Genomic DNA, 57,671 nt, shown 5'->3' with positions numbered 1-57,671 from the left:
TAGCAAAATAAAAAGTATTGCAGGTATCCATACTATATTTATCATTAGTGTTTTTGATGTAAAATTCAAAAAATTAACATCTGTAATCCATAAATTAAGTATATGTCCATATACTAGTATAATCCCTGAAACTAGAAGATTTTTTCCAAAAACCTCAATGAAGTAATCAGAAAGCTTCATATTAAGCAAATACTTATAGTATATATTTGTAAGAACAAATGATCCTATAAATACAGTTACTCCTGTAGATATAGCCGCACCCATAGGACCAATGATTTGAACCAAAAAAATTGTGGAAATTACATTTATAACTGCATTTCCAAAATATATAATAGTATTAATTTTATGTTTTTTCATTGCATAAAGTACTTCTATGCCTGTTGATTGAGTAAGAACTGGCCAAAAAGGAATTAAAATTATCACTGTGTATATATATGTCATATGATAACCATCTCCAACCCAAAGTGCTATGAAATCTCTTCCTAATATTAAAAAATTAACCATAGCAAAAGATGTGAGTATCCCTTGATGTCTAGAGCCTCTTGTAAAGAGCTTAACAATCATCTCTTTGGAGTCCTTCTGATTTTCTATGCAATGATACTCCATAAGTTTCGGTAAAAAAAGACCTGAAAATGCAGTTCCATACCTATAAAAATAATTTATAAGCCTTTGACTTAGAGCATATTCAGCTATAGTCTCAGTATCTGTAAAGACTCCAAGGATTATATTGTCAGTATTCCAGTATAGTGTTTGAGCCATTCCTCCGAGAAATACAAAAGAGCTATATTTAAAAAGCTCTGAAAAAAGTTCTTTATCGTATTTAAAAAGTTGTAATTCTATTTTATTTTTGCTAATAGCCCTTAATATATATACGAAATTAGCTCCTTGGAATAAAACTGTATCTATTATAAATACTGAAATTATTCCATAACCAAGATTTAATGATATAGCCACAAGAAAAAGTCTTGCAACAACTTGTATCGTCCCTATATTAAAAACAAATGAATATTTTCCTTTTCCTCTAAGAAACGACTGGAAAACTGAAGCTGGAATATTTAGACCTGCACTGATAGCTGCTATAATAAAACATATTTTTGCAATAGATAGTTCATCACCAGTGAAATTGAATATATTTCCAAACTGAATATAAATAACTCCTGAAGCTATTAAAAATATTAGAGCGGTAGCAATATATATAGAAAGAACCATAGATAACATTAAGCTTTCTTGTGATATCTTTTTTTCAACCGAAAATTTGGCTACATATCTCTCTACTGTTTTTCCAAGTCCCATAGTCATAAGCTCAGAATATGCCGTTAAGGTGAATATAAACTGATATATCCCAAAATAACTCTTTCCTACATTCGACTCTATTATAGGGACTACAATAAACCCTGCTAGTATAGAAACGAATAAATTAGTATATGATGAGAGTGCATCTTTTTTAATGTTGTTACTCATAATCTCACCCACATTCTTCATCTTATGACGAAAATTAATTGCTTATTAATAAATCAAGGCCTTGGGATAGTGATTTAAATAATAGGTTTAAATATCTGTACTTAATGACTTTAATGATTAGGAAAAAAGCTTAAAATTGCTTCTTCATATGGTTTACCCATCACTTCAATGCTGTGATTATCTTTAAAATATTTATTCGCGTTAGCTCCATACAATTTTATATTATTGTCATTTAAATTATTAGTAAAATCAATAAGCTTATTGATATCTCCATCACAACAAATACCTACTTCATTTTTTGAGATAAAAGAATCTGGATTTACATCTAATGATGCTATTGGGGTACTTCCTATACAGGCCTGAATAAATGTATTTGGAAAACCCTCATACTCCGATGTGTTCACAAGTAAGGCTGCCTTATTAAAATACGTTTGAATTTCTTTAAACGGTACATGCTCAATATACTTAAAGTTATTTAATTTTTTCGCATCATAGATACATTTTTGAATTTCTTCTTTAAAACCATCTGGTGTTTCTTGTCCTGCAAATGGCATTATCATTAAAAAATCCTTATCAGGAACAGCTTTAACAAGCTCTATGAAAAGCTTTGGCCTTTTAAGTTCAACTGCTCTTCCCACCCATAATATATACGACTTTTCTTTTGTATTAACTTCTTTAAATGGAAATCCATTTGGAACTACCTCGCTATCAAATCCCATATGTTCTTTTAGAAGTTTTTTTTGTTTTTCGGTTTGGCTAAATATAATATCTGCCTTTTTAAGACCGAAACTATATAGATTATGAGTCAGCCATCTACCTGATACAGCTTTATCGTCGTAAAGAGCATCGTTATCCGATGCCAGTCTATGGATAAACCTCTTTTTTTTAATTGATTTAAAGAAGAGGCCTGCCCATCCTACCATATCATTAGCCATTTCGGTAAGTATTACATCTGCTTCACTTCTTAAAAGGACTTTTATAAGATTACTATAAAAAATTATCTTTTGAAGGATGGTTTTATTAGTCCATCCAAACATTTTTATTTTTTTTAAGTTTACATCTTCTATATATCTAATATTTTCATTTTGTCCAAAATCTCCGACATAAAATGTTACTTCAAACTTAGAGTTTTCAGCAAGATATATCCCCAGATTATAAAGATCTACTTCGGCTCCTCCAAATCCAGCTTTACTATTTGTATCAAAAAGAGGATAACAATTTGCACAAAGAATACCTATCTTTATTTTATCCATAGAGTCACCTCCATTTTAGTTATCTAATTCTTCATGAAATATATTAGATATATTTTTAAGCCAAGTCTCATAGGTAAACCTTTTAATTACTGATTCCCTTGCTCTTTGTCCCATTAAATCTCTTAAAGTATCCTCTCTTAAAAGAAGAGCAAGTCTTTCTGAGAAAAAATTAATGTCATTTTTAGGAACCAAGTATCCATCAATTTTGTCTGATATAATTTCAGCCGGACCCCCTGTACCTAAAAATGCAATAACTGGTACTTTTCTAGCCATAGATTCAATTACCGCATATCCAAAAGGTTCAAATTCTGAGGTCAATATACTAACATCAGCAATATGATAATAATCTTCTATGTTATTTACATGTCCTGTAAATATTATCCTTTCTTTTTCTTGTATTTCTTTTTTTGCTTTAAGATATCCTTCTAGAGTCTCTCCTCCTCCAGTAAAAACAAATGTTACATTTTCTTCTTTTTCAATTATTTTTTTTGCAATTTCAAGTGCTACATCATGTCTTTTTATTGGCCTAAATGCGGCTACCATAAGAACCACTTTCGAATCTTCAGGTACATTTAAAAGTTTTTTCAGTTCTTTTTTATCTCTTTTGTCCTCATCAGGAATTTCTATAGCATTATAAAGTATTTTTGTCTTTGATGGTTTAAAACTCATACCAACAAATCCAGACACTGCTATTACCACATCTGTAAAATTATTTACAAATGAAGTTCTAAGGGTCTTTAGCAAAATAGGTTTATTGGAACCATAATACATATGCTCGTTGAAAAAAACTTTTTTCCTAAACAATTTTCCAAAAAAACAGGCATAATATTTTTCAAAATCAAAGTGAGTGTATACAGCATCTATAGAGTAATTTTTGAATATTTTTTTGAATATTGAAAAATTTTTAAAAAAATTAAATCTAGATATTTCTCTCTCTATTACTTTTATCCCTATATTTTCAAGATTTTCTACGTATCTCGTTTTTAATATCTTACCCCTATTTTCTTCATTTTTATATCTTTCTTTTGAACTAAGTGGATCTCTTACAAGCCAAATGAATCTAAATTCACCTCTAAGATCTTTTGACATTCTTACATATATATCTTCTATATTAGAGTAAGTATCGGCTAAAAACGAGGGGACTATTAGAATATTTTTTTTATCTGACATATTACCAGCTCCTCTTATGAGCGTTTCAGGAAAAAACTCTTGTATATACTGCAATGAAAGTGTTTCATCCAAACAAATATTTTCCCTTTAAGTGTAAGGGGGTACATAAAGTTATATTCTTTTACTATCGTCCCACCAAAACCTTTTTTCCTTCTATCTATATTCTCCATTTCTTTATTATCAGGATTCAGAGTGAGCCCGCAAAGGTCATATGTCTTAAACCCTTTATCTTTAAAATATATCATTGAAAAATACTCAAGCATCTTACTTGCTTTTCCAGATAGTTTTATTGTTTCTGGGCAGTCATTACATGAAAACCTAATGCTTGATTCATACTGTACGCAAACTCTCTCTTTATCCGTTATAAATCCAAACATACAAAGAACTTGCCCATTAAATGAAACTTTTGAAATTTTAAAACTAGATATTTTAATTAGATTTTCTATTAGTGTGTCATCGCAAGGTCGAATTTTTTTCCTATATGCAAAATCATTAAAAAAAGTTCTAAACTCCTCTAACTCTGATTTGTTTGGATTTTCTATCATTTCAAGGACAAGGAAATTCTCTCTAATCATCTTTCTAACTACCTGTTTTGTAGTTCGATCAAACGAGGATAGAATATCTTCTTTTTCCCTTGTAAGATCAATGAACAGAGTATTGAAAATCTGAGATTTTTCCCTATATTCCTTGCAATGAAAATAGTATACAACGTCATAACCAGGATCTTCTTTTTTTATAGACGGAGCAAAATAATTATCTTTAAGCCTTATAAAAAACAATCGTTTTCTCTGATTTATCTCCATCATTCGAACATCTCCCTTATTTTGAGTTCCTCCTTAATTTCTCTGAAAACTTCTTTAGATATATAAAAATTTTTCCTTTTAATGTTAGAGGATACATAAAGTGATATTCTTTTACTAGCTCTCCTCCAAACCCTTTCTTCCTCATATCTATATTAGCTTTTTCTATATCATTTGGATCTAAAGTAACTCCACCTAAATCATATATTTTTAAGCCTTCTTTTTTAAAGTGCAGCATACACATGTATTCGAGAATTCGATTTGCTTTGCTAGCCATTTTCACTTTGTGAGGATTTTCCGGGAAAAAAAATCTTCCACTGCCTTCGTATTGACCGGTAACTCTTTCTTTGTTTTTAATAAATACCATAGATGAAAGAAGATCTCCTTCATGATAGGCTTTTCCAATAGATAGACTTGATATATCGTTTAGTCTATAGAGAAGTTTTTTATCAGCCCTATTAATCCCCTTCTTTTTTGCAAACATATCATAAAATTCTACAAATTCTTCAATTTCAGTTTCTGTAGGACAATCAGTTATGGCTATATTAAAATCGTTGTTTTTAAAAAGTTTTTTTATTAAGCTTCTATTTGTTTTATTAAATTGATTTAAAATTTCTTCTTCAGATTGTTTTAAATCTATAAAAATTGTATTAAATATCGTAGAGTCAGGTCCTTGTTCGTTACAATGAAAATAATACACAACATCATACCCAGGGTCCTCTTTTATTATAGAGTGAGCAAAATAAATATCTTTTAAATTTATTGCCATTAATTTCTTTCTATGATTTAGCTCTATCATAGGTTTCCTCCTGAGTTTTTAAAAATTAATTCTTAAAATCTATCTATTTAGCCTTATCTGTTTTATTGTTATTATATTTCTTTTTCCTATACTTCTTTATATTCCTGTAACGCCTAATCACATGATAATATAAAATGCGCTTTAATCTATAAATTATATTGAACAATTTATGATGAAGTCTTTTTTTAATCTTCGTAGCTTGAGAAAAAGAAATAATTTGGTCTTCTGATTGAAGATGCTCTCTTATATCTTCAATCAGCTCTTCAGTAAGGTCATCTAGGTGTAGACATATAGTAAAGACTCCTGATACAAATTCTTTTTTTGGTTCCCATATCTGTTGAGGAATAAAGGTTAAGCCATGTTTTTTAAAAGGGTAAGCTGCAACTCCATCTGTAATATATTTAAATCCAAGGCTTTTTAAAGCCTTAAATGTATTTTTATCATTAGTATGGGATGGCGCCATCCAAATATCCGTATATAACCCATGAGAATTAAGTATTTCCATACCTCTTTTTATCTTATCTCTTTGGACTTCATATGGTAGATTTGCAAATTCAGATGGTGAAACTCTTCCATATAAGTTTTGATTAATCGATCTTTGAACAGTTGAGTATATATGCTGGTATCCATGCTGACATATTTCTATTTCCCCTTTTTCAATCATATCTTTTATTATATCCCAGTATAGTGGTTTTTCTGTTTCATATTTAAGAGAAGAATCTTTATTATCTGGTATAATTCCCAAAAGTGGGACTACGTTATATTCTTTGAAAAGCTCAATTAGATTCTCTAATCTCTCCCATAGAATACATGGATGTATATCATCCACTCTATAGAGATATGTCCGTCCTCTTTTATTAATGTGGTTTTTCAAATATTTTTTCATAGTCTGACACCATCTTTCCTCTTTGAAAATACTTTAGAGCATGGAGATATCCTTTCTCTCCCATTTCTTTGTATTTCCCCTCTTTAATCATAGTCTCCAGTTTAGTTGCTAGTTCATAGTAATCTTTAGGCTGATATCTATAACCATTCATCCCATCTACTACAATCTCTGATGCTCCTCCTATATCAGAAAGTACAGTCGCCTTTTTCATTGCCAGGCTTTCTATTGCAGCTATAGAAAGAGTTTCTACTGAATCCGATGACAGTACGAAGATATCCATAAGAGCCACATAGGGTCTTACATCTTCAATATATCCAGTAATGATTACATCCTTTTCTAATTCGTATTTTTTTATCTGTTCTTCTAATGATTCTCTCATTTCTCCATCTCCAACCATAAGAAGTTTTATTTTATATCCTTTTTCTTTTAGAATTTTAACAGCTTCAATAATATCCTTCTGTCTTTTTTCAACCCTAAACCTCGAGCAGTTGCCTATTATTATATGGCTGTTTTCAATACCTAGTTCTTCCTTTGTTATTAAAATCTTTTCTTCATCTGATAAATAAATAGAAAATTTTTCTATATCTACGCCATTATGAATAAAAAGAGATTTTTTTTCATCAAGTTTGTAGTTTTTAATCCAGTAATCCATCTGATTAGAACTTACAAATACAATATTTCCTATTCTCTTTAAAAACGGTAGTTGTATTTTTCTTTGAAGTTTTTCTTTATTATCCCTAGGAAGAGTGGAATGAATTACGGTAACTGTATTTTTCTTAGGCTTTTTAGGAAAAATTGCTAGATTAAAATACATTGTTGGATAAAGATCCACTAAAAATATAGAATTAGGGTTTATGTCATATAAAAGTGTTCTTATTTTTTTAATTGCTTTAAAGTCAATAAAACTTTGCTTGTTCATAAAATGAAAATTTATTCTTTTGTCAGCACGGCTTACAGAATAGTTCATACTATCAAGTACTATAATATCTATATCAAAACCTCTATCCACTAGTCCGTTAGCAACTTCAAGTGTCTGTATTTCAGCTCCTCCGAAAGACATACTGCTAATTATTATAATAAGTCTCTTCAAGACGTTCGATGCTCCTTTCGTGAGTATAATCTTTTCTTAGTACCACAAAAGAAATTGCTACAAAAATATACGCATATGAGTTTGTAAGCTGAGGAAGTAGAAAACTATCCGTAAGTCCTCTAAATAAAAATGATAGTATCCCCACAAACAGTCCCACTATGAGATGGCTACCCCAGACATCATTTGCTTTTTTAAATTTTATAAACTTTCTTATCAGTCCGCTTAATAAATATAGATATATAAGAATATAAAATCCAAGACCTAAGACGCCAGTATCTACAAGGGTATCAATATACATATTGTGAGCATGAGTTACTCTAAGCATTTTCTGATTTCTGAATGTGGCAAGGGAAAGTACTCCATACCTTCCGTGTCCCACTGCAATTCTCCATGGATCATAACTTTTTTTTGCATAAAGTTCTGAAAGTATTTCTCCCCAAATGAGCTCTGTTCTTCCTGCAGTAATAGCATTTGCTTCTCCTGTGTCTAGGTCTGACAATGCCCTATTTACTACGCTAGGCATAAGCATTACAATTATTAAAACACTCGCTACTGCCGGTAAAAGAATCTTGTATTTTTTCGTAAGGAATGCTATTGCTACTACGGAGAAACCTATCATGGCATAAGCAGTCCTTGAATATATAATTAAAACTGCCATAAGAGAAAATGCTGTCCCCATTAAAAACCATTTCCTCTTTGGATTATCACCTGCAAGAGCCATTGATAATAAAAGAGGAAATCCAACTATAAAAAAGTCTGCAATATTATTTCCGTGCATACCTAAGTGGTCTATTCCAATAATCTCTCTTACAGTTGAAAAATCAGATCCAAATGGCACTCTAAAAACAAATACGAGTAGTATTACTATTGCAAATATTCCCATAGACATGGCAAGGTAATAAACTATTTTTTCTATATCTTTTTTCGTCCTTACAGTCCCTATTATAATCAAGTATGGTAGAGTTGTTAGGATGGGTATAAGACCATGGGAGAGAAAAAACTTCACTGGATTATATCCTTCCTTCCAAAATTCGACTGAATATGGTGCTACATGATTGGTTCTAATAACAGCTGATGTTATAAGAATGATACTTATAAAATAAAAAAACGTCCCTAATTTGATATCCGAAAATTTAAGTTTATTATTTAAGAGAAATCCAATCAAAAGAAGCATCATAAGAATATTGTTTAGTTTGCCTCCAGGCACAGGAAGAATTTCCATACTAAAAATTGTTGATGTAAGAAGAGGAAGAACTATTATGCTGGTTGCTATAGTTAATTCTTTTTGATGTAGATAAATAACCCCTATAAAAGTTGCTGCTGGAAAGATAGCTATCATATATGGGTCTATCATCGAAAGCACGATTGTTCCTAAAATCACTCCTATCACCAAAGCTGTTATCCATATATAATCTTTATTCAAATTAGTCCCCTCTTTTCAGACCTTCTCATCTACTGCCTATTATTTTCAACTACTGTTATTAAAAAAACTGCAAGCAGTCCTATCAAAAGTCCTCCTATTCCAGTAATCACCCAGAGCTGAGTCTTGGAAATTCCTGAAGACCTTAAAGGTAGCTCTGCTTCTTTAATTACATGGATATAGTTTTGTTTCATTAAATCAGATATTACTTCCTGTGTTGTGCTCGCAATTGTTGCTGCTATTAATTGAGCTGCTCTTGGATCATTATGCTTTACCGATACGTTTACTACCCTTGTATTTCTAGATACTTCCGTTTCAACGTTTTTTTCAAAATCTGCTCTTGTATATCTTTGTCCTACTCCCTCAAGAGCGCTTAAATTCTCATTTATGGACCTAAGAACTACAGATCCTCCTATGACTTCAGGTACATCAAAAACCAGTTTTTCACTTATTTGAACTGTTTGTAGTACTTCATATGCTTCTATTTCTTCATTATTTTCAGGACTTTTACCAACAAGAAGGGCTGTATTTGATTCATATGATGGTCTATACTCTCTTATTATGAAAAAATATCCTGCTGCGAGTATAATAATCATAATTAAAAATATAAGCCATATATAGTGGATGCAATTTCTAAAAAAACTAACCATTTATTTTTCTCCCTTCTTAATGTTTTCCTAAGACTTTTCTATATGATTGCTCTGTTTTGTTTGTCACTTCATCCCAATTGTAATGGAATCTGACTTTTTCAGAAAGCTTATATGAATTGAAATTTTCAGTATATTTAAAGTCTTTTATTATCACATCTTCAAGTACTTCCCTCAAAGAATTTATGTCTCCCTTTTTAAAGCAGAGCCCATCATTTTCAAGCACTGCCAAGTTTTCGTCTATATCACTTACTATACAAAGGCATCCAAAGCTCATTGCCTCAAGAAGACTAATAGGCAGCCCTTCTATATCCGAAGGAAGGACGTATGCATAAGTATTGCTATAAAGACTGCTCAAAGAATCCATATCTTGAAATCCTATCATTTTTATCCTCTCATCACTAGAAGACGCTTCTTTTAGAGAATTTACGTAGTCAAGATTGTAAGGATTGTCTCCTGCAATTACTAAGTTCATATCTGTATTTATATTTTTAAAAGCTTCTATAAGATAGTGGCATCCTTTTTCAGGTACAAGCCTTGCAACAAAAAGAATATACTTATCTTTATTTATTCCATAAAGCTTCTCTAAACCATTAAGAGGAATATTTTCATTAAGTGAAATTCCATTAGGTATATACTCAATTTCCTTTTTGTATTTTCCTTTATAATAAGGAACTAGTGTTTTTGATACGCTAATTGTGTGATTTGCAAATCTTGCTGAAGCATATTCTCCAAGCTTTAGATAAGCTGTTGCAAGTCCCTTCCATTTAGATCTTTGCCAATCTAATCCATGGACCGTAATAATTACTTTTTTACCTGTAAGCCTTGGAAGAAATGACATTACGCTAGGTCCAAGGGCATGATAGTGAACTATATCATAGTTTTTGAACATAACCCTTATACTTGCCAAAAATGAATATATAAGTGCTTCCAGTGAATTTTTATTTACAGTAAATACAGAATAAAGATTTATTCCTTTATATTTTTTCAGTCCCTTGTCATATACTTTTCTATTATAAACATCCACTTCATGGCCTTTTTGTGAAAGTCTTGTTGAAATCTCTTCTACATGTATTTCAACTCCTCCTAATCTGCTTGGAACAGCTTTGTGCCCTATGAAAGCTATTCTCATTTTTTTCCACCCTTTCTAAAGTAGAGGCTTTACAATATCCATTAATTTATCGTGGTATGATTCAATGGAAAAGTCTTCAAGCCTCTCTTTTGCTGATTTAGACATTGATTTTAATAAATCATCATCCCTTAGTGCTTTTAATATAGCTTCTTTAAGTCCATTTTTATCTTTTGGCTCAAATAAAAATCCATCTATTTCATTTCTTATGAGTTCAGGTACTCCCCCTATCTCAGATCCTATAACTGGTGTTCCTAGCATAAAAGATTCAAGTATAGACATTGGACAGTTTTCGTACCATTGTGTTGGAAGAACAGAAAGTTTTGCTTTTCCTATTAGGTTAATTAGATTTTCTCCTGTCTGAAATCCTACAAATTTAATGTTTGAAGCTTCCTGACTTGCTTTAACCACTTCTTCTTCAAGCTCTCCGCCTCCAGCTATAACAAATTGTACATCCTTGAGCTCTTTTGCTACCTCAAGAAGTGTCCTAATTCCCTTTTGAACTGAAAGCCTTCCAAAATAGAGTATATAGTCCTTTTTTTCAAAATATGCGTATTCATAATCCCTTTTTATAAAATTATGAATCACATGAATATTTTTTTCATCTTCTCCAAATTCCACCATTTTATTTTTGAGGAACCTGCTTGGAGATATAAAAGAATCTATTTTTTCATATGTCTTAAGGTTGTAATAAAGCCTACCTTCTATAGCTCCTAAAAGACTTTTTACCCTTGAACCATGTATACATTTGTTTTTAAAACACATTTTGTAATTTCTACCCTTACAATCTTCACATATTACATCATCATGCTCTCTATACATCATGTGATTTGGACATACTAGCTGAAAATCATGCAAAGTCTGTATAATAGGAATTCCAAATGACTTTATTTCATAAATTATAGATGGGGTAAGCTGAAAATTAATGTTGTTTAGATGAACATAATCTGGCTTGAAATTATTTAATATTTTTCTGATTTTTTTTCTTGCTTCATTTGAATAAATTATCCTAAAAGGATAGGTTATTTGTGAAACCGAAAAGCCCTTAAACTCCAAGTTTTTTGTATATAATCCAACCTCATTGAAATGGATATTCTGAGGGTCTTCCATTCCGAAAAACTGTACTTCATAACCTAAACTTTGTTGGTACTGAGCTAGCTCAAATGCATATGTCTCTGCACCTCCACGGTTATAAAGAAACTTATTTACCATTAGGATTTTCATATCTATCTACCGCCTATCCTTTAAAGATGCATGCTTTAGCTAGAGCCTTTTCTCTTTAAGACAACATATACTGTTTTAATCAATATTTCTACGTCTAGCCATATAGTCCAGTTTTCTATATATTCATTATCTAGTCTAGTTACTTCTTCAAAATCTGTAATTTGAGATCTGCCGCTAATCTGCCACATACCTGTTATTCCAGGTATTATAGAAATCCTCTTATAATGTGAGATGTTGTAGTCTTTGACTTCTTGAACAGTAGGTGGCCGTGTCCCTACAAGGCTCATATCTCCTACAAGAACATTGTAAAACTGAGGAAGTTCGTCTATGCTCGTCTTTCTCATAAAATTACCAATTTTTGTAACTCTTGGATCATTTTTCAACTTGAACATATTGCCTTTCATTTCATTTTGACTCTGCAACTCTTCTTTTTTCTCTTCTGCATCGTTACACATAGATCTAAATTTCCATATTTTAAATATTCTCCCGTTTTTACCTACTCTTTCTTGTTTAAATATTACAGGACCTTTACTCTCTAATTTAATAAGAGGTGCAAAAATAAGATAAGCAACACCAAAAATCATCATTCCAACAGAAGCTCCTAAAATATCTAGTAATCTCTTAGCAAAAAGCTGATCTTCATTTAAGCTTACAGTATGAAATTTAAGAGCTGGAATATCACCTATCATACTTACCTGAGCTTTCGCACTTTCATAATTTTGTCTTTCAAGAAGCATAGTAATAGTAATTCCTCTCTCTTGGCATATATCAAGGATATCCCTTAATCTTTTATCATAAGAAAGAGGTTTTGCAACCACTATTTCATCTATTATGTTTTCTGAAACTACTTTTTCCCAATCATCAATACTTCCCAAATGCTTTAAGGTATTGTATATTGAGGATTCCGTAGTATCTTCTAAATAAACTTCTCTTTCCAGAATCATCTCGTCTGCAGTTATATTGTTACTCATTTCATTAAAATCAACATCCCCTTTTATATCTTTTCTATCTCCGCTTTTTTTATAATTACTTTTAAGAATTTCCTCTATGTTTTCTTTTATATGAAGGTAGCCAACTATATTAAGTCCTAGATAGCTATGGCTTCTAATTGTCTTTATATATTTAGCTCCACTTTCAGAAAATCCAAAAATTATAATATTTTTAACTTTTTCAGAGTTTTCATCTTTATAAAACCACATTAGTTTAAATATAGTCCTGAATATTGTTGAGATTAAAAAGAAAACTAGAATAAATACATTCATAAAAAGCTGGGAAACATCAATATTTGAAAAGAAAAATATACTCCTGACTATTCCATATCCTAGCATTAAAGCTATCATAGTCCTAAGGAGTATTCTCATGTTTAAAAGTTTTTTTGATATAATCAGAAATTTGTATGTTTCAGTTATTAAAAACACCAATATAAATGTTCCTGCAACAAGGGTTATAAAACCATAAACTTCAAGAGTTGAATTAAATTCCAGTACATTTCCTACTATATTTAATTTTATAAGTTTGGCTATATATGAACTAATAATAATGGCTATTATATCTACTACAACATAGCTTATAATCAACAATTTAAGGCGCCATCTAAGCATATCATTCACCTCCAAAGAAGTATTTTTCTAATCCTCATTTGATTTTATTTAATTATTAATCACTTTTTCTATATTTCTAAAGGGAATATAGCCATTTTTTATATATATTGGAATTCCCAAGATTCTTATTAAACATATGATTTTCTTTGGTCTAAATCCTGATTTTGTAAAGGTATTAATAGATGGATAATTCCACTTTTCAATATGAGCTATCACTTTTTTATATCCTTTACTTTTGAGATATCTAAATATGTCTTTTAAGGCATATTTAGCTAGCCCTTTTCCTTTTTGATTTGGATCTATGAATATATCATAAATCATGGCCGTGTTTTTATTTAGATGAATGTTTCTATTAAAATCGTGAACATACGTATTTCTTACTCCCACTTTGCTATACCCAATTATTTGATTTTTATATTTTAAAATATAAAATATATGGCTATTTTTATTTGCACACTCTATTTCTTTTGGAAAATATATCCATGGAAATTTTTCTTTATTCATTTCAAGCCAATTTATTAACTCACTTTTATCATCCATTAAAAACTCTCTTTGTATATCAATATCTATCGTAGGTTCAAAGTTTTCCAAATCTCCTTCAATACTTCTCTCATACCACGTAGAGCATGTAGATTTATAAATTATATTTATTATTTTTAAAGAAACTTTTTTTATAAAGTTATTTTCATTTTTCAGTTTCTTTTCTTTAGACAAGGAATGGATAGAATTCATTTTTTAACCACTTCTCTCTGTAAATTGAAATTTTGGAATATTTTCAATACTCAAATATTCCTTTTTCATATCTACCCATAGACAAAATAATTCAATCAATAGCGATATATAAAAAAACGACTATAGATTTTACTCTAAAGTCGTTTTTTAAAATTTGAAATTAAACTGTTTATTTTACAAACTCAATACCTTTATTTATTGCTTCCACATTTGAAGCAAGGGTTTGAGGTCTTTTACTTGTAAGCTTTTCCATAGCTTTTTCTATCTTTGGAAAATCTACAAGGTTAAGACTTGGAAGAAGTGCTCCAAGACATACCATATTTGCTATACTAGAATTTCCAAGTTCATTTGCAATCTCAGTTGCTGGAATCTCAACTATATTAATATCCGTTCTAGGGTTTTCTATTTTTGCAAGGGAAGAGTTTACTATAAGCACTCCTCCTGGCTTTATTCTTGGGGCAAATTTTTCGTAAGCAGGCTTGTTTAGAACTATTGCTCCATCTGCTTTGTCTATAACCGGTGAATGGATTTCCTCATCAGAAAGTATTACCGAGCAGTTTGCAGTTCCACCTCTCATCTCAGGTCCATATGAAGGTATCCAGCAAAGCTCAAGGTCAGATCCCATTCCAGCGTAAGCAAGGACCTTCCCTAAAAACATAACTCCTTGTCCTCCAAATCCAGCAAGTATTACTTTATCCATCATAAGCTTTTTACCTCCTCTGTAACCTTAAGCTCTCCAAGCTCATAGATAGGCATCATGTTGTCTCTTAACCACTTCATGCTTTCAGCTGGAGATAGTCCCCAGTTTGTAGGACAGGTAGAAAGAACGCTTACAAAAGCAAATCCGAGCCCCGCCTTTTGCACCATAAATGCCTTTTTTATAGCCTTTTTTGCCTCGTTTATATTTTTAGGAGAATCAACGGAAACAGATGCAACGTAAACTGCCCCTTCAAGATTCGCAATTAGCTTAGGAAGGTCCACAGGAGCTCCTGTAAGAGCCTTGTCTCTTCCATATGGACTAGTTGATGTCTTCATTCCTTCAAGTGTGGTAGGAGCCATCTGTCCACCGGTCATACCATATATAGCATTATTTACCATTATAGACGTTATCTTTTCCCCTCTAGCTGCTGTATGAATTGCATGCTGAGTTCCTATTGATGCTATATCTCCGTCACCCTGATATGTAAAGACCATCTTGTCAGGAAGAGATCTTTTGATTCCTGTTCCAACAGCTTGAGCTCTTCCGTGAGCAGCTCCTACAAAATCACATGTAAAGAAGTTTTGGCAAAACCCTGCACATCCAACTGGAGAAACTCCTATAGTGTCCTCTATAATATCAAGTTCTTCTAAAGACTCTGCCACAAGTCTCATTATTATTCCATGGGTACAGCCAGGACAAAATGAAAATGGAACGTCTGACAATCCTTTAGATCTTTTGAATATCTGCTTTTCCATGAACTATACCTCCTTATTTTCATTTAGATTGAATTTTGTCTCAACAAACTCTAGGATTTCAAACTCAGTTGGAAGCATTCCACCTTGTCTTCTGTAAAGATGAGTCTGTGGTTTACATCTAACTGCAAGCTCTACGTCTTCAATCATCTGTCCTGTGTTAAGCTCTACTGTAACTATCCCTTTTACCTTATCGGCATAGGGCACAAAGGCTTTTTTAGGGAATGGCCATAGAGTTATTGGTCTTATAAGTCCTAGCTTGATTCCTTTTTTTCTAGCTTCAAGTACTGTACTCTTGCATATTCTTCCAGTAGTTCCATAGCTTACAAGAAGATACTCTGCATCTTCTGTTTGGAATTCTTCCCATTTTTGTTCTTGCTCTTCTATATTCTTATATTTTGCTTCCCATCTCTTGTTGTTTTCTTCTCCAATTTCATTTGTAAGAGAGTAGCTAGCTATAATTCTTTTTTCTCTTCCCTTCGCTCCATTTACAATCCAGCTTTTGTCTACTTCTTCAGACTCTGGCTTCTCCTTAAGTAGCACTGGCTCCATAGTCTGACCAAGGAAACCATCTGTCAGAACCATTACTGGGTTTCTGTATTTATCAGCAAGGTCAAATGCCATCATAGTATAGTCATAAAGCTCTTGAGCCTTTGAAGGAGCAAGAACTATAAGTCTATAATCTCCGTGACCTCCACCTTTTGTAGATTGGAAATAATCTGACTGAGCCGGCCCAAGACCTCCAAGTCCTGGTCCACATCTATTTACATTTACTACTACCATTGGAAGCTCAGCAGCTGCACTATAAGAAAGACCTTCTTGTTTTAAGCTCACACCTGGGCTTGATGAAGCTGTCATCACCCTGTTTCCTGTACAGGCAGCTCCGTAACACATGTTTATTGCTCCTATTTCATCCTCTGCCTGAACTACAGTTCCTCCAACTTCAGGAAACTTTGCTGAAAGATATTCTATTACTTCTGTAGATGGTGTGATTGGGTATCCAAAAAACAGCCTACATCCCGATCTTATGGCAGCTTCACCGATGATTTCATTCCCTTTCATCAATACTCTTTCCATATGTAATCTCTCCTTTTAGCTCTATTTGTAAACTTCTATAGCTACATCAGGGCAAATAGTTGCACAAAGCTTGCATCCTATACATTCATCCTGATTTATGCACACTGCTGTAAAATAACCTTTCTCATTTGCGGTATCTCCTATAGCGATTATCTTCTTAGGACAGACATCGATACATAATCCGCAGCTCTTGCAAAATTTTTCAATCACATTGATTCTTGGCAAGTTAATCTCTCCTTCTTTTTACTTAAAATACAGAGTAAACGTTTTCAAATGATATCTTACCTTATAGAATACAGAATATTATACCTTTTGTGAAATATTATAATCATATATCATTAATAAGTAAAACTTATTAATATTGATTATTAGTCCTAAAAATGTTATTATTTCATATAAATGAGATAAAACAAATTTTCTTGTATTCAATATTAGAATTAAAATTTTTTCTATTAAAATGTTTTTCTATTTGTAATAAAGGAGGCTTTTGTATGGATATGAGACAGCTTAGATATTTTATTTCTGTAGCAGAGCATCTTAGCTTTACAGAAGCATCAAAGCATCTGTTTGTGGCTCAGTCCGCTGTGAGTCAGCAAATAGCAGAGCTTGAAAAGAAAATTGGAGTCCGTCTCTTTGAAAGAAATAAAAGGTCCGTAAAACTTACAAATGCAGGAAGTGTCCTTCTTGAAGAGGCCATACTTCTCATAAAAAAATCTGATGAAACTGTAAATAAAGTAAGGCAAGCAGAGCTTGGAATCATAGGAAATCTTCAAATTGGATTCTTGGGATATACTGAAAGAAGCTTTCTTCCAGATATGGTTAGGGAGTTTAGGGCGGATTATCCAAGTGTCCAGCTTGGACTTGATCAATATAATCACGGTGCATTAATAGACAAGCTAAGCACAGGTGATCTCGACATCATATTTACCCTTTCCTTTGGACTTGAAAATCTTGTGGGCTTTGAGAGCATGGGAATTTTAGATGAAAATATTTCTGTTGTAATGCATCAGGATCATCCTTATGCAAATGCTTATGATTTTGAGCTTTCAGACCTTTCTCAGGAGGATTTTATTGTCCTTAGCAGAGAAGAGTCTCCCCAAGGTTTTAATCAGACTCTTATGATATGCGGAAAAAATGGCTTTTCTCCTCACATTGTAAGCCAGCCCAAACTTATTAGCACAGTCCTTTTACTTGTAGACTCTGGCATGGGAATAGCAATACTACCAAGTAGCCTCAAATACTCATCAAGCTCAAGTCTAAGATTCAAGGAAATTAAAGGAGAAACAAACAAGCTTGTGGCAGCTTGGAAAAAATCCAACGAAAATCCATCCATAGCTTTATTTCTTGAAAAGCTGGGTAAGCTTGAATAATATGAATACTGTAATCAAAATTTGCTAAATTCTTTATATCCTTGTTATATCCACAATAAAAAAGCCAAAAATCAAATTCTATAATCTGATTTTTGGCTTTAAATTTTAGACTACTTTAGAGCCCCATCTACAACTTCTCTTAAATCCTCAAGGACCTTTAAGTTGATTTCTAAACTAATTCCATCAACTGTGCAATCAGGCTCTTTGCTGCATCCATCTACAGCTCCCTCATCGACTATGCTCTCAAGCATCTCTAGCTCTATTTCTTTTGTGTGAAGTAGATTTTGACCTTTAAGCAAAGATAATCCTGCCACAATTCCGTGACCTCCCCAGTTGGAAACCCCAGCTACAATAAGATAATCACATGTAGATACTGAGCATATTTTTTCTCCATGCTTTACATACCTCTTTACATCTTCTCTTATATTTCCCATTCCCATTTCATTTCCGCCATCACCTATTGCTATGGTTTTTATTTTATTTTGTTTTGCGATTTCAAAAAAATCCTCAGCCTTTGGAATTACATCACTTAAATCTTCTTCTCTCATGGAATATAAGTTTCCGTCTACCGATACTCCTGGTCTTTCAATAGCTACAACTGCATCAGGATTAAATTTCTTAAAGGATCTTTCTATATATTCCTTTGAATCCTCAAGTGGAATTATTAGTATGTCCATATCTATATCCATCACAGCACATGCCCTTGCAACTAAACTACTAGAATATATGTCTGTTGCAATCAACGTTTTTTTACCTAGCTTTTTCAGTCCACTGCATAATGACACAGCTCCAATTGGTCCGTCAGTTTCTCCAATCATCGCTTCTTTGATGCAAAATCCTGTAAGTACAATTACCCTTTCAGATGTGTAAAGTGTATTTATAGCTTCATTGATGTCCCCTGTTTTTATATGCTCACTCAAACCTCTACATCCCGAATCTTTAGATATTATGTTATCTATTTTTTCTACATACCCCTTGATCATAGATTAATCAACTCCTCATCCTTTATATCCATAATAAACATATGTCCAGGGCTATGAGTAATTGCAATTTCAGGCTTTACTCTCATAAGAGCCGCCTGAGGAGTAACTCCACACGCCCAAAATACAGGAACTTCATCTTCATTTATCGTAAGCCTCTCTCCAAAATCAGGACAGTCAATATCATTTATACCTATTTCAGATGGATTTCCTATATGAACAGGTCTGCCATGAACCTTTGGATATCTTCCTGTGATTTCTGCAGCTTTTTCTACAAGCTCTTTTTTAATTGGTCTCATACTTACTACCATAGGCCCATTAAAAACACCTGCTGGTATACACTCTATATTTGTGATGTACATAGGTACATTTTTATTTTCAGTTATATGTCTTATCTCTATTCCTTCTTTTATAAGAGCATTTTCAAAGGTAAAGCTACAGCCAATAAGAAAAGTTACCATATCGTCATTCCATATATTTGTGATGTCTGATACCTCTTCTTTAAGGATTCCATGTTCATATATTCTGTATTTTGGGAGATCCTTTCTAATATCAGCATCCTTTGTAGTTAAAACAGGGCTGTATTCTCCCGCTTCACATACATCAAGTATCGGACAAGGCTTAGGATTTCTATGACAAAAGAGAAAAAAATCAAAAGCATATTTTTGAGGCAGTATTACCATATTTGCCTGAGTATAACCAAGAGCTATTCCTGAGGTTGGATAGCTCCACTTACCTTTTCTTATTTGTAGCCTTGCCTCTTTCCCCGTTTTCATCAAATCTCCCCTCTCAATAGTTAAAGAAATTTTCCCATATTACTGCACATTATAGCAGAGAACTTCATTATTTTCTCGTTATTATAAGTTTCTTATATAATAATAATTTTATATGTCACTGGATAATTATTTGTAATTTTCTATTTTTTTAGAATAGTCAAATAATAATGTTTATAGTATAATACTTATAAATGTCACCTGGAATACCTGAAATTCCTAGTACATTTAATAAAATAGTATGAATTTCATATTATATGAGGGGGAGAAATAATAATGAAAAAATTCAAATCAATTTTTGCTTTAGCTTGTTCGGCACTACTTATTTCGGTAGCGGTTGTTGGATGTGGGGGCAATACTCCGGCAACAGATAATGGAGATGACTCAGGCTCAAGTGCAGATTGGCCTTCAAGACTTGCAGTTGCAACCGGAGGAACCACTGGGGTTTATTTCCCGCTTGGTGGAGCATTTGCAAACATAATATCAGAAAATATAGAGGGAGTTTCAGCAAATGCTGAATCTACTGGAGCCTCTGTTGAAAACGTAAACCTTTTAAATAACGGAGATGTTGATTTTGCAATGGTACAAAATGATATTTCTTACTACGGCTTTAATGGTGTAGAGATGTTTGATGATCAGGCGGCAATGACTAACTTAAGGGGTCTTGCGAGTCTTTATCCAGAGACAATCCAAATAGTTGCAAAGTCTGACTCTGGAATAATGTCTGTTCAAGATCTTGTAGGAAAGCGTGTAGCAGTTGGTGCTCCTGGTAGTGGTACTGAAGCAAACGCTCGTCAAATACTTGAAGCACATGGTATTTCCTATGATGATATCACACCAGATTATCTTTCATTTGGAGAGGCAGCAGACGGTCTTAAAGATGGAAACGTACAGGCAGCATTCGTAACTGCTGGTACTCCTACAGCTGCAATTACTGACCTTGCAACAACACATGGTGTTACTATAGTTCCTATACTTCCAGATGTGGCTTCTGCTTTAATAGAGGATTATCCTTACTATGCAAACGTAGTAATCCCTGCTGGAACATATAAGGATCAAGCTGAAGATATCCCATCTGTAGCTGTTATGGCTATGCTTGCAGTAAATGCAGACCTTGATGAAGACCTTGTATATGAAATTACAAAAGCACTTTTTGAAAACCTTGATTCATTAGCTTCAGCTCATGCACGTGGCGCAGACGTTACTTTAGAAGGTGCTCTTGAAGGTATGTCTCTTGAAATTCATCCAGGAGCTCAGCGTTATTACGATGAGGTTAACTAATAATAAATTTAAAAAAGGGTATCGATTTTATCGATACCCTAAACCTTTTTTAATTTTATTGACTTTGATTTTTTTTGGAATAATCTATTTTTTAATGCCAGTTCAGGCTGTAGAGATATCCTCAGAAAATAAGACTATAAAAATATTTGAAGTAGAAAAAAAATCAGAAATTTATATAGATTACGTTCACTCTGTAGCAAAAACTCCTATACGGGATGTTATGGAAATAAACGAAAATCATTTATTTTTACTTACAAGAACAGAATATAGTTCATTTGGAGCTGGACTGCCAACAGAGAGTGCAGGAAATTTTGAGCTTAAAAATGGAATATATATAAACAGTGGACTAGATAAAGAGCTTGAGCTAATATCTTTGAGGGTTGGAAGATTTGCAGATCATACCCTTATGTTTGAAGATGGGAGAAATTTTATCTTTAGAGACTTTTTAGAAGGTGGCGATTTGGTGATAATAAAGCCAGTTCAAGTTTCTAAAATTTTAGCTCTTATATATTAATTTTATAAAACAATCTTTCTAAAATTAAGTACTATTTAAATATGCTAAACAAAGTAATCCAAGTTGTCAGGAAAACCTTTTATCAGGAGGATGATATCATTGAAAAAGAAAAATATCCAAGACACAGTTGAAGAAAAAATAGATATTGATGAGAAGCTCGCCGAGTTTGATACCTCATCAAATGTACGTAAAATGGCAGGAATATTTGGCACTATAATAACTATAGTAGCTATTGCAATGTCAGGATTTCACCTTTGGACTGCTTCATTTGGAATACTGCTTGCCATGAAGCAAAGAGCAACCCACCTATTCTTTGTATTTTTATTAGGATTCTTACTTTATCCAGCAACTAAAAAGTCCAGTAGAACCAAAATACCTTTTTATGACTTGATTTTCACAGGTGCTGGAATGGCAGTAACGGGTTACATTTTATTTTTCTATGAAGAGCTAGTAAGGCGTGGCGGAAGACCAACAAGTCTTGATATATTTATGGGAATACTTGCCATAGTCCTAGTTCTTGAAATCACAAGAAGAAGTATAGGACCTGAGCTTCCAATCATAGCTCTTGTATTTATAGGTTATGTATTTGCAGGTCCTTATCTTCCAGGAGCTTTAGGTCATAGAGGATATAGCCTTGCAAGAATAGTAAATCAGCTCTATATGACTACAGAGGGTATATTTGGAACTCCTCTTGGGGTTTCGGCCACCTTTGTATTTATGTTTATACTCTTTGGCTCCTTCCTTGAAGTCACAGGAGTTGGACAGTTTTTTATAGACGTGGCATTTGCCGCTGCTGGACATAGAAAAGGTGGTCCTGCAAAGGCCGCTGTACTTGCCAGCGGATTTATGGGCTCGATTTCTGGTAGCTCTATAGCAAATACAGTTACAACTGGTGCATTTACGATTCCTCTTATGAAAAAGGTTGGTTACAACAAAAACTTTGCAGGTGCAGTTGAGGCCGCTGCTTCAACTGGAGGGCAAATCCTTCCTCCAATAATGGGAGCCGCTGCATTTATAATGTCAGAGTTTACAAGCATTCCATATATAAGAATAGTTGCAAGTGCTTTTGTACCTGCACTTCTTTATTATCTTGGAGTTATAATAATGGTTCACCTTGAAGCCTCAAAACAAAACCTTGAAGGTATCCCAAAGGAAGAGCTTCCTGAATTTAAAGGAACATTTAAAATGGGCTTTCATCTCCTTCTTCCTCTAATAGGGGTTGTGGTTTTTCTAATAAGATTCTCTCCACTTAGAGCAGCGCTTCTTAGTATACTGCTTGCAATAGGGGTAAGTCTTGTAAGAAAGCATACAAGAATCAAACCTATGGCTATACTTAACGCCATGGAAGACGGAGCCAAAAAAGCAGTTGGGGTTGCCGCTGCCTGTGCCTGTGCAGGTATCATAGTTGGTATTGTAACTCTAACTGGACTAGGACTTACTTTTGCTAACCTTATAATCAGTCTTGCTGGAGGAATGCTTCTTCCTACCTTATTCCTTACTATGATTGCATCAATAATTCTAGGTATGGGACTTCCTACAACAGCAAAATATATAGTACTTGCAACTATGGCTGCTCCAGCACTTGTAGAACTTGGAGTACCTCTAATTGCAGCCCATCTATTTATCCTTTATTTTGGTGTAATAGCTGACGTTACTCCACCTGTTGCTCTAGCCGCTTATGCAGGAGCAGGAATAGCTGGTGGGGACTCATTTAAGACTGGTATTCAGGCTCTTAAGCTTGGCTCTGCTGGTTTTATAATACCTTTTATATTTGCTACAAGCCCAGGTCTTTTACTGATTGATGTTACAGTATTTAAAGCAGTAATCTCAATCCTTACAGCTTGCGTAGGAGTATTAGCCTTTGCAAGTGCAGTACAAGGATATTTTATTACCCACACTAAGATATACGAAAGGATTTTCTTCCTTGCAGCAGCTTTGTCTCTTATCAATCCAAATATACTGATTGATATTATAGGATTTGTTCTTCTTGCACTTGCTGTATTTTCTCAAATTTCAAGAAACAAAAAACTTAAAGCAGCTCCACTTGGCTAGTGTGAATTTCTTATAAAAGTCTTCTAAATTTGTATAACTACCAACAAAATTTGTTAAGCTCAAGCCCTCATAAAAAAGGGCTTGAGCTTATATTTTTGTCTCTTTTTTGTGATATAATTTCTATGCAATACATTGCTAAGTATATTAGAAGATAATTTATAATTTGCCCTAGGATAAACGAAATATTTCCAGTAGCAGGAGGAAAAAAATGTCTACAAATCTTGGTGAAGATAAAATTTCAGGACTTTTATTAAGACTCAGCATACCTGCGATACTTGGAATGCTAAGCTCCGCAATATACAACATAGTGGATAGGATTTTTGTTGGAAGGATAGACCCTCTAGCCCTCACAGGAGTAGGAATTACTATGCCTCTTCAAATACTTCAGATGGCTTTTGTACTTCTAATCGGTATAGGCTCATCTACCCTTATATCCATAAAACTCGGCGAAGGAAAGCTCGATGATGCCGAAGGAATACTCCTTGCCGCCCTTAAATATATATTTATATCTCTAACCCTATTTACAATACCCGTAGTCATATTTATAGAGGAGATTTTGATACTACTATCTGTATCCCCTGATGTAATGGATTTTGCAAAGGATTATATAGTGATTTTGATGCTTGGAGGAATCTTAGGTCTTCCAGGTTTTTGCCTAAACAACTCACTAAGATCCATAGGATTTGCAAAGACCTCCATGAAAATAATAGTTTTTAGCTCTATTTTAAATATAGTCCTTGACCCAATTTTTATATTCACACTAGGTCTTGGAATCAAAGGAGCTGCTATTGCTACAGCCATTTCTCAAATTTATGTAACAATTGCTGTCCTTTACTTTTTTATAAAAAGGGAGGATTCCCCTATTAGACTAAGGCTTACAAAAACAAAGCCTAGTATAGGACATCTTAAAGAAATCATATCAAATGGCTCACCAACATTTTATATGCAAATACTAGGTACAGCAGTATCTGTAATGATTAATACATCAATCCTCAGACACGGAAGTGATATGCACCTTGCTGGCTTTACAATAATAGGCTCTATCTACAGTTTTTATCATATGGTAATTATAGGACTAGTCCAGGGAAATCAGCCAATCTGCGGATATAATTTCGGTGCAAAAAAATTCCACAGAGTGAAGGAATCCCTTTACCTTACCTTAAAGGTCACCCTTTTACTTTCAGTAATCATGATATTATGGATAATGCTACTTCCTTATAGCCTAGTCAGAATGTTTACAGATGATATGGCTTTAATAAATATAACCTCAAGGTCTATGAGAATTTATCTTTTAGCCCTTCCTGCAGCTGGCCTTCACACTGTTATAGCTCAATACTTCCAAGCTGTAAGTAAACCTAATCTCTCTACAGTCCTTCTTATTTTAAGATACGGTGGAATATTAATTCCAAGTCTTATGGTTGTTCCACTATTTTGGGGCATAGATGGAGTTTTTTTCAGTAATGTGGTATCTGACTCTATATCCTTTTTAGTTGCATGGTTTTTAGTGGCTAAAGAATTAAAATCCATATGATTAATACAAATCCTATCAGCTTCGGCTTGTAGTTTAGCATTTAACTGAATTAAAATCCATATGATTAATACAAATCCTTATTGTCTTTGAGAAAGGCGGTAGCTATGATAAAGGTAAGAGAACTGTCAAAGGAATATAAAATTGTCCAAAGAGATCCTGGGCTAAAAGGGGCATTAAAATCCCTATTTAAAAGAAAATATATAACAAAAGAAGCTGTAAAAGGAATATCCTTTGATATCTCAAAGGGTGAAATGGTAGGATATATAGGAGCAAACGGTGCTGGAAAATCTACAACTATAAAAATGCTCTGCGGAATCCTCACTCCAACAAATGGAACTGTACTTGTAAACGACATCGTCCCTTATGAAGACCGCATGAATAATGCCCTTCAAATAGGTGCTGTATTTGGCCAAAGAACTCAGCTCTTTTGGGATATTCCAGTTAGAGAGTCATACGACCTTCTTAGGCATATCTACAACATTCCAAAGGAACAGTATGAAGAAACTCTGGAAATGTTTACTGAAGTCCTCAATCTCAGTCCCCTTCTTAGCATTCCAGTAAGACAGCTATCCCTTGGACAAAAGATGAGGTGCGAACTCGCTGCTGCTTTTCTTCATCGCCCAGATGTAGTTTATCTAGATGAGCCTACAATTGGACTTGATATCGCTGTAAAGGTAAGGATTCGAGAATTTATAAAGGAAATGAACAGAAAATGGGGAACTACAGTAATCTTGACTACCCACGATATGCAGGACATAGAAGAGATATGCAGTAGAGTAATCATAATAAATGAAGGGGTCATACTTTATGATGGAGACCTTCAATCCATAAAATCAAAATTTGGCCATAAAAGAATGATTCACTTTGATCTTGAGTATGATATAGAGCCTTCACTTCCAAAAGAGCTAGATGGCATAGCTCAAATTACAAGCTATGATAATGAGACAAGAAAGCTCACCCTTTCTGTTGAGAGTAAGGATACTCCAGTGGCTTCCATAATATCTATAATGATGAATAACTATAAAGTGAGTGACCTTACAATATCTGATCCTAAAATAGAAACAATTGTTGAGGAAATTTTTAATAGGGGGCTGTAGTTATGAGAAAATATATAGAGATAGCTAAATCTGCCATGAAAATTCATACAGCATATGCCGCATGGTATTGGGCGGGAACCTTTGCTTCAGTAGTACAGCTCCTTGTTCTTTATTATTTTTGGCATGCAGTATATGCAAATAGAGCCTCAATAGCAGATATGCCCCTTGAAATGATGCTTACCTATATGGTCATTGCAATGCTTATGGCAGAGTATGTATCGGGAGCAGGAAATGAACTCGCTGAGCAGATAAGAGAAGGCAATATAGCAATAGAGCTTTTAAGGCCTTATACCATACTATATAAGCTAGTAGCTATAGATTTGGGTGTAAAAGCAACCTCTGCCCTAAGAAGCACAATTCCCATGTTTTTAGTAGCTGTTATTTTTGTAGGAGTCCAGTTTCCTGCCTCAGCTGAGAGCCTCTTTCTCTTTTTAGTAAGTGCAGTCCTAGGAATACTCCTAGGGACTCAAATAGACCTAATGGTTGGAGTATTAGCTTTTTGGACAGTAAATATCTGGGGGCTAAGCGTATTTAAAGAATCGGTAATAAGATTTTTTTCAGGAGCGCTGATTCCTATCTCACTATTTCCACTATGGTTTAGGACTTTTAGTCAGTATATGCCATTTCAGTCCATGATTTACGTTCCTGTGTCAATCTATACTGGTTCAATCTCTGGTATAGCAGCATATACAGCTATAGCAGTTCAATTTCTATGGCTATTAATTACTTTTTTTGCTATCAAACTTAGCTGGCATTATGCCGTAAAAAAGGTAACTATATTTGGAGGCTAGCACTTATTTGAAAAGGAGGAGTCCTCTTGCTAAAAAGGTATATTCGTCTATATTTAGTTTATTTTAAAAATCATCTTAAAGTCATGATGGAGTATCGGGGAGATTTTTTAATTGGAATGAGCTCAGTTCTGATTCAGCAATTTACTTCTGTATTTTTTGTGGGAGTTGTTTTTCAGCATATTGAAGAGATTAATGGTTGGAGTTTTTATGAAATTCTCTTTATATATGCAATTGCAATGCTTGGTCGCTCTATCCATCATATCTTTTTCGACAACCTTTGGACTCTTGGATGGCAGTATGTAAAAAATGGAAATTTCGATAGGATACTAATCAGACCACTAAACCCTCTTTTTCAGGTATGTGCAGAAAGACTCCAGCAAGATGGAATAGGTCAGCTTCTAATCGGACTAATAGTCCTCTTTACCGCTACCTCAAATCTCGATATAATCTGGAGCCTTTCAAATATTGTCATGCTTTTAGTTTTAATTATTTCAAGCGGATTTATATTCGTATCTGTAAATCTATTTTTTATAACTCTTTCCTTTTGGATGGTTGACAGTCTTCCCATAGTTTGGGCTATATTCAACCTAAGCGAATTCACCAGATACCCACTGACCATTTACAATAAAGGTATCGCATTTATTCTTACTTGGCTGATTCCATATGGCTTCACAGCCTTTTATCCCGCTTCTTATTTTATTGAACACTCAGGATATAGAGTATTTGCCCTATGGACTCCAGTTGTCGCAATTGTAAGCTGCATGATATCATACAAATTCTGGACTCTGGGAGTAAAAGCCTTTACAAGTACTGGGAGCTAATACTTAGCTCCTCTTTTATTTTGCTTAAATTATCTCTCATAAAATTAATTAGGGAGCCTCCCTGCATCATATTCTCCATATTATTTGGTCTTTCAATCTCTCTATTTTGAGTATTTGGTCTTTCAATTTCTCTGTTTTCAGTATCTGGTCTTCTCAATTCATCTTTTGGAAATTCACCTATAGCTGGTGGCTCCAGAGCATTCATATTTTCAGGCATTTTGTTCATTTGAGGCCTTTGTGAAAAATCAGGAGCATTTGCCATTTGGTCCAATGAAGATTTTTCATTTTCTTGATATATATAGCTTGATTCAAATTGTTCAAGTGTATAAAATTTCGTTGGGTCATTTTCTACAAATGTTCTTATCATATCTGCAATCAGATTGAACTCTTCTTCAAAATTTTCAAGACCATCTACTAGCTCTTTAACATAGTCTTCATAAATCACCCTATATTCATCTACTGCTAGTAAGTTTTTTATAAGAGGATATTCATCTAAAGTACCTTGGCCTATTGGCTCATATAAGGAAGCACTTCCTCTATTTCCCCCAAAGCCTCCAAATGACATATTATAATCCCATGGTATTAAAGTAAATTTGCCATCTATGGAATACAGATAATAATTGTGAGACCTGTTCCCATGATAGCTATCATAGTTTCCAAGAACATAATTTACAGCAAAATACCTCAATGCACTATTTACATCAAGCACTTCTTCGATATCTCCCTTTTCTCCCTCTGGCATATCATTTAACACCTTTATAAGTCTTGTAAGATCATCTTTACTTTTATCTTTGCCTGATTTTTGCTCAAGAGTATCATATGTGCTAGACTCTTCAAATTTCAAGCTACTTCCTTGATCCGCTTTATACAAGTTTCCTGTAGAGTTTTGAAATTCTCTTTCCAAAAAACTGTCTTCAACAGATTCCACCATAGTATATAATCCATAAAGCTCACCATTGATATATAGGTTGGCAAATGTTACAAGAGGAACTTTTTCTCCTAAGTCTCTTAAAATTTCATAGCTCAAATACTCTCTTATATATGACGGGTCTGAATAATTGTTATTAAGTACAAACTCGTCAAGTCCCATCATAAGCTGATTTTTATTGTATTTGTTGAGGTTTATCTTAAAGCTATACCTATCAGAATCTTCATCCCTAGCTACCGATTTTAGGGTGGAATTTCCTTTTGTTCTAAATCCCACATCCTCATAAATCTCATCTGCAACCTTAAGAATTACTTTTTCGTATGATTCTGCAAGGGGATCCTCTAGTATGTTCTCCCAGCTTTCTTCCTCTATTTCTATATAAATATCTGTCACCGTACCTTTTTCAAAAAAACTTTCATATCCTACATAATCTTCTTGGTCTTCTATCATCTCTATGATAGTGCCTGTGAAACTCTCTCCATAAATTTTGAACGTCCCTATAGATAAAATTAATATAGTTAATATCATTAATAAAAATGTAGTCTGCTTTTTCATTTTTTCCTCCTTCATATACTAAATTATCCATAAGTTTTTAATTTCATTATTTAACCTTATGCTACCTGTTCCTGAGAAAATATAGCTATAGTAAGGTTCCCATTTCTAGCTCTTAGTTCATCCATTAGTTCCTTTATTTTCCCTTCATCCTTTAGATTAACCTTGTACTCCAGCTGATAGAGACTTCCAAGCTCCGAGGTCTTTATCTTAGATAGGCTATAGTTATTTGAGTATATATCTAAAATTTCGTTAAAAACCCCTTCAAAGCTTAGGTTTTCTGGTACTGTAATTTTCAATATCTTTTCAGAAGAAGTACTTTCTCCAAAGTCTATCTTGTGAAGTATAAACATTAAAAGGCAAAGAACAACCGAAAAAATAGCTCCATACACATAAAATCCAACTCCTGTTGCAAGCCCAGCTGCCATTGCAAAGAGTACGTATGTGATATCCTTTGGGTCCCCAGGAGCACTTCTGAATCTTATTATTGAAAATGCTCCAGCCAAGCTAAATGCTCTTGCCACATTATTTCCTATTAAAAATATTATCATCCCAATCACCATAGGAACCATTATAAGTGTGACAGCCAATGAGGAAGAATACCCTCCTTTATTGGAGGTTTTCTGATAGGTCATACTTATAAGTCCACCTAAGATAAATGAGATTACTATATTTCCTAAAATATCATATGCTGAAGCTCCAGCACTTACACTTTGTATAGCTAATATTTCATCCAACACTTTTATACATCTCCTTTTTGTTGTTTAAAATATACTGAGTATATTCTTTTCCATATTTTGAAAAACTGGATTTTTTTATATCTTCTTTTGCTAGTAGCTTTGTAAGCCACAGAGGAATACTTTCATTACATTTGATTTCCATAATCCATAAAGACTTGTCTAGTATAAGCTCTCCATAGTCCCCTTTTTCAAGCTCCAAATCCTGTCGCCTTGCCCTTATATTTTTGTCAAATGTTATTCTTAGGTCATCTGAATCTTTTCCAAAAAAAGCTTTTCTATCATAAGCAATATATGCTTTAGGAAAAAACTCTTTTAATGAAAGCATATAATCAAGCTCTTTGAAAACCTGAGCAGTCATAAAATCTAAATCATCAGGCTTTAGCCTATTATTCAAATAATTTTTTGCATCTTTTAGTCTAAGGTTTACTCTTCTCTTGTTGACAAGGCTTTTGTATTTTTTCTTAATTTCTAAAAATACTATATCCTCCATAGATGGGACTCCATATCCCCTTAATCTGATTTTTTCTTTGTATATTGGCTTTGATAAAGAGTGTCTTATTAATTCATCTTCTTTAGTGTCAAAATATAAATTTGTTATAGTATAAAACCTATTCCCCTTGCTATAGGGGTCGGATTTTACATACTCCCTGATTCCCTCTTCAATTTTCAGCTGCTCACTTGATGTGATGATATATTTTATCTCATTTCTGCTAAACACTGACTTAGACATAAAGCCTCTCCTTTCTCTTTTAATATCATTAAGCTATTAGATGCACTATCATTAAATTAATTGTAATCCCTAAACCTTAAATAAACCTTAAAGCATGAGAAAGCTTAATTAAGGTTTATTTAAGGTTCATATGATATAATAATTTTCAATAAATACAGTCATTAGATAAATCCTAAAAGGCCTTTTATACTCTACTTCATGTAAGTAAAATAAAAATATAGGAATTAAAATTATTCATGAATCAAGAAAGGATATTTATGAGAGTATTAATAATAGAAGATGAGGTACATCTTGCTGAAGCACTTTCCCAAATATTAAAGAAACAGAACTATACTTCAGATATGATTTTTGATGGAGAAATGGGCCTTGACCATGCCCTTACTGGAATTTATGATGTGATATTGCTTGATATCATGATTCCAAAATTGGATGGTATCTCTGTGCTCAAAAAGCTCCGAAAAGAAAATATAACCACCCCTGTAATTATGCTTACAGCAAAGGGGGATATAAAGGATAGGATTACAGGGCTTGATAGCGGTGCTGATGATTATCTTCCAAAACCATTTTCCACAGAGGAATTAATGGCAAGGATAAGAGCAGTATCAAGACGTAAAGGTGAGATACCTAAAGATAATCTAATAAGATTTGAGGATTTGAGCCTTGATCCCTCTACGTTGAAGCTTGCATCAAATTCAAATGAAATAAAGCTCACCCTCAAAGAAAGTGAGCTTATGGAGCTTCTTATTTTAAGACACAAACTCATATCCTCCAAAGAGCTAATCATTGAAAAACTTTGGGGATTTGACTCAGATGTAGAGCATAATCACGTGGAGGTATATATATCATTTTTAAGAAAGAAGCTTTTGTTTTTAAAGTCAAATGTATCTATAGAAACAATAAGAGGAGCTGGATATATACTGGAGGTGAAAAGATAGATGTTTAATAAGCTTAGAAATCATTTCCTTTTCCTAAATTTAGTACTTATATCCGTGGTCATGATTTCTTCATTTTCTATCATATATATTATTACCTATAAAAACGTCCAGCGTGATATTGATATGGATATAAAGAGGATTTCAGACTTTAATCGCAGCCTTGATAGGCCTGTTCCTTCTGAAAGAGAACCTTCAGCTCCTAGAGACACCTTAAGAGTCCCTCCCGAACCATCTCTTTCATTTTCTCTGATTTTAAGTACCTCCTACAGTATCGTAGAGACCTCATCTTTTTTTCCCCTCGAAGACTATTTTTATGAGGAGGCATCTAAGCGTGCACTTGAGCAGGAAAAAAATAAAGGAAGGATAAAGCTTGAAGATAAATACTGGACATATCTTATAAAGCCTCATTTTGAAGAGGGTTTTAGAATTGTATTTTTAGATATTACAACCCAAGTGATTTTTCTTAGAAATCTTGTCTATACATTTTTAGCTGTTTCAATAGCAACTCTCTTTATAATATTTCTTATAAGCAGATTTTTTGCAAACAAAGCTATAGAGCCTATCAAAGAAGCATTTGAAAAACAGCGTCAATTTCTTGCAGATGCTTCTCATGAACTCAAGACTCCCCTTACAGTTATGAGCGCAAATCTAGATGTTTTATCACAAGAAATGGATTTGCAAGAGTCTAAGTGGATTAGATATATAAAAGATGAGATAGCTAGAATGGCTGGTCTTGTAAATGACTTGCTTTATTTGGCTCAAATGGATTATGAGGAAGATAAGGTTGAGTTTTCCATATTTGACTTTAGCGAGCTTGCTGAATCTACTGCTTTGTCAATGGAAGGAATAGTTTATGAAAAAAACATGTATATAAATTACTCTATAAAAGAATCTGCATTTATCTTAGGAAATAATGATAAACTAAAACAGGTCATAATTATACTTTTAGAAAATGCCATCAAATATTCTTTTTCACAGACTACAATTGAGCTATCTCTTGAAAAAACAAATTCTAGTGCAATCCTTACTGTATCAAATTTTGGTGATGGAATATCAAGTGAAGATATTCCCAAGATATTTGATAGATTTTATAAGGCTGATTTTTCCAGAGAAAGAAAAGGCACTGGCTATGGATTAGGACTTTCCATAGCACAGGCAATAGTGAAGATGCATAATGGAAAAATATCTGTATATAGCGTTCCTTCTGAAAAAACTACCTTCAAAGTTGAGCTTCCCCTTGCAAAGAAATCATAGAAAAATAATCTTTCCTTCATTATCTTGAAGCTCTAGACTTACAATTCTTCTAAAGTCTAGGCTTCTTTTTTCATCTTTAGATTCCCCTCTAATCTTTGTAAGGGCTTTTCCTTCCTCAATAAACTTCTTTACATCATCATCTTTTATATTTTCATATACTCTTTTCAAAATGATAACTCCAGAAACTATATAAAAGACCTTAATTCCTTTTTCTATCTTTTCTCCAAATACTGTAGGCTTATCTAGGTATTTATAGCCCGCTTTTAAATTATTATAATAAAGGTAAGAGATGCCATTTATGATATCTCTATATGCCTTTGCAGTCTCAAACCTACTTAAGGTGCTTGCATCCATCATCTTCTCTTTGGTTTTTTCTATAAACTCCGTATTACCCTTTTCAGAGCTTAGAATCTCTATAAGAGATAATTTGTTTTCCTTAAAATCCTGCTCCTTCATCTTTTGGGGGAATATACTAAAATCAAAATCAAAATCCTCTCCTACTCTTTTGATAGGATATATATTTTCCATTTGCTTTAGTATATGATATATCATCCCTTTTCCTCTATAGGGACCATAGCTGTTTGAGTCTGTCCTTATGAAGGATATTAAAAGTGGTTTTTTGCGAATATCATGTCCTATATCTATATAAAAATAATTTTGATGATTTTTAAACTGAACATTATATATAGGCTTTAGCTTTTTGATTAGAGCACATTCAAGTAGCTGAGCCTCTAGATGAGTATCTGTGACTATAAAGCTAATATCCTTTAGATTATGAACCATTCTTACTATCTTATCGGGCTTTTCTCCCTTAGAAAAATATGTCCTAACTCTTGATTTTAGGTTCTTGCTTTTTCCAATATATAAAGTTCCTCCATGCCTATCCTTCATCATATAGACCCCAGGAGAATTTGGTATTTTTTTTAATTTTTCTTTTATAAAATCCTTTTCTTCATACTTTAGCATTTCTATATCTTGCTTTGAACTAGTCAATTTCCATCCCCATCCAAATAGCATCATAAAACTTGCCATTCACATAAAATTCTCTAGTGATTAGCCCTTCTTCTTTAAACCCTAGCTTTTTGTATATATGTATTGCTCCTTCGTTGTCACTCCTTACTCTTAGATTTATTTTTCTAAAGATATCTGAATCTCTGGACCAGTCTATAATTACCTTAACTATAGCAGTACCAATACCTGCTCCCCAGTAGTCTTTTAGTATGCTTAACCCAAACTCTCCAGTGTGCCTTATTCTAGGTCTTGGTCCGCCTGTGATTCCAGCATTTCCTATTATTTCTCCATTTCTTTCTGCAACTATAAATAATGCATTATCCTGGGCGGATATATTCTTTATAAATTCCTCTTCTCCTTTTACATCTCTTCCAAATTCACCTGCACCAAAGGTTAAAAAATCTGATTCTCCCCCTGCTTTATTTATATAATCAAGCAGGTTCTTCGCATCTCTTACTTCAGCCCTTCTAATCCTAACTATACTCCCATCATCTAAAATAATTTCCTTTAAAAAATGTAGTCTTTCTTGGGATTTATCACCTTTCATACTATTTTCTCCCTCCTATAACAAACTTAGTCTTTTCATATATTATAAATCTTTTTCTAAATTAAAAAGAGTCTTTTTCGCTTCGTCTGAAAGTCTTTCGAGCATTGTTTTTCTATTTTTCATCCCTTCGTCTTTTCTTGATTGTTTTTTCCTATCCTTTTCTATATCAACCCATGAGATTTTTTTGTTCCTATAGTAAATATCCATATCCACCCATCTTTGTCCATCATCGCTATATTCAAGTCCCATCACTATTTTTTTGAGTACATGGGGAGGATAGGCACTAATAAGCCTTACCTGATATGCCGCAACTGAAAAAAGCATAAGTGCATGATCTCTGGTCCAGTTTTCTTCAATTACCATTCCAATATCAAGCTGAGCTAGTACAAAATTAAGCCTTCTATAATGCTCATTATATTTTCCCTTTGAATCATATATATTGATTCTGTATTCAAGCCAAGTTCTATCTTTCATACTCCTTGTAATAAAAAGTAGCCCTTCTTTACTTAATCTTTTATAAACTTGTGAGGAAGGGGATGGAATTAAAATAGGGGGCTTAATCATATCTTTGTTCTTTACAGAATATGAAAGAGGCTTTCTTGTAAGGAATAATATGGTGTCCTCTTTTCTTCCTTCGTTTATTGCCTCTTCAAGGGACCTCTCTCTTCCATGAAATGCCTTTATTAGTTCATCCTTTACAGCCTTCTCTTCACCGGCTATCCTCATAAGCATGCAGGTAGGACCTATTAACACTTTGTCTATAAGATGAGAGATGTTGAGGTTTATGATATTTGCAAGGCAGTTAGATACTGGATTTTTAACAAGAAGCATGACTTTGGCATCTCCAAGCTTGATTTTTCCTTCCTTTGGCTCAACAATCAGGATTAGAGTATTGTCTTCAACAGATTCATCCATAGCCTTATAAAAATTCATCTCTTTCCCATTCATATGCTGGATATAAAAATCTTTTATTTCATTAACATATTTGCTCTCAAGGCCAATTATTCTAAGTCCTCTTCTAAGAAATAGCATGCTTAACCCCCTTTGAAACAAATTTTATTATAATGCTTTATGATTATCCCATATAGTCTTCAATTAATAGAGCTCTAAGAGGTGCTGCTTCTACTCCTTTAATCTTTAGAGGAGCTCCTATAAAAAGATATTCCCCTTCTTTTACATCTCTAAGGCTAAGTCCCTCTACAATAACAATATCTTTTTCTAGGATAGTATTATGAGTAGCATGGTCCTTTTGGCTTCGCTCTATTCCAAGAGCATCTATACCTACACCTTTTATATTTTTATCTGCAAGGTACTTAGCTCCTGATTTTTCAAGATATATAAATTCAAAATCAAAATCATCTGCAAAGGAGTTCTTTGTTTTCAAGATTATAAAATCTCCCTCTTCTATCTTTTTTGACTCCAGCTCTTTTTGTGTAATCATGGAGTCCACATCTGTAAAATCAAAGACTTTGCACTTTGTAACCACTTTGTATAGGTCAAGATAATCTAGAGTTTTCCCTCCTCCTATCATATGAAGGGGCATGTCAAGATGAGTCCCTGTATGCATATCCATCTCTATCTTGGATTCATAACCATTACTTGTTTCAAAGTCTCTCTTTACTTCAATTTTCGGTTTTTTTTCCTCTAGGTTGTTGTATACAGGCATATTTTCATGTATTTCCATAGATATATCATATATTTTCATTTTTTACTCCTTCCACCATCTTCTATTATCCCTCTCCAAAAGTTTTTTTGCTCCCTCAGGACCGTTGCTTCCTTGTTCATACTCTTCAATTATATTTTTATCTCTCGTGCAGCAGCTTATTAGCTCATCTATAAATTTCCATGCATACTCTACCTCATCCCATCTTGTAAATCTTGTATGATCTCCCTTGATAGCATCAAGAAGAAGCTTCTCATATGCCTGAGGTGAGTTGTAACCGAGCATACAGCTTTGGCAAAAATCCATAGATACAGAGGTGATTTCCTCTTCTGTTGCAGGCTTCTTTGCATTTAAAGTAAGGGAGATTCCTTCTTCTGGTTGTATCTTTATAAAAAGTATATTTGGAGTCACCTCAGGATACAAAAGGTTAGACTCTTTATCTTTGTTTGCTTTGAACTCAATTATAATCCCTGCAAATTTTTCCTTTAATCTCTTTCCAGTCATTAAATAAAATGGTACGCCCCTCCATTTTTCATGCTTTAGAAAAATTTTAAGGGCTACGAAGGTCTCTGTGTTAGAATCTTCATTTACCTTGTCTTCGTTTTTATATCCCCTATACTGCCCCAGCACAATATGTTTTTTCAAATCCTCTTTATCTAGTACTGATATTGATTTTATAACCTTTACCTTTTCTTTTCTAATAGACTCTGGATTTGTATCATAAGGCTTTTCCATGGTAACAAGGGCAAGTAGCTGAAGAAGATGATTTTGAACCATATCCCTTATAGCTCCTGATGAATCATAGTATTCTCCCCTGCTTCCCACCCCTTCTTCCTCAGATACTATGAGCTGGACATTGTCTATATGCTCAGCGCTCCAAAGAGGCTCAAATATTGCATTTGCAAATCTGATTACCATCATATTTTGAATCATTTCTTTTCCCAAATAGTGATCTATTCTAAAGGTATTTTCTTCTTTGAAGATTTCTGAAAGCTCCTTATTTAGCTCCTGTGCTGTTTTCAAATCCTTTCCAAAGGGCTTTTCTATTATTACTCTTTTCCATCCAGTTTCCTGATTTATCATATTTTCTTGTTTTAAATTGTTTGCAATTACAGAAAAATACTCAGGAGAAACTGCAAAATAATAAAGCCTATTTCCCTTTGTATCAAATTTCCCCTCTAGCTCAGAAATATATTTTTCCAAGGATTTATAATCTTCACCTTTATTGAATTCAAGGGAGTAATAAAATATCTTCTCTTCAAAACTTTCCCAATCTTTGCTTTTAATATTACTATTTAAAGAATTTTCAATGCCTTCTTTAATCATGTTTTTATAATCATCTTTAGATATTTCTTTTCTTCCAATTGATAAAATCGCAAAGTTTTCAGATGTTTTTTCACCTTTGAATATATTATAAAGAGCAGCTGAAAGCTTCTTTTTTGCTAGATCTCCCGTTCCTCCAAATATGATTAGTAATGCAGGTTGATTTTTAGACTTCAAACTGTCCACCTCCAGAAGATTATTTCTTTACCACGTAATGTCCTCCGAATTGATTTCTAAGACCTGCCACTACCTTGGCAGAAAATGTATCTTCTTGATGAGACCTATATCTTGCATAAAGTGAATCTGTAATGACTGTAGCTGGCACTCCAAGTCTTATAGCCTCTTCAACCGTCCAAAGTCCCTCTCCAGATGACCCTACAACACCTCTTATCCTTTCAAGATGTGAATCCTCTGAAAAAGCTTTTTGCGTAAGCTCCATAAGCCATCCTCTAATTACAGAGCCATTGCTCCAGACCTTGGCTAGCTGTTCATAGTTATAATCATAGGGACTCTCTTTAAGGATTTCAAAACCTTCACCTATTGCCTGCATCATCCCATACTCTATACCATTGTGAATCATCTTTGCATAATGTCCAGAGCCAGATGCCCCAAAGTATCCATAGCCGTTTTCTATACATATATCCTTTAGTACAGGCTCTATGAATCTTACTGGTTCTTCATCTCCTCCAACCATCATACATGCTCCATTTCTTGCCCCTTCAAGTCCTCCGCTCGTACCTACGTCAACAAAATTAATTCCTAATTCTTTTAATGAATTATATCTTCTCACCGTATCTTTATAGTTTGAGTTTCCCCCATCTATTATTATGTCATCTGCTCTAAGGTAGCCTTTTATCTCTTCTATTACAACATCTACTATCTTGCCCGCAGGAACCATGAGCCATATTACTTTCCTCGTTTCAAACTGATTGAGCATCTCCTCAAGATTTGAAGTTGCCCATACTCCCATCTCTTTCACATAATCTACAGGTTCTATAGAGCGGTTAAAGCCGTATACCTTGTGCCCTTTTTCATGGGCGTTAAGAGCCAGATTATGACCCATTTTTCCAAGACCAATAATACCAAGTTCCATTTAAAAACCTCCTTATTCAAAAGCTTATAACCTTAATCCATGCTGATCTATCTTTCTAAATCTATTTGTACCAAGTGGATAAGGGAGGGTATAGCATTCTCCAGTTTTTAAATTTATGATGTTTATCCCCTCTATTCCGTTTAAATACATGGATTTACCTTCAATATGACTGGGAACCTTTAAATTGTGTCCATATAATATATAATCAGCTTCCTTCATGTCCTCTTTCACATAATGGGATATATAAAATTTTTTGCCATGTATTTTTATACTCCCCTTTGATATATTTCCTTTTCTCTTTATCTCCTCTACAATCTCTTCTTTATCGTGATTCCCCATCACATACAAAATATCTCCCTTTAGTGACTTCTCAAGCTTTGGAATTAACTTCCAAAGAGCAGCACTATATTGGGGGATTTTTTCAGGGTCAGCTTCTATTTTAAGGTCATCTGCAAGATCTCCTGTATGAATCACCCAGTTTGGCCTAAGCTTTCTTATAAGCCTTAATATATAGCCGTAGGATTCCTGAGGAGTGTCACTGATGTGAATGAGAATAGGCCCTGACATTCTTTTCAGATTCTGAGGTATATAAGGTATGTTTAGCAAAAAACACATCCATTTTTTTATTTTTTCATAGCTGCTCAATAATTCTCCCCCCTTTTGCAAGCATATGAGATTTAGATGTCAAAAAACATTTCATAGTAGCGATCTATCTTGAGCTCTATATCTTTTATGCTCATGTTTCTCGCTTCCCTAATCGTTTCTTTTTCCTCAATATATAATAAAAGTGCTGGCATAGTAAAAACGCTATATTTTGATGCAATAGCTACATGCTTTTCAACATCTATATAATAAGCCTTTATGTTGGGATATTTTTTCAAAATATCCTCTACCTTTGGTCTTGTAGATAGACAAACTCCGCAGGATTCACCTCCAAAATATAGAAGGACCATAGGATTTTCTTTTACTGCCAGTTGCACATCTTCAATAGAATCGATATTAATCAAACTTCATTCCCCCTTGCATAATTATTATTTAATTTTACCCAAATCCCTATATCGTGACTCATATGTTTCAATAAATTGAAAATCAAAGATTTGCACTAGACTTTGAATATATAGTAGAATTGAATAAACTGAAAACTTGAAAATTTACCTAGGAGGGATTTTTTTGAAACCAAGACCATACTTGCAAATACCCGGACCTACTAACATACCTGAAACTGTCCTAAGTGAGCTGTCAAAACCCCCTATTAACCATAGAGGAAAAGAGTTCGAAGATATTGTCGAAAAATGTCTCAATGATCTTAAAGAAGTATTTAAAACTAGAAATGATGTACTTTTATTTCCAAGCTCTGGAAGCGGAGTGTTAGAATCTGCAGTGGTTAATCTTTTTAGTCCTGATGATAAGGTAATTACTAGCTGTATTGGAGTATTTAGTGAGCGTATGAATACGATATGTGAAAAGTTCGGACTAAAGACAATCAAAATAAAGAAGGTTTGGGGAGAAGCTATCACCCCTGATGATATAGAAAAGATTCTTTTAGAAGATGTTGATAAAGAAATAAAAGGAGTCTTCATTCCCCACAATGAGACTACAACTGGAGTGACATGTGATATAGATGGTATATCCAAGGTGATAAAAAAACTCTTTCATCCTGCCCTTTTAATAGTGGATGCAATCAGTTCACTTGGATGCCTCCCACTTGAAACTGATATGTGGGATATTGACGTAGTAATCAGTGCATCTCAAAAGGGATTGATGCTCCCCCCTGGACTTGGCGTAGTATCATTAAATGACAAAGCTTGGGCTATGTATGAAATCTCCACCCTTTCAAAATGGTACTGGGACTATAAGATGGTAAAAGAAAAATTACTATCCTTTCAGATGCCTTATACTCCTCCTACAAATCTACTTTTTGGATTAAAGGAATCTTTGTCTCTTCTTCTTGAAGAGGAACTAGAAAACGTCTGGAATAGACATAGACTTATGGCTTCTTCAGTAAGAGCCGCAATAAAGGCCTTGGGACTTGAGCTTCTTGCAAATGAAGATATTTCATCTGATACAGTAACGGCTGTACTCCTTCCAGAGTCTATTTCATACTCTAGACTCTCCTCTGTTCTAAAGGAGCAGTACAATATTACTATCGGGGGAGGCCTCTCAAATCTTCAAGGAAAAATATTTAGAATTGGACATATGGGTTCTATCCATCATCTTGATATATGCGCTATTATCTCTGGTCTTGAAATGGCTCTTTATGAACTAGGGCATGAGTTCGAGCTTGGAGCAGGGGTAAGAGAAGTTCAAAAAACATTTTTAAAAATATATTAAAAAAGCTGAGGAGATGATTTGTCATTTCCTCAGCTTTAATCTATTCTTCATCAAAATCCAGTTGCCACTCTACGCCAAACTTATCTGTTACAGCCCCGTAGCACTTGCTCCAAAAGGTTTTTCCAAGCTCCATTCCTACAGTACCGCCTTCTTTCAGTCTATCAAATATATGCCTTATTTCCTCTTCGTCATTTGAAATAAATGTAAGACTTACATTATTTCCCTTGAGAAAAGGCATGTCAGGAGGCACATCCGAAAACATCACAGAGCTTCCATTAATAATTAATGTCGTGTGTAGTACAAGCTTTTTTATATCATCAGTGATAGGGAAGTTAGGGTCCTCAGGCATGTCTTCATAGTACATTATTTCCGGCTGCTCAGTCTTAAATACATCCACATAAAATCGAACTGCATCAAGACAATCCCCGTCAAAATTAATATAAGGCTGAATCGGCATTTACTTCACTCCCTTAGGTATATTCTATTCGTTTTTACAATACCCTAAAGTTTTTATGTTATTCAAATTAGATTATAAAGAAATTACCATGTAGCTATTTGAGGTAATATAAGAATTTTAATGCTGTATCATATACCGCTGATTATTTTCCTCATTTTGAATTTCATAGTGAATATACTTGATTTGTATAGTTGTATATGAAATGATTTGAGTTACTTGATATATTTTTTTGCTTTTATACTAATAGTCAAAGGAAGTTTCCCTTCAAGAGATTTTAGGTAAGCTAAACCATTTTCATCGATTTCTAATCCGCCCATCCCAGGTGAACATCTGTCATATTCTTTCATATAGGTTACAAATAAATTTGATTTTATAAGAGAACTAATAATAGCATCTAGTTGATGTCCCCAAAAATAATTTTTTGATTCGTGGGGATTGGAAGCATACCCTCCTATATACTCATCTTCATCTGGAGTATTCTTAAAATAAGGATATTTTGGAGATAGTTCTCCATTAAGGATTAAATTTTCATCAAAAATTAGATACCAGGGGTGAGAGTCATGTAAATAAAAATATCCATCTTCCTTTAAAAAATGACTTACCACTTCTGCCCACTTTTCAAGATCAGGAATCCATCCAAGTACACCATCAGTGGTTAATACAATATCATATGTTTCACTGTGAGTTTCAATTAGTTTAAGAACATCTTCGCATATAAAGTCAATATCTTCGATTTCAAACTCATGGGCAAGTTTTTTAGCATAGTAAATATTTTCTTGTGAAAAATCTACACCAGTTACAATTGCTCCTTTTCTTGCTAAAAGTATAGAGTCCGCCCCTGTATTGCACTGAAGATGAAGAATTTTTTTGCCTTTTATGTCTCCCAACTCTTGCTCTACTATTGGATTTAGTTTGAAATCATCATTAGAGAGGTTTATTTTGAAATGCTCATAATGCTCCTTTGATAATTTTGACCAAGCATTCCTATTAGCATCAATTTTTAAATCAAAGTCCATATCTTTTTTATCCACAAATACCACTCCCATCCTTAGATTTGTATTTCATCTTTCAATTTCCTATAAAATTCTTGATTTAATTTAGGCTTGTTTTTAGTTTTTGAGGATAACAAAATTGATTCTTTTGGACAATGGTGGATGCACCTGTAACAAAATTCACAGTCGTATTTTATATGTAAAGGAAAACCTCCATCATCTGCCCAACAGTTTCTTATGCAATTGGCTGAACATATTCCACATTTTATGCAAGTAGTTTTTTCTATTTTAAAACTTCTTTTATATTTTTTCCCTAAAAATTTATTTGGATAATTTAAAATCGAATATATCTTGAACCTTGGAATATTCACTTTAATTTTTCTCTTTTTTAAAAGCTTTTTTATGTTAAAAATATCTTCCTCTAACCTTGATTTAATATTTTTTTCATATCTGAACATAAAAGAAAATGAAGGGAGAAGTAATGCACCATCAGTGGCTGGTGCTCTATATATAGAACTTTCATTTATGATTAAATTCTTTTTGATGGCCTCTTTAATAAATATTCTCATAGTATTAGCTGAGTAAAGACCAAATGTGGTAAATGCAAATCCTCTAATTTCATTTTCAAACTTTGGCATATTATTTATAAATTCTGTCATCGATAAAGAAGGTTCGCAGTGATATGTTGGAAATCCTAGAATAAGAAAATCATACTTTAACATTTTTTTATAATCATATTCTAAGCTTATTGGTTCAATATCAGTTTGATAATACTTCCCTAGCTTTTCCAAATATATCTCAGCCAAAGTCTTAGTACTACCTGCCCCGGAGTGATATAAAATAAGTATTTTTTTAGACATATAATTTTGTTTCTCCTTTTAAAATTCACCATTGCAATTCCTTGATTTTCAATATATTTGCCAGCACTTTTGGGGTTACGAGGGCTGTGACATCAGAAGTAATTTAGGAAAATTTCTTCCCTAGTAAAGTTCAAATGTTGACCAATCATTTTCTCTTGCCCACTTCAGCCTATCTTCTATAGTATTGTAATGTAACTCCAATTTGTGCCCATCTGGGTCAAGAAAATAAAATGAGTCTCCTTCTGATGAATTTTCCTTGAAAGATTTTACCCCTGCACTTTCAAGTTTATCTTTCATTTTTTGAAAATCTGTAGATAAGACATTGAAAGAAATATGACTATAATCTGATTTTTTATCTAAAATCACTGCACTCTCAACATTAAGGGCGACCCACTGGTTCCCTGCTAACAAATATGCTCCTTTATCCCATTCCCCAACCAATCTAAGACCTAATATATTCACATAAAATTCGACTGATTTTTCTAAATTTGATACAGCAAATGTAATATGGTTAATTCCGTTAATCATCATTCATCCCCCTATGTTTGAATATCTTTAGTACCCAAGGAAGTATATATCTATTGGTGATTAATTCTTCCTATTATACTACTATATATGGCTATTAATCGTTTTTTTATACGATGTAGATTTTTCAAAGTTACTTTACTTCTTTATAGACTCTTTTTTAGCACTATTGCATCTAATAATTTATCTGACCACTGCAACTGAACTTTTTCTATTTCTTTAAATCCTCTATTCTTCCAAAATTTCAGAACTGATCCATCATAACTATTCACAACATCAATTCTTATACTTTTTAAATTTGCATTTCTCAAGTAATTCTCTAGTCCTTCATTTCTTCCTGTTCTTTCTTTAACCACTCTATACTTATTTCGCTTCTATCCATATGAGATAAAAGAAAATCCTGATTTGAATTATATACATCTAATACTCCATTGATGTCTTCTTCTAACATTTCACCGATCACAAATTTTTTTGTTTTCAAAATCACTCTCTTATCTCCTCTCATAAATTATTCTTTTCATTTAACGTAAATCAATCATTTATCTTTTAATTATAGTCTATTTATTTGAACCCACATGTCCTTTATTTTTTAAAATCTAGACTATTATCATATGGAATCATTTTCTTAATCGATCAAATTCCAAATTCCTTCTTACTATGAAATAGAATTATTCCAATCTCTACAGGTACCAAGATGATTAATCCAGCTAACCCTGATAAAACTGTACTTGGAAACTCTATTCTAAGAATTGGACTGGCGAGAAAAGCATAAGCAACTTCTACAAGTAGTCCTGGTAAGAGAAATAGAGCTGTTAGCCTCATTGGGGTTTTTATTTCTCCATTTATCACACTTTCTTCTCTTTAATATTTACCTTACTCATCTTGTAATCCCTTTCCTTTTTCCCTATTCTCTAATCTAATGTCCTCTAACACTTTAAGGTTTAGCGACGTCGGATATAATGTATAAATCTATAGGATATACTCTAATTGATAGTCATTTGGGTCACTTTCATACAGCTTTTTATTTACTTCTACTGCCTCTTTACAACCAATTGCAAAATAAAAAGCAATTGTTTCTTCAGCCGACCCAGCACAAATATATAACTTATCTGCATTCCACTTTCTAGCTACGTCTGCAGAAACCTCGAATAATTTTCCACCTATTCCTTTACCTCTATACTCCAATGTAATAAATAATTGGTCCAATAAAACGTGATTATACGCCTCACCAAAAAATTCGCAGTTTACAGTTGCAAAGCCTACTAACTTACTATTACTATCAAAAGCGCCTATAGCGCTCCCCCCACTTATAATAGTATCTTTCAGATTATTATAATGCTGTTCGTACCCATTTGGCCAATCAGGGTCTTGGTAATTAATTTCAACCAACTTCCGCTCCCCATCTATCCCTCTCCATGCTCTGCGAATATATTGAGATGGGTTCATTTCCTTTATACGCACACACTCTTCTACTATTAATTTTCTATATGTTATATTTTCCATATAGTTCTTCCCTCCATATGCTTTTAATCTAAATTATTACAGTAATATTCTATAATTACTGCATATGATTGGTATTACAGAATATATAAATTTGGGGAATCATCATTCTTTTGACTTCATCATCAAACATTCCGTTATACCTTGTCTGTATAAGTTAGGTATATCACCAATTACTGAATATCCTAGATCTTCGTACAATCTTTTTGCATCCGGATTAAAATCGGATACTATTAAAAATAGTTTTGAATATTTTTTATAATAAACATCCTCAATAAATTTTAAGAGCATTTTTCCTATTCCTTGTCCACGATTTTCACTTTTCACAGCAATAATATGTATATAAGGAAGCGCATGGAAAATTCCATTTAATATAACCCATACAAATCCCATACAGTTGTTATTATTGTCTATGGCGACATATATATCATTTTCCTTAAATCCTTCTTCTAATGCTTTTCTAGCTTTTCCCTTTTCTGAAAAATACCTTTTCCCCAGTTCTGAATTTACTAATGCATCCTCGCAATCATCTATATAATTTATACTTCCCTTTATAACTTTTATTTCCATATAAAATATTCCCCTAATCTTAAGTTTACTTCGCAATAATATACTATTGTGAATTTGATTTAAATTTCTTAATTTTTTACTGATATTCTGAAAACTTGGGTTTCTTGCCCTTTTTCATCATGTGTTTTATATACATACTCCCAGCCTAATCTTTTATAATATTCAGAAGTGTGTTCGGTTCTTAAATATAGCGTTTTAAATCCTAATCCTTTTACAACTTCCCGAACTCTATTGATTAGCTGTTCTGCTATTCCTTGACTTCTATAGTTTGGACTTACATATAATGAGGCTAACCAAGGTGTTAATTCATCTTGAGTTTTTAAATCATTTTCAAAAATAGAAATTGTTCCCACACACTCATTATCTATAACTGCAATAAGTGTTATTGGAAAAGATGTTAGACTGGTATTCTTAAAATACTTAGTAATCAGTTCTAACTTTTTTAAATTCTTTTCTGATTTTGCAACAAACTCATTATAAATCCAATTTGCCACTGTTTCTAGATATTCGGGATGGTTACATAAATAATCTATAGTCATTCTTTGAGGAGTCCTTGATGCTTTAATTCCTCCTAAGATATTATTAAAATCGTCTTTAATACTTAAATCAATTGCCATATTAATTAACCCCTTTGTTAATTTATTTAATGTAATTATGCCTATTTTCATTGGAATAATTTCTTTATCTTTTACATGTTCTTCAATGGCTTTAATAAATTCATCTTCTATTTTATTAAATGTTGGAAAAACAATTGGCAATGCATTGTTAGGCGAATGTTACTTTCCACTTTTTTGAAATTACCTAAAAAATCATTCCTACTAATACAAACATAACATTCATTAAGAAGTGCATTATTATGACAGGAAGTAATCCTTCTGATTTTATAGTAACTCCACCCATTAACATACCAGCTATCGAAAAAAGTACACACATATACAAAGAAAACCCTAAAGATAAGTGATAAAAACCAAATCCTACACTTGTAATTACTAGTCCAATTTTTTCGCCATATTCATCTACAAATCTACTAAGTATATATCCCCTCCACATCAGTTCCTCTAGAATAGAATTGATTAGCGAAAATATTACTGCATATGCAAATAAAGTCCAAAATCCTTGATGTGTAAAGTCAATGAAAAATGAAAAAGACAAAACAATAATACCTGAAAAAATAATAAGAAATCTCCAGATAGGGTCTCTAAACAAACCCACCCAAATAAATGGAAATTGAACATCCCTAGTAAATGAACCAACCTTAATATAGCTGATTTTAGGTCTCCTAAATATTTCTAGTACCAACAAAGGAATTATAAACCCTAGCAAACTAAATCTTGATATTATGACTTTCCACTCTACAGCCTCTGGAATTGCTATTAATATAGGACGTAGATACTCTGAACACAAATGCCCAGTTATATAAATAGCACAAATAATATATATCTCTTTAATTTTTAATGATTTCATTAAAATAACAACTACAGCGATTAACCCTAATAAAAGAAGCCCTTGATAACTAGATAAAACTTGAATTAATATTACAGAAATTATAAAAACAATTATTGCAATTTGTTTATCAAAGTTTTTTATAATTTGTTCCATAAAATTCACCATCTATTCTGCTTTGTTAGAATTTCACCAAGCGTCTTATTTCCAATACCCTGTTAGTTTTAGAGGCTAATAGGGTAGGTGTTTGCGAACATTGTTTAAAATGACTTTTCCCTTCACATTGTTAACAATGCGACAAAAATATGGAAAATTCCCCAAAAGCGGAAAGCCCCCGAAAACCATGTTCGGTTCTCAGGAGCATGGACAAAAGTGGTCTGTGGATTTACATCACATTAGACTTTATATTTTTCATCAATGAAACTACGCAGCCTATAGAAATAAGCATTGTGGCTGGCATTATTATGATTGCTGGAATTATGCTTACTCCTGCCATTCCCATAGCTATAAGCTTAGCTGTAAGGGCTGCCATCAGTATAGAAAGAAATATAAGATATGATGGTGCAAAAATATATCCAAGTGGATTTCTTTTTATTAACAATATTCCTGTGATTATGGAAAATGGAAGCATAAGTGCAAGATCTAGACCTTGGACTACAAGTGTCGTGGAATGACCTATATCTACTGGATATATACTTCCATCAAGTAGTGGTGTTATCACCATCGTCAGCCATAAGATACCCACATTGATTCCGTTTATCACTAAAAATATTCCAGGTACCTTGACTTTAGTGTTTTCACTAAACTTTTCTTTTATGCTATCTTTATCAAAGCTTCCTAGCATAAGTACAAAGCTAAAGAAAGAAAATCCTAAAAGAGCTACATATATTAAAAATAATTCATTGTACATAGCCATCATAAGATAAAACAAGTATGTAAGAAGAAAAAATCCTAAAGTTCCTGTAAGTATAAAACTCCCTTTTAAAGAATCCTTCCTATATCCTCTAAGCCCTAAAATAAGCAAGGGAATACCAATAAATAGGGTTACGTAATCATGGGCTATACCTTGAATCGCAATATCAGACTTCATATGTCTGTAAAGCCCTCTACCATAGATTTCTATTATGTCTCCTCTTATAGTTTCATAGCTGTATGGACCGCTTCCCTGTGATGATAATATACCTGTAATAGCGGCTATAAAGGACAATGCTATTATCCCTAGTGTAAGTAATGTCACAGTATTTTTTTTATTCATAAATAATCTTTTCCTTTCAAATAAGCAGTTTTAAAATTTTCCTATTCTTTACTTTAGTAACAAATTTTTCATTGTCTCACAGTGAAAGTCTATTATCATTTCTTTTCTCTCTTGGCTTAAATTTTTCTCAAGTATAAGTCTTGATACTAGACCATTTGTGTATACCCATATAAGTTGTGATGTGATAGCTGCATCTGCATTTTTAAATCTTCCATTTTCGATTCCTACATTAATGAGATTCAAAAGATTTGGTATTACATTATCTTCTGATAACATTCCAAACTTATCCCTGAGCTCTTCAATATCATTCATAAATACTGCCCTATAGTGCTCAGGTGTTTCAAGGGTTAGATTTATAAATATCTTCAGTATTTCCCCAAGGGTCTTCTCAGGGCTTTCCATATCTAATGGAACTTTCCCCATCTGCTCTGATATCCTATTTACGTTTTCTCCATAAATCATGGAAATGATTTCTGCTTTATTATCAAAGTAGTAGTATAAAGAGCCTGGAGAGTATCCTGCCGCCTTTGCTATCTTTCTGATTGAAAGATTTTCGTAGCCTTCCCTTAGGAGTATTTCCGTAGCTATATCAAATATTAAACTCTTAAACTCCTCTTTTTCTATATCTTTTCTTTGTTTTATTTTCATAAATATTTAATCTCCTATTTTCTAAAATTCGTCGCCATTAACTTTGTTTTTATTTTTGAACACCGTTTAATTAAATAATATCATTACTTTTTCATATAATCAAGTTTTTTATAATTAATCCTTTGTTGCAAAATACTGTATTAAATTCTAAAATAGACATATTATTTATATACTGGATTTTATAACCTTATGTTGATAAATTTAAAAACAGATTGGAAGTGTGTGAAGTGAGACTGCACAGACTCTTAGGAATTTTGTTGCTCCTTGATTCTCGTGGCACAATGACAGCTAAAAATCTAGCCTCAATTTTAGAAACCTCTGAAAGAACAATATATAGAGATATAGATATTCTCTGTGAGTCGGGAGTTCCTATCTATGCACATTCCGGCCCCAAGGGTGGCTACTCGGTAATGAATGATTTTAAGATTAATTTTAATGTTTTAGAATTTAAGGATGCTTTTCATCTACTACTATCTGGAATGGGTATATATCCAGATAAAAATTCGGAAATGTCACAGCACCTTAAAAATGCTTTAATCAAACTAGAAAACAGTGTATCAGAAGAGCACCAGGCAGAAATAATAAAAGCAAAGGAGAAATTTTTTGTAGATTCTCAGCCTTGGTGGGGAGAAGGGGAAGATTATAGTAATTTAGATATAATAAAAAATGCAATACTTAACCTAAACAAAATAAAGATTTATTATAAAAAATTTAATAATGAAACGTCCGAGAGAGTTTTAAGACCTTATGGAGCTGTCGTAAAGGATTCTAAGTGGTATCTGATTGGGCTTTGTGAAATGAAAAATGAGATTAGGGTGTTTATGTTCAAAAGAATACTAAAAGTAGATGTAATGGATGAAAAATTTACTATGCCCACTGATTTTAGTTTAGAAAATTTCTGGGAGGATTCAAAAAAGCACTTTAAAAAAACTGCTACTGGGGCTTCAAAACCTCCTACATATTTAGTCAGGCTAAAATCCCCTGAGCCATTGCCAGAAACACTGAGAGGTTTTGATGAGGTTTTTAAAGAAAAAATAAATAAAGCCACAATATACTGCATTGATATGATAAGCTTTCAAACCGCTATTAGTATACTGTTCCCTCTTAGCGATTCTATAGAGGTTTTAGAGCCAGACTATCTTAGAGAGTATATAAAGAAAAAAGCAGAAAAAATCATAAATTTATATTTAAATTCATAATAGCTGACACACTATTGTCAGTAATGAATTGATATACTCTTTATAACCATTAATTAATAGGAGGGTAAAGATATGAACGGATTAGCTGTAGATGTAAAGGGATTTAAGGCGGTAGGAATGACATATTTTGGAGACAACAATAATGGAGAGATTCCAGATTTGTGGAAAGCTTTCAATTCTCAATTTAATAATGTAAAAGACAAAAGTATTCCTATGCTTTTTTATGGAATCTGCGATTCTGATATGGATGAAGAAAACAGATTCAACTACTGTGCTTGCGTCAAAGTTGATAGCTATACTGATGTCCCTGAAAACATGGTTACTAAAAATGTTCCAGATGGAAAATACCTTGTTTATACCTATTCTGGCGAAATAAAAGATCTTGGTATCTTCTATGATAAAATATTCATGGAGCTTATGCCAAAAAGTGGATATTCCATTGATGAAAGACCGCAGCTTGAACTTTATGATGAACGTTTTATGAAAACTGGGGAATTTGATATATATATTCCAGTAAAGTAATGTAGCAAAGTACTAAATTTTAATCTTTTTTATATTTCAGGTTATATTCCATAAAAAATACTCTCCTTTTATGTAGACTCTAATTAGAGAATACTACTTTTAGGAGAGTATTTGAATTTAAAGATTATTATTCAGCCATTTCAAGAGCTATCTTCATCATATTAGTAAATGCATTTTGTCTTTCTTCAGATGTAGTCGCTTCATGAGTTGCTAGGTTGTCTGATACTGTAAGCAGGCAAGCTGCATTTTTCCCAAGAACCTTTGCATTATGAAATAGTGCAAAAGCTTCCATCTCTACAGCTACGCATCCATGCTTTTCATAGATTTCTTTGTACTCATCAAAGTTTTCTCTATAGAATACATCCGATGAATGAATTCTCTCTACATGCATAGGAATTCCAAGTTCTTCTGCATATTTTGCAAGTTTTTCATTTAATTCCTTAGTTCCTTCTATAACGTCTTTAGTATATCCGCCTTGTACCTTTGCAAAGCTTGACTCACTCCAAACGTCTTTAGCAAGTATTACATCATAAAGATTTACATCTTTAGTATATCCTCCGCAAGACCCTATTCTAATTATGTTCTCAACTTCATAAAACTTGTAAAGTTCATAAGAATAGATTCCTATACTAGGCATTCCCATTCCACTTGCCATTACAGATATTTTTCTGCCCTTGTAAGTCCCAGTATATCCAAGTACATTTCTTACTCCATTAAACTGAACTACATCTTCTAAAAATGTATCTGCTATAAACTTAGCTCTAAGTGGGTCTCCTGGCATTAGTACAGTTTTTGCTATTTCCTCTTTGCTCTTTGCTTCGATATGAGGCGTTGGTATCATTTTTAATTCCTCCTTTAAGATTTTTTTACACATAAAAGATTATACCCAAAATATTTATTTAATATAATTTTCATTGTGCTCATATAAATTACCCTTGAGGGTGTAAATAGAATTTTAGCTCTATTTTTAATTTTTTTCAAGGTTTACATTACTTATTTCATAATTAAAATAAATTTAACCTAGTTTGTCCCCATTTTTGACCTTTTTATCAGGTTTTATAAGTACCACTCCCTGCTCTGAATATGTACCAAGGACAAGTACTTCTGATATGAAGTTTCCTATTTGTCTTGGAGGAAAATTGACAACACCTAAAACTTGCATACCAGCAAGTTCTTTAGCTTCATAACACTCAGTTATTTGAGCGCTTGATTTTTTTATTCCTATTTCATCACCAAAATCTACCCATAGCTTGTATGCAGGCTTTCTAGCTCCTTCAAATGCCTCTGCTTTTATTATTTCTCCAACTCTTATATCTATCTTTAAAAAATCATCAAATGTAGCCATCCATATTCCTCCTTAAAAAATTATCTAGATTTCCCAGTTCATCAAATATTCTACTTTTCTAGTATTTTCATCTATTTTTTCTTCTTGGATTACAAAGCTTTCTCTAAGATAAAATTTTACTGCTCTTTCATTATCTTTATAGACTTTTAATGCTAAGTTATTGTATCGTCCTTTTATATATTCAAGTAATGCCTTTCCGATTCCCTTAGATTGTTTGTTATTGTCCACAAAAATACCAGCTATATAATCATCAGTCATACCTGCAAATCCGCTTATCTTTTCATTTTCTTCATATACAAATATCGTAGCATTAGGCATCATAGACTTGACTAGCTCATAGTTTTCCTTCCAGTAGCTTTCATCTATAAAATCATGAGCCTTAGTATTAGACTCAAGCCAAATCTTCATAATATCTGATAAGTCATCTATTTCAAATTCTCTAATCATATTAACCTCCGTAAACTCTATAATTGTACAACACTTCTATTGAGGAAATTTATTTAAGATAAAAGTTCCATAAAATACTATGCTCTAAATATATCGACAAGCATATCAATTAATTTTTTCGCCTGACTCCCATCACTATCATATAAAGGAAAAAATTCGGTAATCTCTATTCCTACTATTCTAGGATCAGCTAGAATTTCTCTGAGAAGCTTTTTTGCTTCTAAAATAGTCATTCCTGTTTCGCTTGGAGAATAAACTGCATGCAATTCTTCCTTAGAAATCACATCTAAATCCAAATGAACTAATATTTTTCTATTTTCAGGAATTTCTTTAAGAGCTTTTTGTATAATTTGACTTAATCCTTTTTCTCTAAGCTCAGATAAACTATATTTTTTTACATCTTTATCTATTTCAGATTCGTGCTGATAACCTATAATAGATATATTGTCTCCACTAAATCCCTTCAAGCTATTAAAAAAATTATTTTCTTCTAATAGAAACCATAACCCCATCCCAGCTGCACCTAAGCAACGATCTGCAGAAGCCTTGTAAGAGTCAATATGTGCATCAATTGCGATTAAATGAATGTCCTCTGAGTATCTTCTATAGAGGCTATGCATAGTCCCTGTAACAATACTACAATCTCCTCCCAATATTAATAGTAACTCCTCATCATTAAACCAGTCTTTAGATTGACTATATATTTCTTCCCATACCACACGCGGACTAGGCCAATTTCTAATTGGAGGTATATTATGTCTTGGTATATAACTAGGAATGTTAATGTCTCCAAAATCCAATACGTTTAATCCATGCTTTTCTAATTCTTCAATTAAGCCTGCCTCTCTAAGAGTTTTAGGGGTCATTTCAGTTCCAGTATATAATCCTCCAGAGTTCATGGGTATTCCAGCTAATTTCATACTCTTCATTCTACATTACCGCCCCTTTAGATTTTTAAATATAATATTCTCATTTTTAGTTGCTTGTTGTTATTTTATATTGCTTTATCTGTAAATAATCTTATACCTTTAAAAACTAAAATTGGTGAACTTTAGATTACAAATTCACCAATTTTGGAAAAATGCTAATCAGCATCTATCTGTAAATTATATTCATCCATAAACAAATACCTAGGATTTGTCATATTTATTTTTATCTGCCCTATATCTTGTTTTTCCAAGAAATAATTAATAGCACTTAACCTTCCCTGTTCATCATATTCCTCAAACCATCCTTCTGATCTATTTCTAGTCAGCTTCACTCCCACCATTTCCATATTATCCTTTTGGTTTTTATAACTCAGATTCACTTTAATATATCTATCTTGTGTATCATCGTATTTAACATGTTCTACACTTTCTATTATTACAGTACCATCCTCAAAATTCACTTCTTGATTAAGCTCTACTACCCCTCCTTGCCTTGGAATAGGAAGTTTAAGACTTTTTTCTTCACTAGATTCTACAAGGACATAAGGAATATGAAAGATAAAATCTGCTTCTTCATTTTCTATATCAAAGAAGAAAGAAGGTCTAAAACCACTCCCAAAACTTGAAGGAAGAGTATAAGCTCTTTCTTTGTTTTCTTCTTTTAATACAATCTTCTTCCCAAAATACTCTAAATGAAACTCAGACTCAAAGCTTATAAGTCTATATTTGGAGTAATTGAGAGGATATATAGTTACGGCTAGGTTATTATTTTCTAAACTGCTTGTAGCAGTAAGACTTATATTGTTTTTAATATCATTTGATCCAATTTCATCTAAACTTGAATACTGCTCTATATCCACAAGCTCAAATTGGGCACTTATATCATATTCTTCATATATAAGCTTGTATACTCTTTCTGTCCCAATATTACTCTCATCAAGATTAAATGTCATTATATGAAAGTCTTTAATCCCATCTCCAGCTCTACTTGCACCATCAACTTCATATCTTTGACCATCAACTTCAAGATATGCCTTTATTTTTTCTAATTGTCCTCCATTTTTGAGTTTTTCAAATTCCTTTTCCTTTTCTATTAAAACCTCATCCTCTGTAATATTTTTTCTTTCAAGGCTAAAGCCTATAGTAATGCTGTCTTTTTTTCCTGCAGCGCTCAATATATCCAGTAAAGCAGTATTATTTTCACTGCTATTTACATCTTTTAGTCTATAAAGTACTTCTTGATTCTCAACTTCAACAAGTCCCACACCTGGAATAATCTGAAGTATCCTATTAAAAGCTTCCACTAAAATATTATTTGGAGTAACTAAGAGTGCTAGAATAAGTATTGCCGCTATTGATATATATTTTTTAAACCCATATTTTTTAGAAGCAATTTCTTTAGTTATTGAGGTATTGTCTTTAGTTATTGAAGAGATTTGTGAATCTAATTCCATCTTCACTTCTACTCTTTTTTTGATATCCTCTACTAAATCTTCATTAATATCCATATTTTCTAAATCATACATACTTAGTAACTCTTCAGTTTCCTCTAAATCCAGATACTGCATAGTATTTATAATCTTTTTTTCTATAAGCTTATCAAGTATATCTTTTTTATTTTCCATATTCGCAACCTCCAATCAAAACCCTAAGCTTTTTTAACCCTCTAGATATTTTTTTATCCACTGTATTATCCCTAATACTCAATATATTTGCTATTTCTTTAGTTTTCTGTCCCATATAGTATTTTCTAATAAATATTTCGCTATCAGGTTCACCAAGAGAGTGAATTGCATCTATTAGTTCTTTTCTCTCTTCTTTCTTTATGATTTCAGTTTCTGGAGCAGCACTTTTATCTTTATAATTTGATAGTTCCTCATACTTGTCAGTTCTTATGCTATTTTTTTCAAGCCTTCTATAAAAATCTATTGCCTTATTGTTTGCTATAATAGCGATATATGCCTTTAACGTTCCTTTTCCTAAATCTATTTTATCTATTTGATTATAAAATCCTAAAAATACATCGCTGATACATTCCTTGATATCTTCCTCAGTTCCCAGCTTTGACAGTTTTGAATATACAATGCTGTAAACAAGCCCGCTATACTTATCTATAACATCATTGATACCGTCTTTTGGATTTTCTTTTAGTTTTTCAAAGATACTTATATCATCCAAATTCCTTCCCTCCTTTGTCTTTATATATATTAATTCGAAGTATATTATAAAATCTGACCATTTGTTATATTATTTTTAAAAAATATATTGACCCTGACGTTACGTTATACCTTAATATGGTTGTAGGAGGGATGATATGAAAGTAAATGAAGTGGCCAAAATTGCAGGAGTGAGCGTACGCACTCTTCACCATTACGATAAAATAGGGCTTTTGAGTCCAACAAAAACAGAATCCGGATATAGAGACTATAGTTCATCTGACCTTGATGTTTTACAGCAGATACTTTTTTTTAGAGAGCTTGATTTTTCTTTAAATGACATAAAAAAAATCATAAAGAATCCCTCTTTTGACAAAAATGAAGCTCTTGAAAATCACAAGAAAATGCTTTTGCAAAGAAGGTCAAAAATAGATATAATGCTTGAAAATATTGATATGACTATAAAACATAATAAAGGAGAAATTAAAATGAATGAAAAAGATAAATTTAAGGGATTTGATTTTAAAGAAGGAAACAAATATGAAGAAGAGGCAAAAAAACGCTGGGGAAGTAAGTCAGTTGAAGAAAACAAGGAAAAAATAAAAGGTAGGGAAAATGAGATAGGAGAAGAAATGAACAACATATATTTTTCTCTTGCCAGTATTCGCCACCTTTCTCCAGAATCAGATGAAGCTCAAAGTGAAATAAAAAAATGGTATGATTTTTTAAACAAATTTGGTTCTTATTCTTTAGATGCCTTCGAAGGTCTAGGTCAAATGTATGTGGATGATGAAAGGTTCAAAAACAATATAGATAAGTTTGGAGATGGATTAGCTGTATTTATGAAAGACGCTATGAAAGTCTATTCTCAAAAAAACAAATAGCAGTTAAGCTTTTCATTTTAAAGTAAATTTTTAAACTAAAACCATGGCAACATGGTTTTTTTATTTAAATAAATTTACTTTTTTAGGGTTCATTTATATCCTATTATGGTATATATTGATAAGTAATATTAAATTTAAATTCATATTAACACGAAAGGGTATCGGATGGATAAGACTTCCAAGCATACTAAAATTTATATTCTATTTTTCTTGTTTTTACTTCATCTTATATCAGTGATAGTAGAAAATGATTTATGGGGGAATATTTTTTCTCCTATTGTTTGCTTTTATGCTTCATATATCATTTATATTTCTATTAAAAGTAAAGATAAGAAAAATCAAGATAAAACCTGTTATTTTTTACTAGGATTTGTACTGATTTGGGGAATATTAGACTTTCTTTGGGTCTTTACAGAATTAGTTTTGAATATAGATGTATATAAAACTCCTATTTTATATTTTTATACTATCCCTAGCATTATTTTAGCTTTTTTAGCAGTGAGCTTGTTTAGAAAATTTTATAAAAAATGGGATAAATATCAGCTTTTAATTGACGTAGTTGCCGTTTGCTTAATATTGATTATCCTCATATGGTCTTTTGTTTTTTCTGCAACTGTTATAGAATTTGAGCTCAGTCTAGCCTTTTTTAATATTGTGGTATATATGCTAAGTGATTTTATTACTCTGGCTTCATTTATCATTTTGTATTTTTCCTTTAAAAATAAAACTACCGCTCTTAGCTTTAATATAGTGTTTCTTTCCATAATTATATATGTGATATCTAACTTACTTAAACTTCGCACACAAATAAAACCTATGAACCTTGAAAATTCAATAATTGACAGGTTAATAGTATACTTTAGACATATAAAACAAGCTTT

64 protein-coding genes (1 of these 64 running past the window's edge) are annotated in these 57,671 nt (G+C 32.8%); 15 read left to right on the top strand and 49 right to left on the bottom strand.

The window, feature by feature from the left end:
• The 17 genes from J2Z35_RS04965 to J2Z35_RS04885 form a co-directional block, all read right to left on the bottom strand.
• Positions 1–1,461, bottom strand: the 5' portion of a protein-coding gene (locus J2Z35_RS04965; protein WP_209660049.1) for a lipopolysaccharide biosynthesis protein. 60 nt of this gene lie to the left of the window's left edge; 1,461 of the gene's 1,521 nt are visible here — the first part of the coding sequence; the start codon lies at positions 1,459–1,461; the stop codon falls past the left edge of the window.
• Between the two features lie 110 nt (positions 1,462–1,571).
• Positions 1,572–2,714, bottom strand: a complete 1,143-nt coding sequence (locus J2Z35_RS04960; RefSeq protein ID WP_209660047.1) for a glycosyltransferase family 4 protein — start codon at positions 2,712–2,714, stop codon at positions 1,572–1,574.
• 15 nt (positions 2,715–2,729) lie between these two features.
• Entirely contained in the window at positions 2,730–3,884 is a 1,155-nt protein-coding gene (locus tag J2Z35_RS04955) for a glycosyltransferase family 4 protein (protein ID WP_209660045.1), read from the bottom strand.
• A gap of 14 nt (positions 3,885–3,898) precedes the next feature.
• The gene (locus J2Z35_RS04950; RefSeq protein ID WP_209660043.1) at positions 3,899–4,690 is read right to left on the bottom strand and encodes a hypothetical protein; all 792 of its coding nucleotides are present in this window, start codon (positions 4,688–4,690) and stop codon (positions 3,899–3,901) included.
• Between the two features lie 13 nt (positions 4,691–4,703).
• Positions 4,704–5,483 carry a hypothetical protein gene (locus J2Z35_RS04945; RefSeq protein ID WP_209660039.1) on the bottom strand — a complete coding sequence of 260 codons (780 nt, stop codon included), beginning with the start codon at positions 5,481–5,483 and terminating at the stop codon, positions 4,704–4,706.
• A 43-nt stretch (positions 5,484–5,526) separates the two neighbouring features.
• Positions 5,527–6,357, bottom strand: a complete 831-nt coding sequence (locus J2Z35_RS04940; protein WP_209660037.1) for a DUF2334 domain-containing protein — start codon at positions 6,355–6,357, stop codon at positions 5,527–5,529.
• Positions 6,341–7,459 (bottom strand): glycosyltransferase family 4 protein, encoded by a 1,119-nt coding sequence (locus tag J2Z35_RS04935; RefSeq protein ID WP_209660036.1) that lies wholly within the window; start codon positions 7,457–7,459, stop codon positions 6,341–6,343. Before J2Z35_RS04935 ends, J2Z35_RS04940 begins: the two co-directional genes overlap by 17 nt.
• Complete coding sequence (locus J2Z35_RS04930) at positions 7,434–8,882, bottom strand: O-antigen ligase family protein (RefSeq protein WP_209660034.1); 1,449 nt, start codon at positions 8,880–8,882, stop codon at positions 7,434–7,436. The genes J2Z35_RS04935 and J2Z35_RS04930 overlap by 26 nt, the downstream gene beginning before the upstream one ends.
• Before the next feature lie 29 nt (positions 8,883–8,911).
• The gene (locus J2Z35_RS04925; RefSeq protein WP_209660032.1) at positions 8,912–9,529 is read right to left on the bottom strand and encodes a YveK family protein; all 618 of its coding nucleotides are present in this window, start codon (positions 9,527–9,529) and stop codon (positions 8,912–8,914) included.
• A gap of 16 nt (positions 9,530–9,545) precedes the next feature.
• Positions 9,546–10,658, bottom strand: a complete 1,113-nt coding sequence (locus J2Z35_RS04920; protein WP_209660030.1) for a glycosyltransferase family 4 protein — start codon at positions 10,656–10,658, stop codon at positions 9,546–9,548.
• 15 nt (positions 10,659–10,673) lie between these two features.
• Entirely contained in the window at positions 10,674–11,879 is a 1,206-nt protein-coding gene (locus J2Z35_RS04915) for a glycosyltransferase family 4 protein (RefSeq protein WP_209660029.1), read from the bottom strand.
• 35 nt (positions 11,880–11,914) lie between these two features.
• Positions 11,915–13,480 carry a sugar transferase gene (locus tag J2Z35_RS14655; protein WP_245330768.1) on the bottom strand — a complete coding sequence of 522 codons (1,566 nt, stop codon included), beginning with the start codon at positions 13,478–13,480 and terminating at the stop codon, positions 11,915–11,917.
• Positions 13,481–13,528: 48 nt separating this feature from the next.
• Positions 13,529–14,212, bottom strand: a complete 684-nt coding sequence (locus J2Z35_RS04905) for a GNAT family N-acetyltransferase (RefSeq protein WP_209660027.1) — start codon at positions 14,210–14,212, stop codon at positions 13,529–13,531.
• A 169-nt stretch (positions 14,213–14,381) separates the two neighbouring features.
• Complete coding sequence (locus J2Z35_RS04900) at positions 14,382–14,915, bottom strand: 2-oxoacid:acceptor oxidoreductase family protein (protein ID WP_209660025.1); 534 nt, start codon at positions 14,913–14,915, stop codon at positions 14,382–14,384.
• The gene (locus J2Z35_RS04895; RefSeq protein WP_209660023.1) at positions 14,912–15,667 is read right to left on the bottom strand and encodes a thiamine pyrophosphate-dependent enzyme; all 756 of its coding nucleotides are present in this window, start codon (positions 15,665–15,667) and stop codon (positions 14,912–14,914) included. The genes J2Z35_RS04900 and J2Z35_RS04895 overlap by 4 nt, the downstream gene beginning before the upstream one ends.
• A 3-nt stretch (positions 15,668–15,670) precedes the next feature.
• Complete coding sequence (gene vorB / locus J2Z35_RS04890) at positions 15,671–16,741, bottom strand: 3-methyl-2-oxobutanoate dehydrogenase subunit VorB (RefSeq protein WP_209660021.1); 1,071 nt, start codon at positions 16,739–16,741, stop codon at positions 15,671–15,673.
• 21 nt (positions 16,742–16,762) lie between these two features.
• The gene (locus J2Z35_RS04885; protein WP_209660019.1) at positions 16,763–16,966 is read right to left on the bottom strand and encodes an indolepyruvate ferredoxin oxidoreductase subunit alpha; all 204 of its coding nucleotides are present in this window, start codon (positions 16,964–16,966) and stop codon (positions 16,763–16,765) included.
• A 266-nt stretch (positions 16,967–17,232) separates the two neighbouring features.
• On the opposite strand from J2Z35_RS04885, the gene J2Z35_RS04880 reads away from it, so the two are divergent.
• On the top strand, positions 17,233–18,111 hold the full coding sequence (locus J2Z35_RS04880) for a LysR family transcriptional regulator (protein WP_209660018.1): 879 nt from the start codon (positions 17,233–17,235) through the stop codon (positions 18,109–18,111).
• A 110-nt stretch (positions 18,112–18,221) separates the two neighbouring features.
• Here J2Z35_RS04880 and J2Z35_RS04875 read toward each other — a convergent pair whose 3' ends face one another.
• Together J2Z35_RS04875 and J2Z35_RS04870 are read right to left on the bottom strand one after the other, a co-directional pair.
• Complete coding sequence (locus J2Z35_RS04875; protein WP_209660015.1) at positions 18,222–19,094, bottom strand: DUF4392 domain-containing protein; 873 nt, start codon at positions 19,092–19,094, stop codon at positions 18,222–18,224.
• Positions 19,091–19,867, bottom strand: a complete 777-nt coding sequence (locus J2Z35_RS04870) for a putative hydro-lyase (protein WP_209660013.1) — start codon at positions 19,865–19,867, stop codon at positions 19,091–19,093. The genes J2Z35_RS04875 and J2Z35_RS04870 overlap by 4 nt, the downstream gene beginning before the upstream one ends.
• 273 nt (positions 19,868–20,140) lie before the next feature.
• Between J2Z35_RS04870 and J2Z35_RS04865 the strand changes: the two genes are divergently transcribed.
• The 7 genes from J2Z35_RS04865 (at position 20,141) to J2Z35_RS04835 (ending at position 27,951) form a co-directional block, all read left to right on the top strand.
• The gene (locus tag J2Z35_RS04865) at positions 20,141–21,145 is read left to right on the top strand and encodes a TAXI family TRAP transporter solute-binding subunit (protein WP_209660011.1); all 1,005 of its coding nucleotides are present in this window, start codon (positions 20,141–20,143) and stop codon (positions 21,143–21,145) included.
• A 94-nt stretch (positions 21,146–21,239) separates the two neighbouring features.
• Positions 21,240–21,659: a DUF1850 domain-containing protein gene (locus J2Z35_RS04860; RefSeq protein WP_209660009.1), complete on the top strand. Its 420-nt coding sequence runs from the start codon at positions 21,240–21,242 to the stop codon at positions 21,657–21,659.
• A 99-nt stretch (positions 21,660–21,758) separates the two neighbouring features.
• Complete coding sequence (locus J2Z35_RS04855) at positions 21,759–23,711, top strand: TRAP transporter permease (protein ID WP_330623388.1); 1,953 nt, start codon at positions 21,759–21,761, stop codon at positions 23,709–23,711.
• A gap of 208 nt (positions 23,712–23,919) precedes the next feature.
• Positions 23,920–25,242, top strand: a complete 1,323-nt coding sequence (locus tag J2Z35_RS04850; protein WP_209660007.1) for an MATE family efflux transporter — start codon at positions 23,920–23,922, stop codon at positions 25,240–25,242.
• A gap of 104 nt (positions 25,243–25,346) precedes the next feature.
• Complete coding sequence (locus tag J2Z35_RS04845) at positions 25,347–26,339, top strand: ABC transporter ATP-binding protein (protein ID WP_209660005.1); 993 nt, start codon at positions 25,347–25,349, stop codon at positions 26,337–26,339.
• 2 nt (positions 26,340–26,341) lie between these two features.
• Positions 26,342–27,130, top strand: coding sequence for an ABC transporter permease (locus J2Z35_RS04840; RefSeq protein ID WP_209660003.1), 789 nt, complete (start codon positions 26,342–26,344; stop codon positions 27,128–27,130).
• Positions 27,131–27,156: 26 nt separating this feature from the next.
• Positions 27,157–27,951: an ABC transporter permease gene (locus tag J2Z35_RS04835; protein ID WP_209660001.1), complete on the top strand. Its 795-nt coding sequence runs from the start codon at positions 27,157–27,159 to the stop codon at positions 27,949–27,951.
• Here the strand turns inward: J2Z35_RS04835 and J2Z35_RS04830 are convergent.
• From J2Z35_RS04830 to J2Z35_RS04820, 3 genes are read right to left on the bottom strand one after another with little or no spacing between them, the layout of a single operon-like run.
• The gene (locus J2Z35_RS04830) at positions 27,932–29,434 is read right to left on the bottom strand and encodes a CotH kinase family protein (RefSeq protein ID WP_209659999.1); all 1,503 of its coding nucleotides are present in this window, start codon (positions 29,432–29,434) and stop codon (positions 27,932–27,934) included. The genes J2Z35_RS04835 and J2Z35_RS04830 overlap by 20 nt on opposite strands.
• A 56-nt stretch (positions 29,435–29,490) precedes the next feature.
• Positions 29,491–30,171 carry a DUF4956 domain-containing protein gene (locus tag J2Z35_RS04825; RefSeq protein WP_330623387.1) on the bottom strand — a complete coding sequence of 227 codons (681 nt, stop codon included), beginning with the start codon at positions 30,169–30,171 and terminating at the stop codon, positions 29,491–29,493.
• Complete coding sequence (locus tag J2Z35_RS04820) at positions 30,161–30,901, bottom strand: polyphosphate polymerase domain-containing protein (protein WP_209659990.1); 741 nt, start codon at positions 30,899–30,901, stop codon at positions 30,161–30,163. Before J2Z35_RS04820 ends, J2Z35_RS04825 begins: the two co-directional genes overlap by 11 nt.
• Positions 30,902–31,158: 257 nt before the next feature.
• Between J2Z35_RS04820 and J2Z35_RS04815 the strand changes: the two genes are divergently transcribed.
• Both J2Z35_RS04815 and J2Z35_RS04810 read left to right on the top strand, forming a co-directional pair.
• Complete coding sequence (locus tag J2Z35_RS04815; protein ID WP_209659988.1) at positions 31,159–31,836, top strand: response regulator transcription factor; 678 nt, start codon at positions 31,159–31,161, stop codon at positions 31,834–31,836.
• Positions 31,837–33,090 carry a sensor histidine kinase gene (locus tag J2Z35_RS04810; RefSeq protein WP_209659986.1) on the top strand — a complete coding sequence of 418 codons (1,254 nt, stop codon included), beginning with the start codon at positions 31,837–31,839 and terminating at the stop codon, positions 33,088–33,090. It abuts the gene before it with no gap.
• Here the strand turns inward: J2Z35_RS04810 and J2Z35_RS04805 are convergent.
• The 8 genes from J2Z35_RS04805 to J2Z35_RS04770 are packed head-to-tail and all read right to left on the bottom strand — an operon-like array spanning position 33,085 to position 39,734.
• Positions 33,085–34,122: a GIY-YIG nuclease family protein gene (locus tag J2Z35_RS04805; RefSeq protein WP_209659984.1), complete on the bottom strand. Its 1,038-nt coding sequence runs from the start codon at positions 34,120–34,122 to the stop codon at positions 33,085–33,087. The two genes, J2Z35_RS04810 and J2Z35_RS04805, sit on opposite strands and share 6 nt — an antisense overlap.
• The gene (locus J2Z35_RS04800; RefSeq protein ID WP_209659982.1) at positions 34,076–34,648 is read right to left on the bottom strand and encodes a GNAT family N-acetyltransferase; all 573 of its coding nucleotides are present in this window, start codon (positions 34,646–34,648) and stop codon (positions 34,076–34,078) included. The genes J2Z35_RS04805 and J2Z35_RS04800 overlap by 47 nt, the downstream gene beginning before the upstream one ends.
• Positions 34,649–34,690: 42 nt before the next feature.
• Positions 34,691–35,680: a hypothetical protein gene (locus tag J2Z35_RS04795; protein ID WP_209659980.1), complete on the bottom strand. Its 990-nt coding sequence runs from the start codon at positions 35,678–35,680 to the stop codon at positions 34,691–34,693.
• 43 nt (positions 35,681–35,723) lie between these two features.
• Positions 35,724–36,353, bottom strand: coding sequence for a cyclase family protein (locus J2Z35_RS04790; RefSeq protein ID WP_209659978.1), 630 nt, complete (start codon positions 36,351–36,353; stop codon positions 35,724–35,726).
• Between the two features lie 3 nt (positions 36,354–36,356).
• Complete coding sequence (gene zwf / locus J2Z35_RS04785; RefSeq protein WP_209659977.1) at positions 36,357–37,811, bottom strand: glucose-6-phosphate dehydrogenase; 1,455 nt, start codon at positions 37,809–37,811, stop codon at positions 36,357–36,359.
• Positions 37,812–37,830: 19 nt separating this feature from the next.
• On the bottom strand, positions 37,831–38,727 hold the full coding sequence (gene gnd, locus J2Z35_RS04780; RefSeq protein ID WP_209659975.1) for a phosphogluconate dehydrogenase (NAD(+)-dependent, decarboxylating): 897 nt from the start codon (positions 38,725–38,727) through the stop codon (positions 37,831–37,833).
• A gap of 24 nt (positions 38,728–38,751) precedes the next feature.
• Complete coding sequence (locus J2Z35_RS04775; RefSeq protein WP_209659973.1) at positions 38,752–39,372, bottom strand: metallophosphoesterase; 621 nt, start codon at positions 39,370–39,372, stop codon at positions 38,752–38,754.
• A 32-nt stretch (positions 39,373–39,404) separates the two neighbouring features.
• Complete coding sequence (locus tag J2Z35_RS04770) at positions 39,405–39,734, bottom strand: thioredoxin family protein (RefSeq protein ID WP_209659971.1); 330 nt, start codon at positions 39,732–39,734, stop codon at positions 39,405–39,407.
• A 163-nt stretch (positions 39,735–39,897) separates the two neighbouring features.
• Between J2Z35_RS04770 and J2Z35_RS04765 the strand changes: the two genes are divergently transcribed.
• Positions 39,898–41,058, top strand: a complete 1,161-nt coding sequence (locus J2Z35_RS04765) for a pyridoxal-phosphate-dependent aminotransferase family protein (protein ID WP_209659969.1) — start codon at positions 39,898–39,900, stop codon at positions 41,056–41,058.
• A gap of 40 nt (positions 41,059–41,098) precedes the next feature.
• Here J2Z35_RS04765 and J2Z35_RS04760 read toward each other — a convergent pair whose 3' ends face one another.
• The 13 genes from J2Z35_RS04760 to J2Z35_RS04705 all read right to left on the bottom strand — a co-directional run bounded on the left by J2Z35_RS04760 (position 41,099) and on the right by J2Z35_RS04705 (position 49,308).
• Positions 41,099–41,515, bottom strand: coding sequence for a VOC family protein (locus J2Z35_RS04760; RefSeq protein ID WP_209659967.1), 417 nt, complete (start codon positions 41,513–41,515; stop codon positions 41,099–41,101).
• A 212-nt stretch (positions 41,516–41,727) separates the two neighbouring features.
• Complete coding sequence (locus J2Z35_RS04755) at positions 41,728–42,546, bottom strand: class I SAM-dependent methyltransferase (protein WP_209659965.1); 819 nt, start codon at positions 42,544–42,546, stop codon at positions 41,728–41,730.
• 17 nt (positions 42,547–42,563) lie between these two features.
• Positions 42,564–43,367 carry an EFR1 family ferrodoxin gene (locus J2Z35_RS04750; RefSeq protein WP_209659963.1) on the bottom strand — a complete coding sequence of 268 codons (804 nt, stop codon included), beginning with the start codon at positions 43,365–43,367 and terminating at the stop codon, positions 42,564–42,566.
• A gap of 120 nt (positions 43,368–43,487) precedes the next feature.
• Positions 43,488–43,895 carry a fosfomycin resistance glutathione transferase gene (locus J2Z35_RS04745; protein ID WP_245330766.1) on the bottom strand — a complete coding sequence of 136 codons (408 nt, stop codon included), beginning with the start codon at positions 43,893–43,895 and terminating at the stop codon, positions 43,488–43,490.
• 143 nt (positions 43,896–44,038) lie between these two features.
• Positions 44,039–44,164: a hypothetical protein gene (locus J2Z35_RS14760; RefSeq protein WP_281063619.1), complete on the bottom strand. Its 126-nt coding sequence runs from the start codon at positions 44,162–44,164 to the stop codon at positions 44,039–44,041.
• A gap of 47 nt (positions 44,165–44,211) precedes the next feature.
• A complete protein-coding gene (locus J2Z35_RS04740) occupies positions 44,212–44,379 on the bottom strand; it encodes a hypothetical protein (protein ID WP_209659959.1) in 168 nt (55 codons plus the stop codon).
• A 146-nt stretch (positions 44,380–44,525) separates the two neighbouring features.
• Complete coding sequence (locus tag J2Z35_RS04735; RefSeq protein WP_209659957.1) at positions 44,526–44,741, bottom strand: hypothetical protein; 216 nt, start codon at positions 44,739–44,741, stop codon at positions 44,526–44,528.
• Positions 44,742–44,861: 120 nt separating this feature from the next.
• Entirely contained in the window at positions 44,862–45,395 is a 534-nt protein-coding gene (locus tag J2Z35_RS04730; RefSeq protein ID WP_209659955.1) for a GNAT family N-acetyltransferase, read from the bottom strand.
• Between the two features lie 102 nt (positions 45,396–45,497).
• Positions 45,498–45,962, bottom strand: a complete 465-nt coding sequence (locus J2Z35_RS04725) for a GNAT family N-acetyltransferase (protein ID WP_209659953.1) — start codon at positions 45,960–45,962, stop codon at positions 45,498–45,500.
• A 68-nt stretch (positions 45,963–46,030) separates the two neighbouring features.
• Complete coding sequence (locus J2Z35_RS04720; RefSeq protein ID WP_245330765.1) at positions 46,031–46,720, bottom strand: GNAT family N-acetyltransferase; 690 nt, start codon at positions 46,718–46,720, stop codon at positions 46,031–46,033.
• A 43-nt stretch (positions 46,721–46,763) separates the two neighbouring features.
• Positions 46,764–47,561, bottom strand: a complete 798-nt coding sequence (locus tag J2Z35_RS04715; protein WP_209659951.1) for a CPBP family intramembrane glutamic endopeptidase — start codon at positions 47,559–47,561, stop codon at positions 46,764–46,766.
• Between the two features lie 229 nt (positions 47,562–47,790).
• The gene (locus J2Z35_RS04710) at positions 47,791–48,660 is read right to left on the bottom strand and encodes a hypothetical protein (protein ID WP_209659950.1); all 870 of its coding nucleotides are present in this window, start codon (positions 48,658–48,660) and stop codon (positions 47,791–47,793) included.
• Between the two features lie 48 nt (positions 48,661–48,708).
• Positions 48,709–49,308 (bottom strand): TetR/AcrR family transcriptional regulator, encoded by a 600-nt coding sequence (locus J2Z35_RS04705; protein WP_209659942.1) that lies wholly within the window; start codon positions 49,306–49,308, stop codon positions 48,709–48,711.
• Between the two features lie 218 nt (positions 49,309–49,526).
• On the opposite strand from J2Z35_RS04705, the gene J2Z35_RS04700 reads away from it, so the two are divergent.
• Both J2Z35_RS04700 and J2Z35_RS04695 read left to right on the top strand, forming a co-directional pair.
• The gene (locus J2Z35_RS04700; RefSeq protein WP_330623384.1) at positions 49,527–50,507 is read left to right on the top strand and encodes a helix-turn-helix transcriptional regulator; all 981 of its coding nucleotides are present in this window, start codon (positions 49,527–49,529) and stop codon (positions 50,505–50,507) included.
• 72 nt (positions 50,508–50,579) lie between these two features.
• A complete protein-coding gene (locus tag J2Z35_RS04695; RefSeq protein WP_209659938.1) occupies positions 50,580–51,029 on the top strand; it encodes a GyrI-like domain-containing protein in 450 nt (149 codons plus the stop codon).
• Positions 51,030–51,156: 127 nt separating this feature from the next.
• Here J2Z35_RS04695 and deoD read toward each other — a convergent pair whose 3' ends face one another.
• From deoD to J2Z35_RS04665, 6 genes are all read right to left on the bottom strand, one after another.
• Positions 51,157–51,870 (bottom strand): purine-nucleoside phosphorylase, encoded by a 714-nt coding sequence (gene deoD / locus J2Z35_RS04690; protein ID WP_245330763.1) that lies wholly within the window; start codon positions 51,868–51,870, stop codon positions 51,157–51,159.
• Between the two features lie 174 nt (positions 51,871–52,044).
• Positions 52,045–52,374 carry a tRNA-binding protein gene (locus J2Z35_RS04685; protein ID WP_209659936.1) on the bottom strand — a complete coding sequence of 110 codons (330 nt, stop codon included), beginning with the start codon at positions 52,372–52,374 and terminating at the stop codon, positions 52,045–52,047.
• A gap of 24 nt (positions 52,375–52,398) precedes the next feature.
• The gene (locus J2Z35_RS04680) at positions 52,399–52,821 is read right to left on the bottom strand and encodes an N-acetyltransferase (protein ID WP_209659935.1); all 423 of its coding nucleotides are present in this window, start codon (positions 52,819–52,821) and stop codon (positions 52,399–52,401) included.
• Positions 52,822–52,898: 77 nt separating this feature from the next.
• Positions 52,899–53,750 carry an arginase family protein gene (locus J2Z35_RS04675; protein WP_209659933.1) on the bottom strand — a complete coding sequence of 284 codons (852 nt, stop codon included), beginning with the start codon at positions 53,748–53,750 and terminating at the stop codon, positions 52,899–52,901.
• Between the two features lie 155 nt (positions 53,751–53,905).
• Complete coding sequence (locus J2Z35_RS04670) at positions 53,906–55,375, bottom strand: hypothetical protein (RefSeq protein ID WP_209659931.1); 1,470 nt, start codon at positions 55,373–55,375, stop codon at positions 53,906–53,908.
• Positions 55,365–55,928, bottom strand: a complete 564-nt coding sequence (locus J2Z35_RS04665) for a sigma-70 family RNA polymerase sigma factor (protein WP_245330762.1) — start codon at positions 55,926–55,928, stop codon at positions 55,365–55,367. Before J2Z35_RS04665 ends, J2Z35_RS04670 begins: the two co-directional genes overlap by 11 nt.
• A 136-nt stretch (positions 55,929–56,064) precedes the next feature.
• On the opposite strand from J2Z35_RS04665, the gene J2Z35_RS04660 reads away from it, so the two are divergent.
• Together J2Z35_RS04660 and J2Z35_RS04655 are read left to right on the top strand one after the other, a co-directional pair.
• Positions 56,065–56,790, top strand: a complete 726-nt coding sequence (locus J2Z35_RS04660) for a MerR family transcriptional regulator (RefSeq protein ID WP_209659930.1) — start codon at positions 56,065–56,067, stop codon at positions 56,788–56,790.
• Between the two features lie 165 nt (positions 56,791–56,955).
• A partial coding sequence (locus tag J2Z35_RS04655; protein ID WP_209659928.1) for a hypothetical protein occupies positions 56,956–57,671 on the top strand: 716 nt, incomplete at its 3' end.

It is taken from the genome of Acetoanaerobium pronyense (genome assembly GCF_017874355.1).
Lineage (GTDB): Bacteria > Bacillota > Clostridia > Peptostreptococcales > Filifactoraceae > Acetoanaerobium > Acetoanaerobium pronyense.
Note: the sequence above shows the minus strand (reverse complement) of the source record. Positions and strands in the feature narration are given on the sequence as shown.

What these genes read in the sequence shown, in the direction of transcription:
- J2Z35_RS04715 (WP_209659951.1), bottom strand. Translation starts at nt 47,561, where the DNA reads ATGGAACAAATTATAAAAAACTTTGATAAACAAATTGCAATAATTGTT.
- J2Z35_RS04920 (WP_209660030.1), bottom strand. Translation starts at nt 10,658, where the DNA reads ATGAGAATAGCTTTCATAGGGCACAAAGCTGTTCCAAGCAGATTAGGA.
- J2Z35_RS04955 (WP_209660045.1), bottom strand. Translation starts at nt 3,884, where the DNA reads ATGTCAGATAAAAAAAATATTCTAATAGTCCCCTCGTTTTTAGCCGAT.
- J2Z35_RS04710 (WP_209659950.1), bottom strand. Translation starts at nt 48,660, where the DNA reads ATGAATAAAAAAAATACTGTGACATTACTTACACTAGGGATAATAGCA.
- J2Z35_RS04800 (WP_209659982.1), bottom strand. Translation starts at nt 34,648, where the DNA reads ATGAAAGGTGATAAATCCCAAGAAAGACTACATTTTTTAAAGGAAATT.
- J2Z35_RS04895 (WP_209660023.1), bottom strand. Translation starts at nt 15,667, where the DNA reads ATGGAAAAGCAGATATTCAAAAGATCTAAAGGATTGTCAGACGTTCCA.
- J2Z35_RS04730 (WP_209659955.1), bottom strand. Translation starts at nt 45,395, where the DNA reads ATGGAAAATATAACATATAGAAAATTAATAGTAGAAGAGTGTGTGCGT.
- J2Z35_RS04875 (WP_209660015.1), bottom strand. Translation starts at nt 19,094, where the DNA reads ATGATCAAGGGGTATGTAGAAAAAATAGATAACATAATATCTAAAGAT.
- deoD (WP_245330763.1), bottom strand. Translation starts at nt 51,870, where the DNA reads ATGATACCAACGCCTCATATCGAAGCAAAGAGCAAAGAGGAAATAGCA.
- J2Z35_RS04830 (WP_209659999.1), bottom strand. Translation starts at nt 29,434, where the DNA reads ATGAAAAAGCAGACTACATTTTTATTAATGATATTAACTATATTAATT.
- J2Z35_RS04810 (WP_209659986.1), top strand. Translation starts at nt 31,837, where the DNA reads ATGTTTAATAAGCTTAGAAATCATTTCCTTTTCCTAAATTTAGTACTT.
- J2Z35_RS04880 (WP_209660018.1), top strand. Translation starts at nt 17,233, where the DNA reads ATGGATATGAGACAGCTTAGATATTTTATTTCTGTAGCAGAGCATCTT.
- J2Z35_RS04750 (WP_209659963.1), bottom strand. Translation starts at nt 43,367, where the DNA reads ATGTCTAAAAAAATACTTATTTTATATCACTCCGGGGCAGGTAGTACT.
- J2Z35_RS04840 (WP_209660003.1), top strand. Translation starts at nt 26,342, where the DNA reads ATGAGAAAATATATAGAGATAGCTAAATCTGCCATGAAAATTCATACA.
- J2Z35_RS04705 (WP_209659942.1), bottom strand. Translation starts at nt 49,308, where the DNA reads ATGAAAATAAAACAAAGAAAAGATATAGAAAAAGAGGAGTTTAAGAGT.
- J2Z35_RS04745 (WP_245330766.1), bottom strand. Translation starts at nt 43,895, where the DNA reads ATGATTAACGGAATTAACCATATTACATTTGCTGTATCAAATTTAGAA.
- J2Z35_RS14655 (WP_245330768.1), bottom strand. Translation starts at nt 13,480, where the DNA reads ATGCTTAGATGGCGCCTTAAATTGTTGATTATAAGCTATGTTGTAGTA.
- J2Z35_RS04660 (WP_209659930.1), top strand. Translation starts at nt 56,065, where the DNA reads ATGAAAGTAAATGAAGTGGCCAAAATTGCAGGAGTGAGCGTACGCACT.
- J2Z35_RS04815 (WP_209659988.1), top strand. Translation starts at nt 31,159, where the DNA reads ATGAGAGTATTAATAATAGAAGATGAGGTACATCTTGCTGAAGCACTT.
- J2Z35_RS04805 (WP_209659984.1), bottom strand. Translation starts at nt 34,122, where the DNA reads ATGGCAAGTTTTATGATGCTATTTGGATGGGGATGGAAATTGACTAGT.
- J2Z35_RS04915 (WP_209660029.1), bottom strand. Translation starts at nt 11,879, where the DNA reads ATGAAAATCCTAATGGTAAATAAGTTTCTTTATAACCGTGGAGGTGCA.
- J2Z35_RS04905 (WP_209660027.1), bottom strand. Translation starts at nt 14,212, where the DNA reads ATGAATTCTATCCATTCCTTGTCTAAAGAAAAGAAACTGAAAAATGAA.
- J2Z35_RS04695 (WP_209659938.1), top strand. Translation starts at nt 50,580, where the DNA reads ATGAACGGATTAGCTGTAGATGTAAAGGGATTTAAGGCGGTAGGAATG.
- vorB (WP_209660021.1), bottom strand. Translation starts at nt 16,741, where the DNA reads ATGGAAAGAGTATTGATGAAAGGGAATGAAATCATCGGTGAAGCTGCC.
- J2Z35_RS04845 (WP_209660005.1), top strand. Translation starts at nt 25,347, where the DNA reads ATGATAAAGGTAAGAGAACTGTCAAAGGAATATAAAATTGTCCAAAGA.
- J2Z35_RS04675 (WP_209659933.1), bottom strand. Translation starts at nt 53,750, where the DNA reads ATGAAGAGTATGAAATTAGCTGGAATACCCATGAACTCTGGAGGATTA.
- J2Z35_RS04685 (WP_209659936.1), bottom strand. Translation starts at nt 52,374, where the DNA reads ATGGCTACATTTGATGATTTTTTAAAGATAGATATAAGAGTTGGAGAA.
- J2Z35_RS04820 (WP_209659990.1), bottom strand. Translation starts at nt 30,901, where the DNA reads ATGTCTAAGTCAGTGTTTAGCAGAAATGAGATAAAATATATCATCACA.
- J2Z35_RS04925 (WP_209660032.1), bottom strand. Translation starts at nt 9,529, where the DNA reads ATGGTTAGTTTTTTTAGAAATTGCATCCACTATATATGGCTTATATTT.
- J2Z35_RS04760 (WP_209659967.1), bottom strand. Translation starts at nt 41,515, where the DNA reads ATGCCGATTCAGCCTTATATTAATTTTGACGGGGATTGTCTTGATGCA.
- J2Z35_RS04680 (WP_209659935.1), bottom strand. Translation starts at nt 52,821, where the DNA reads ATGATTAGAGAATTTGAAATAGATGACTTATCAGATATTATGAAGATT.
- J2Z35_RS04795 (WP_209659980.1), bottom strand. Translation starts at nt 35,680, where the DNA reads ATGCTATTTCTTAGAAGAGGACTTAGAATAATTGGCCTTGAGAGCAAA.
- J2Z35_RS04790 (WP_209659978.1), bottom strand. Translation starts at nt 36,353, where the DNA reads ATGAAAATATATGATATATCTATGGAAATACATGAAAATATGCCTGTA.
- J2Z35_RS04960 (WP_209660047.1), bottom strand. Translation starts at nt 2,714, where the DNA reads ATGGATAAAATAAAGATAGGTATTCTTTGTGCAAATTGTTATCCTCTT.
- J2Z35_RS04945 (WP_209660039.1), bottom strand. Translation starts at nt 5,483, where the DNA reads ATGATAGAGCTAAATCATAGAAAGAAATTAATGGCAATAAATTTAAAA.
- J2Z35_RS04865 (WP_209660011.1), top strand. Translation starts at nt 20,141, where the DNA reads ATGAAAAAATTCAAATCAATTTTTGCTTTAGCTTGTTCGGCACTACTT.
- J2Z35_RS04860 (WP_209660009.1), top strand. Translation starts at nt 21,240, where the DNA reads ATGCCAGTTCAGGCTGTAGAGATATCCTCAGAAAATAAGACTATAAAA.
- J2Z35_RS04850 (WP_209660007.1), top strand. Translation starts at nt 23,920, where the DNA reads ATGTCTACAAATCTTGGTGAAGATAAAATTTCAGGACTTTTATTAAGA.
- J2Z35_RS04670 (WP_209659931.1), bottom strand. Translation starts at nt 55,375, where the DNA reads ATGGAAAATAAAAAAGATATACTTGATAAGCTTATAGAAAAAAAGATT.
- J2Z35_RS04950 (WP_209660043.1), bottom strand. Translation starts at nt 4,690, where the DNA reads ATGATGGAGATAAATCAGAGAAAACGATTGTTTTTTATAAGGCTTAAA.
- J2Z35_RS04725 (WP_209659953.1), bottom strand. Translation starts at nt 45,962, where the DNA reads ATGGAAATAAAAGTTATAAAGGGAAGTATAAATTATATAGATGATTGC.
- J2Z35_RS04870 (WP_209660013.1), bottom strand. Translation starts at nt 19,867, where the DNA reads ATGAAAACGGGGAAAGAGGCAAGGCTACAAATAAGAAAAGGTAAGTGG.
- J2Z35_RS04900 (WP_209660025.1), bottom strand. Translation starts at nt 14,915, where the DNA reads ATGATGGATAAAGTAATACTTGCTGGATTTGGAGGACAAGGAGTTATG.
- gnd (WP_209659975.1), bottom strand. Translation starts at nt 38,727, where the DNA reads ATGGAACTTGGTATTATTGGTCTTGGAAAAATGGGTCATAATCTGGCT.